A 55,617-nucleotide genomic window follows, 5' to 3' on the forward strand; every position below is an offset into this window, starting at 1 on the left:
TCGGGAAGCTGGGTGCTATCGGGATACCCGGCTTTCTGCTGATCGTCCTCCTCCTCTGGCTCTGGGAACGGTGGTCGCGCGCCGAGGAGAACTAGGCGTACTGACCCGCAGGCCCCGGTGCGCGACCTCCGCAGGCGGAGAGAGCTGCTTCGGAGGGTGCCAGGTGGGCTGAACTGTGTTCGGCTGGACACCGGGTATGCGGGCTGTGCCGAACTGTTCAGCCTGGCTGAACCGAGTCGGGCCGGGCCGAACGAATTCAACCTGACCTGGCACCCACGAACGGGTCCACCTCGCCGCCCGGGCGCTCGCCAACCCGCCTGCCCGCTGGCCAGCGGCAAAGACAGACAGCAAGGGGACAAACATGCGCATCGACCTGACCGGCAAGACCGCGCTCGTGACCGGTTCGACCCAGGGCATCGGCCGGGCGATCGCCGCCACGCTCGCCGACGCGGGCGCCCGGGTAGCCATCAACGGACGGCGCACCGACGGGGTGGCGGAAACCATCGACGAGCTCCGGACCGTGTCGGCGGACCGTGACCTGGTCGCCGCGGCCGGCGACGTCACCGCAGCCCCCGGCGCCGCGGAGGTGCTCGCCGTGACGGGCGACGTGGACATCCTGGTCAACAACCTGGGCATCTTCGGCAGCACGCCGGCCCTCGAGATCGACGACGACGAGTGGCGCCGGTACTTCGAGATCAACGTGCTCGCCGCCGTTCGCCTGATCCGCTCCAGCCTGCCCGGAATGACGGCGCGTGGCTGGGGCCGGGTGCTCAACATCGCCAGCGACTCCGCGATCGTCATCCCGGCCGAGATGATCCACTACGGCGTCTCGAAGACGGCGCTGCTGGGCGTCTCCCGCGGTTTCGCGAAGGAGGCCGCTGGCACCGGCGTGACGGTCAACTCCGTCATCGCCGGCCCCACGCACACCGGCGGCGTCGAGAAGTTCGTCTACGAGCTGGTCGACCCGGCCCTGCCCTGGGACGAGGCGCAGCGCGAGTTCATGCGGCTGCACCGCCCGCAGTCCCTGCTCCAGCGGCTCATCGAGCCGGAGGAGATCGCGAACATGGTCGCCTACCTCAGCTCGCCGCTCGCCTCGGCGACGACGGGCGCAGCCGTCCGGGTCGACGGCGGATACGTGGACTCGATACTCCCCTGACGTACTTCTCCGAGCCCGTCGGCCGAGCCGCTCCACGACCGCGCGCGGTAGCCTGGCCGCATCGCCGCAGATGCCACCACGCGTCCCGGGACCGCAGGCGAGATGCTGACCCTCGCGGTCGGAGACCTCGTGCGCCGGATCCACGACCGCGTCCCGGCGGCACTCGCCGACGAGCCGGACGCCGTGCACCGGCTACGCACCTCGGTCCGTCGGCTGCGCAACGTGCTCGCCGCGTTCCGCCGGTACCTCGACAAGGACGCGACCGCCGAGCTCCGGTCCCTGCTCAAGGAGTGGGGCGACGTGCTGGGGCGGGCACGCGACCTGGAGGTCCGCACCCTGGACGCCGGGGCCACGGCCGATACAGCGGGTCTCGGCGCCGCGGACCGGTCGGCCCTCCTCGATCCGCTGGAGGCGGCGCACGAACAGGCGCACGCCGAGGTCGTCCGCTGGACCCGGTCGAAGCGGGGCCAGGATCTCGCGCGGCTCCTGGATGACTGGGCTGCCGCACCCCGACTGGATGAACGGGCGTCACGGTCGGCGAAGAAGGCCGCCCGCCGCGCCGTGCGGCGGCAGGCCGAGCGCACCCTCCGCTCGGCCACCGAGCTCACGGAGCTCGAGAAAGCGCACGAGCTGCGCAAGGCGGCGCGGCGGCTGCGGCACACCTGCGACGCGATCATGCGGAAGCCCGTCGGGCTGCTCGGCCGGAGGACGAAGGACGTCGGCGCCACCGCGCACCAGATCCAGTCCCTGCTCGGTGAGCACCGTGACGCCCTGCTCCTGGCGGCCCACGTCCGCGACCGGGCGAACGGCTCCGCGGCGTACGACGCCGTCGTCGACCTGTGCCAGGAGCGGGCCCTCACCGCGCTGGCGGACCTGCCTGCCGCGCTCGGCGAGCTGGGAGCCCCGAAAGAAAGGTGAAAGTGATGGTGAACTTCTCGCCGTAAATCGGGGGATCGGGTGAGGGAGGCGGGTCGCGGACCGCAGCACGCAGGTTCAGCACATACGGTCGTCTCGTCCTGCCCGTTCGCCTGTCGCCGTCCGCCCCCGAAGGAGCCCCGTGCAGCTGTTCGACCTGGTGCTTCTCGTGGTGCTGTTCATGGCCCTCATGGCGGGACTGAGCCGGGGCCTGCTGGCCACGCTCGGTGGTCTGATCGGGCTCGTCGTCGGTGGCGTCGCCGCGTTCTGGGCGGTCCCGGCCGTGAACGACCTGCTGCCGACCTCCGAGTGGCGCGGTCCGGTGTCCGTCGTCGTGGCCATCCTGCTGCCGCTCTTCGGTGCCTCCATCGGCGCGGGGATGGGCCGGAGCCTGCGGCAGGGTGTGGACCGCACCTCGCTCCGCCCGCTCGAACGCCTGCTGGGCGGGGTCGCGAACGTGGGCGTCGTCGCCCTCGCGCTCTCGTTCGTCGGCAACGCGGTCAGCGCCACGGGCGCGCCCGGTGTCGCCTCGGCGGTCTCGTCGTCCGCCGTCCTGCGCACGATCGACAACCTGACGCCGCCCGCCGTGGGCCGTCCGCTCGCCGAGATGCGCGCCATGGTCCTCGACGACGGCCTGCCGCGCCTGAACATCCTGATGGTGCCGCGCGACACGCCGACGGTGCCCGCCGTCGACCTCGACGACCCGGCGCTGGAGGCGTCGGCGCAGTCGGTGGCCCGGATCTCCGGCATCGCCTACGCGTGCGGCAAGAGCTCCACCGGGTCGGGCTTCGTCGTGGCAACCGACCGCCTCGTGACCAACGCGCACGTCGTGGCCGGCGTGGACCGGCCCGTCATCGAGCTGCCGGGCGGGGCGGTCCAGGAGGGACGGGTGGTGTACTTCGACGCCGTCGACGACCTCGCCGTCATCGCCGTCGACGGGCTGGCCGCCGACCCGCTCGGCATCGCGCCGACGCTGACGGCGGGCGACCCCGCCGTCGTCCAGGGGTATCCGTACGGCGGTCCGTTCACCTCCGGCAGTGCCGGGGTGGTGAGTGTCAGCACCGTCCGCGTCCCGGACGCGTACGGCGCGGGAGCGGCGCCCCGGGAGGTCTACTCCCTGGCCGCCGAGGTGCGCCCCGGCAACTCGGGCGGTCCGCTCCTGACGACGGGCGGCGAGGTGGCCGGCGTCATCTTCGCGCGCGACGACTCCGAGCAGAACATCGGCTACGCGATGACCAACGCCGAGCTGCTCCCGGTCGCCGAGCAGGCCGAGGGCCTCGACACCGCGGTGTCGACGGGGCAGTGCGCGAACTGACGGCCGTCGCCGGCGGAGCGTCACGTCCGGCCACCCGCTGGAACCGCACGCTCGACGCCCTGGAGTCCGCCCTCGACCGAGGAGAGATATGACCACGACACCGCCCGCAGGCGCCGGAGCCCTCGGCATCGGCGACGACGGAACCTTCCGCATCCGGTTCGACCGCACGCTCCGCCATCCCCTGCCCGCCGTCTGGGCGGCCCTCACCGACCCGTCGAAGCTCTCGGTCTGGCTGCCGGGCTGCCGGATCGAGGCCCGTGTCGGCGGCGACGTCCGCTACGACTTCGGGGACGAGGGCGCGGCGACCGGCGAGGTGGTCGCGCTGCGCGCGGCCGACGACGCCGACCCCACCGCCGAGCTGGAGCACACGTGGCGCTGGGACGGGCTCCCGGTCTCGCTGGTCACCTGGCGGCTCGAGCCGGCCGACGGCGGGACGCGGCTCCTGCTCACCCATCGTGAGGTGGACCGCGAGCCCGCCACGGACTTCGCCGTCGGCTGGCACGTCATCCTCGACAGCCTCGACCGTTACACGGACGGACGGCCGGTGGACAAGGACACGTCCAGCAGCTGACCCAGGTCCCGGGCGTCGACGTTCGCCCCGAACACCGGCGTGCCGGGCTCCATGCGGACGCCCTCGGCGAGCTTCCCGGCGGCGACCGGGTCGAAGCCGAGCGCGTCCACGATCGCCGCCACGGCCGCGACGTCGTCCGGGTCGTCGCCGGCGATCCCTATCGCCGTGCGGCCGGGCGCGCCGGCGGGCCGGGCGCCGTCATCGAGGTCGTGATAGCCCATGTGGTTGAACGCCTTGACGACGCGGGACCCCGGGATCGACGCCTGGACGTGCTCGCTGGTGGACTCCCCCGGCGGCAGGATGCCGTCACGGGGGCCGTCGATCTCCCACCAGTGGTTCATGGCGTCGACGACCAGCTTGCCGTCGAGCATGCCGGACAGCGTGCCGGACGGGATCGTCCGGTACCGGCCGAGCGGCAGGGCGAGGACCACGGCGTCCGCCTCGCGGACCGCCGTCTCCGCGTCCACTGCGGCCGCGCCCGGTGCGAGCACCTCCACGGTGAGCGCGATGCGGGCCGGGTCGCCGGAGCCCGCCACGAGCACGCGGTACCCGGCCGCGACGCCGAGGCGGGCCAGCACGGTGCCAACCTTGCCGGCGCCGAGGATCCCGAGGGTGCGCACGGGTGTGCGCACCCCAGCGCGCCTAGCAACCGCAGCCATCACGCCACCGCCAACTTCGCCGGCTGCTCGGCGAGCAGCTCACGGACCATGGGGATCACCCGCGTGCCGTAGAGCTCGACGGCACGCAGCCGGTCGCTGGCGCGCACGGTGCCGGCCGAGGAGTAGATGAGGTCGAACCGGCCGACGTCCAGGGCGCCGATGGCGCGCGCCATCTTGCGCGCCACGGTCTCGGGCGAGCCGACGTAGAGGGAACCCTGCGCCACCTCGGCCTCGAACTCCTCGCGGCGCAGGGGCGGCCAGCCGCGCAGGGCCCCGATGCGGTCCCGGATCACCTTGTATCCGGGGTAGAACAGCTCCATCGCCTGCTCGTCGGTCTCGGCGACGAAGCCCGGCGAGTGCATGCCGACGGGGTAGGCGGTGGTGCCGAGCTCGTCTGCGGCCCGGCGGTAGAGGTCCACGTACGGCGCGAACCGTTCGGGAGCGCCGCCGATGATCGCGAGCATGAGCCGCAGCCCGTACCGAGCCGTGCGGACGACCGACTGCGGCGACCCGCCGACCCCGACCCAGGTGGTCAGTCGGCCCGAGTCGGTCTTGGGGAAGACGTCGGCCTCCGTGAGTGACGGCCGCAGCGCGCCCTCCCAGGTCACCGGCTTCTCGTCGAGCAGCTTCACGAACAGGTCGATCTTCTCGTCGAAGAGTTGGTCGTAGTCGCGCAGGTCGTACCCGAACAGCGGGAACGACTCGGTGAACGACCCACGCCCGAGGATGATCTCGGCCCGACCGTTGGACAGTGCGTCGACGGTCGCGAACCGCTGGAACACCCGTACCGGGTCGTCGGAGCTGAGGACCGTCACACCAGAGGCGAGCTTGATGTTCGAGGTAGCGGTCGCGATGCCGGCCAGCACGGTCTCCGGCGTGGAGATCGCGTACTCGGGCCGGTGGTGCTCGCCGACGGCGATCACGTCGACCCCCGTGTCGTCGGCGAGCACCGCCTCGTGCACGGTGCGACGAATCGCCTCGCCGTGGGACACGACCTCTCCGCGGTCATTCCGTGGCAGGTCGCCGAATGTGTCGATGCCGAACTCGATGTCGCCCATGAGAACTCCTCCACGCCTGCCCTGCACATCTGATTGACGTGTCAATCATGTACCCGATATGGTTGACACGTCAATCACTGGAGGTCACCGTGACGAACAGCACGCCGCCCCGCTCCCGGCAGTCGCCGACCGCGGACGAGCTGCGCATCTGGCGCGGGTTCATCGAGACCGCGCAGGCGCTGAACGCGCGGCTGAGCAGCCGCCTGCACGAGGAGTCCGCGCTGTCGCCCGGCGACTACGCGGTGCTGCTCGCCCTGAGCGAGGCGGACGGTCGGCGGCTACGCTCCTCCGAGCTCGCGGACGCCGTCGGCTGGGAGCGCAGCCGCCTGTCCCACCACATCCGGCGCATGGAGGGGCGGGACCTCATCCGTCGCGACGACTGCGCTGTCGACTACCGCGGGGCCGAGGTCGTCCTCACGGACCACGGTGCGCAAGCCTTCCGGAGCGCGTCCGTACCGCACCTGCGCGCGGTGCGGGAGCTGTTCGTTGACGCCCTGACCCCCGAACAGCTGGACCAGGTGGAGCAGCTCACGAGAGCCCTCCAGGCCCGCCTGCACTCCCCCACCTGATGGTTGTGGGCGGAACTACCCCGGAGCTACTCGGACGCCGCGAGGTCGGCCGCCAGCTCCTCCAGGAGGTCGTAGGCCTCCTGCATACCGCCCTCCATGCCGGTCGCGATGATCCCGTCCCGCACCTCCTTGCTGGAGACGACGGTACGGACCGTGAGCGTGGTACGTCCGTCCTGCTCGGTGAGCGTGTAGTGGTTCAGGCTGGGCTCGGAGTCGCCGTCCGGCATCCCTTCGAAGACCTCGGTCTGCACCATCCGCTCGGGGGCGTCGATCTCGCGGTACTCACCGTGGAACGCGACCTCGAAGCCGCCGTCCGCGGTCATGACGTACCGCCAGGCGCCGCCCACGCGCAGGTCGACGGCGACGTCCGTCACCGTGCCGCGCTGCCCGGCCCACCAGCGCTTGACGAGGTCGGGCTCGGTGAGCACCTTCCACACGAGGTGGCGCGGCGCGTTGAACTGCCGGGTGACCAGGATCTCGGTGTCGGTCGGCAGCGTCAGGACGGCGCTGCCCTTGGTCGTGGTGGCCATGTCAGTCTCCTCTTCCAGTTTCAGTACTTCCGGGTTCGGTACTTCGGGGTTCGTCAGTTCCGGCGAGCTCGTCGAGCACGCCGTCGATCAGGTCGAACCGCTCGTTCCAGAGCCGCTCGTACTGCCCGACCCAGGCGTGGACCGCCCGGAGGGGCGCGGCGTTCACCCGGTACAGACGCCGACGGCCGTCGTCGCGCACGTCCACCAGGCCCACCTCCCGCAGCACCCGCAGGTGCTTGGACACCTGGGGCTGGGCGAGCCCGAGCAGCTCGGTCAGGTCGCCCACCGCGAGCTCGCCGCCGGCCAGGGCGTCGAGGATCTCGCGACGGCGCGGCTCGGCCACCGCGTTGAACGCGTCGGTCGTGGTCGCTGCTCGTGCCATGGACCAAACATATTCTCATATCGGAATGTGTCAAGAGGTCCGCGAGAAGAGGTCTGTCGAGGGGTCCGGTGAGCGGCCGGTGAGCGGCTCGGTGCGCGGCTCGGGTTGCGAGCAGCACCGAGCAGGAATTCGCTGGACACATGGCGCAGGAAGAGACGATGAACTACCTCATCCCCGTGACGTTCCCCGACCTGGACACGGCCAAGAGCGGCGCGGAACCGCTCGTGGACACCTTGCTCGCCGCCGGCATCCAGGCCGAGATCGTCGCCGAGCCGGGCCTGGACTCCGAGGACGACGGCGGTCGCCCCGATCCGGGCCCGACCACCCGGGAGCTGCACGTCCACGCGAGCAGCGCCGACGAGGCGCGGCGCCGCGTCCAGGAGCTGACCGACGCGCGGTTCCCGGCCGGCATGGTGCTGCTGGGCGAGCCGACGCGGATCTGACCTCCCCCGGTAGCGTGGGGCGCATGACGACGATCTCGGAGAACTCTCAGTACCTGCGGCTGCTGGGCGAGCAGGTGGGCCACGAGCTGGCAGCGCACCTGCAGTACGTGGCGATCGCTGTCTGGTTCGACAGCCACGACCTGCCGCAGCTGGCCGCGCACTTCTACCGGCAGGCGCTCGAGGAGCGCAACCACGGGATGATGATCGTCCAGTACCACCTGGACCGGTCGCTGCCCGTGAAGATCCCCGGTACCCCGGAGGTTCGCAACGACTTCGCCGACGTGATCGAGCCGCTCCAGCTCGCACTCGACCAGGAGCAGCAGGTCACCCGGCAGATCGAGGCGATCTTCCGGGCCGCGCGCGAGGAGGGTGACGCGCTCGGTGAGCAGTTCCTGATGTGGTTCCTCGAGGAGCAGGTCGAGGAGGTCGCCGCCGCGACGACCCTCGTTGCCGTCGCCAAGCGCGCCGGCGACAACCTGTTCGACCTGGAGAACTACGTCGCGCGCGAGACGATCGGCGACTCCGGCGAGTCCGCGGCCGCGCCGAGGGTGGCCGGCGGGGCGCTCTGAGCGAACGGCAGCTCAGTCCGGCCCGTCGGCTCACCGCACGAGAAGCCTCCGCATCGCGGCCACCTCCGCCGGTACGGGCCGACGGCGGCGGAGCGCGGCGGGCGCCTCGCACAGGCCCCGGACCACGCCGGACCTGTGGTTCGGGCTCTGCGCCGCGACCTGCCGGATCCGGCCGACGGCGTCGCGCCACGGCAGCCGCATCAGCGCGGTGAGCGTCGCAGCACGGGCCATCGCGTGCTGCCGCGCGCCCGGCGGCTGCCGGCTCGGTGACGGGTGGTGGTGCACCACCACATCCTGCACGTAGGACATCGCCCAGCCGCCGGCCGCGAGGTCGAGCGCGAGCCGCTCCTCCTCGCCGGGAAACCGGACCACGGGGTCGAAGCCGCCCGAGGCCAGGAAGGCGCTCCGGCGGACCATCGTGGCGCACGCCACGAAGCCCAGGAGCGCACTCCCGGGCACCGAGACCTCCTGTGGCAGCGGCGACGCGGCCATCTCCTCGCTCACCGGGTCGGTGCGCTCCTCGGAACCGACAAGAATCTTGGCGCAGACCAGACCGAGCCGGGGGTGGTCGGCCAGCACGTCCGCGGCGTCGTGCAGCGAACCCGGCGCCCACCACGAGTCGTCGTCGGCGAAGGCGACGAACGGCGTCGTCGCGGCCCGGGCCCCGATGGTCCGGGCCACGGCGCCGACGTTCCGCGGCAGCCGGATCACCCGCACCTCGGGAAAGGTCGCCGCGACGGCGTCGGCGCTGCCGTCGGTGGAGCCGTTGTCGACCAGGATCACCCGTGCCCGGTGGGCGGGCAGCGAGGCGAGCAGCTCGTCCCGGCGGTCTCGACTCGCGACCACGACGGTGACTCGCTCGTCCTCGATGTCCATCGTCGCCTCCCAGCGTCTCGACGTCGGCCGACCTTCTCCAGCGCCGACCTTCTCCAGCGTGGGCGCGGTCCGGTCCAGCCGCATCCCCGAGAGCGGTCGCCGACCGCACGGGGCCGGACGGCGCTCGACGTCTGCCCTGGTGGTGTATCACCGTCGGGTCGCGCGACTCCCGACTCGTGTGGAAATGTTGCCCAGCGAGCCGGGACTCCGTGTTTGACACCGTCTGTGACACCGTCTGGAGAGAGGGACAGGTTGGCGTGACGACCACTGGCGGTCCCCGGATCGGCGGTGCGCTCACCGGCCTCCACGCCGCACGCCGGACCGCTGTCTCCGAGCTCCGCTCCACGCTCGCGGTTCTGAACGTGCCGAGCGGACCCGCCGACTCCGGGAGCAGGCCTGACGCCGCACCCTTCGCCGTTCGTGGCACGCGCACGCGGGTCGTGCGCCGGCCCGAGTGCCGCGCCACCCGGGCCGCGTTGCACGACTATCTCCACAAGCGCCTGGTACCCAGTCGGCGCCACCGCGTCGAGGTGCACCTGGACCGCTGCGGTGAGTGCACCCGCGCGTTCATCGATGTCCGGGAGGTCTCCTGGGCGCTCCGAGGCCTCGGGCGACAGCTGGACCGGCTGGCCACGCACGACCAGGCGTCCGTGCCCTTCGACATCCGCAGCGGCCATGGGGTGTCCGACCTCGAGCCGTGACCCGCGTCCGGCGCTCACCTGACGTTCTTGCCCTCCGCCGGGATCAGCCGCCACGCGACGACGGCGGCGAGCGCGGTCAGCACTGCCGCGACGACGCACGCCACCTGGAGGGACGCGACGAACGCTTCCTTGGCCGCCTCCAGCACGTCCGCCCGCTCACCGGCTACCGCTACCGCCGCGGCCAGCGAGTCGCCGGCCTGTACCCGGGCGTCCGCCGTCAGGTCGGCGGGCAGCGCGACGCGCGCCTGGTAGCCGAGGGTGACGAGCGAGCCGAGCACCGCGACACCGAGCGCGACCCCGAGCTCGTAGGCCGTCTCGGAGATCGCCGACGCCCCGCCCGCCTTGGCGGGCGGCACGGCGGAGACGACGGCGTCGGTGGTCAGCGTCATGGCCAGCCCCACACCCAGGCCCGCGGGCACCAGGGCGAGCGCGAGCCAGACGTACTGGTCGGCGCCTTCGGCCGCCGCGATGGCGACCATGCCGAGCGCCGTGACCGCGAGGCCGAGAGCGATCGCGGGGCCGCGGCCGAACCGGGTGATGGACCAGCCCACCACCACGACCACGACGATGGACGCGATGGTGGCCGGGAGCTCGGCGATGCCGGCGACCAGCGGGGAGTATCCCCGCACGAGCTGCAGGTACTGCGAGAAGAAGAACAGCATGCCGGTGAGCGCGAAGATCGCTATGAGGTTCGCCGCCACCGCACCGCTGAACGCCGGGATCTTGAACAGCCCGATGTCGAGCAGCGGACCTCGCCCGTCGGCGACCAGGCGGGCCTGACGCCGCACGAAGGTGAACCCGGAGAGCACCGCCAGCGCCAGCACGCCGATCGCCAGCGCGTCGACGCCCTCGGAGGCCGCGTGCTTGATGGCCCACACCAGCGGCATCACGGCAGCGAACGACAGCAGCACCGACGGGACGTCGAGGCGTCCGGGCTCCGGGTCCTTCGCCTCGGGCAACAGCACGGCTCCCGCGATGACGAGGACGATGACCACCGGCACGTTGACGAGGAAGACCGAGCCCCACCAGAAGTGCTCGAGCAGCGCGCCGCCGACGAGCGGCCCGACAGCGGCGCCGCCACCGGCCGCCGCCGACCACACGGCGATGGCACGGCTGCGCTCCCGCGCCTCGGGGAACAGCGTCCGGATGAGCGACAGCGTCGAGGGCATGATCGTCGCGCCCGCCACGCCGAGCAGGAGCCGGGCGAGGATGAGGATCTCGGCGCTGGGCGCGAACGCCGCCAGCGCCGAGGCCGCGCCGAACGCCGTCGAGCCGATCAGCAGGAGGCGCTTGCGCCCGACCCGGTCCGCCAGGGTGCCCATCGCGACGAGGAGCCCGGCGATGGCCAGCGAGTAGATGTCACCGATCCAGAGCACCTGGGTGGCGGTGGGCGCGAGGTCGCGGGTCAGTGAGGGAACCGCCAGGTAGAGGACGGTTCCGTCGATGGCGAGCAGGCCGACCGCCAGCACGAGGACGGCGAGAGCTGCCCACCGGCGGCGCGTGGAGAGAGCAGGAGATGAAGCGGTCACCTGACAACTGTACCGTCCAGCCGGTACAGTTTCATCGAAGTGGTCCTTGAACTGGCCCTATAGTGCATGCCGAGGGTGAGTGAGGTGTTGGTCAGTGGGTCGAACGGCGGGCAGGGACCCGGAGCAGACGCGCGCCGCGCTCCTGGACGCGGCGAGCCGCCTGGTCCGCGAGCGCGGGATCTCGGCGACCCTCGACGACGTCGCCCGCCGGGCGGGGGTCTCCAAGGGCGGGCTGCTCTATCACTTCGCGAGCAAGCACGAGCTGCTCCTCGCGCTGGCGACCGACTGGCTCGAGCGGTTCCGGGTAGCAGTGCTGGCCGCGGTCCCGCCGGACGACGACGCCCCCGGTCGCCTCGTGCGTGCCTACGTGCGCGTCTCGATCGACGGCGCGCTGGACGCGGCGGCGACACGCGACGCGCTGGTGGTCATCGCGCACCTGTCGACGGTGGACGCGGTCACCGAGCTCGCTCGCGCCGACGCGCAGCGCTGGCAGGAGGACCTGCGCGCCGACGGCCTTCCCGAGGACGTGCTCTCGCTCGTCCTCGCGGCGGCGGACGGCGTCAGCGCCCAGCCGGTGTGGGGCATGGAGCCCGCGCCGGAGGAGCTGACGCGGCTCCGTGAGCACCTGCTCGCCCTGACGGTCGTCGACCGCTAGCAGCGCAGGACCTCGGGCTCGCCTCGGCCTGGTCAGGCTCCGTCGCCGATCCAGGTGTCCGCGAGCGCCTCCGACCCGCGGGCGAGCAGCGCGACGTCGGCCCCGACGAGCACGAAGGACGCCCCCGCGTCGAGGTACGCCTGGGCGACCGCCGGGTCGAAGGCGTTGACGCCGACGGGTTTGCCGGCCGCGCGCACGGCGTCGAACGTCGTACGGACCGCCGCGGTGACGTCCGGGTGGGACTGCTGCCCGAGCAACCCCAGGGAGGCCGCCAGGTCGGACGGTCCGACGAAGACGCCGTCGACCCCGTCGACCGCTGCGATGGCCGCCGCGCTCTCGACCCCGGTGGCCGACTCGACCTGCACGAACAGCGAGACGTACCGGTCGGCGTCGGCCATGTAGCCCGCCACGCGGTTCCAGCGCGCGCCCCGGGAGAGCGCGCTGCCGACCCCGCGGATGCCGCGCGGTGGGTAGCGCACGGCCCGCACGACGGCGGCGGCCTGCTCGGCGGTGTCGACCATGGGCACCAGGAGGTTCTGGGCGCCCAGGTCGAGCAGCTGCTTGAGCACCACGGCATCGTCGGACGGCGCCCGCACGAGCGGCGTGACCGGGTACGGTGCCACCGCCTGCAGGAGCGCCGCCGTGGTCTCCAGGCCGATCGGTGAGTGCTCGCCGTCGATCAGCAGCCAGTCCAGGCCCGCACCCGCGCAGATCTCGGCCACCGGGGGGCTGCCGGTGCAGACCCACATGCCGATCTGCGGCCGGTCGGAACCGGCGATGCGGTCGCGGAGGGTGGGCGGGAGGGTCAGACGAATCGGCACGAGACGGTCCCCAGCTCTCGGTAGTCGACCAGCACGGTGTCGCCGGGCTCCACCCACACGGGTCGCGTGAAGGAGCCGGCGAGGACGATCTCCCCGGGCTCCAGGGCGGCGTCGTGCTGGGCGAGCTTGTTCGCGAGCCAGGCGACGCCGGTGGCCGGGTGGTTGAGGACCGCGGCGGCGACGCCGGACTCCTCGATGGCCTCGTTGCGGTACAGGAGCGCCGAGACCCAGCGAAGGTCGGTCTCGCCGACCCGCACCGGGTTGCCGCCGTAGACCATGCCGCCCATCGCCGCGTTGTCGCTGATCGTGTCGACGATGGTGCGCCCGGCCATCTCGATGCGCGAGGACAGGATCTCCAGGGCCGGCACCACGTAGTCGGTGGCGCGCAGCACGTCGAACACCGTGACGTCCGGCCCCTTGAGCCCGTCGCGCAGCACGAAGGCCAGCTCGACCTCGATCCGGACGTTCGAGAACCGCGAGTGCTCGATGACCGACCCGTTGTCGAAGACCATGTCGGCGAAGATCGCCCCGTAGTCCGGCTCGGTGATCCCGGTGGCCGCCTGCATGACCTTGGACGTGAGCCCGATCTTGCGGCCCACGGGCCGGCGCCCGGCCTCGATGCCGCGTCGGCGCCACGTGTTCTGCACCGCGTACGAGTCCTCGACGGTCATACCGGGGTACCGCGCGGTCAGGAGCGGCACCGTGGTGCGCTCGGCCTCGGCACGGGCCAGCTCGTCGGCGATGGTGGTGATCGTCGCGTCGTCGAGCATGCGCTCCCCCGTCACAGCTGGTGCCCCAGCTTGTACTCGCCCTGCTTCCACGAGGGGAGCTCGTCGGCGTCGTCCTCGGGGCGGGTGTACGAGAACCCGTCGGCACCGATGGTCACGGCCATCTCGGAGGTGTCGGTGCGGGCGGCGACGGGCTGCGGGTTGCCGTCCAGGTCCAGGACGAGCGACGCCTCGGTGTACCAGGACGGGACCACCGGGTTGCCCCACCAGTCGCGACGCTGGTTGTCGTGCACGTCCCAGGTCACCACCGGGTTGTCGGGGTCGCCCGTGTAGTAGTCCTGCGTGTAGATCTCCACGCGGTGCCCGTCCGGGTCGCGCAGGTAGAGGTAGAAGGCGTTGGACACGCCGTGCCTGCCCGGGCCGCGCTCGATGTGGTCGGACAGCCGCAGCGCGCCGAGCTTGTCGCAGATCGCGATGATGTTGTGCTTCTCGTGCGTGGCGAACGCGACGTGGTGCATGCGCGGGCCGTCGCCGCCGGTCATCGCCGTGTCGTGCACGGTCGGCTTGCGGCGCATCCAGGCCGCGTAGGTGGTGCCCTCGGCGTCCTGGATGTCCTCGGTGACGCGGAACCCGAGATCCTCCATGAACTTCACGGCGCGCGGCACGTCCGGCGTCACCTGGTTGAAGTGGTCCAGGCGCACCAGCGCGCCCGGGGTGTGGAGGTCGTACCGCCACGCGAGGCGCTCGACGTGGTCGACGTCGTAGAAGAACTCGTACGGGAAGCCGAGCGGGTCGGTGACCCGCACCGAGTCGCCGATGCCCCGGGTGAAGCCTTCCGCACGACGCTCGACGCGGCAGCCGAGCTCCGTGTAGAAGGCGACCGCCCGGTCCAGCTCCTCCGGGCTGCGCACCCGGTAGGAGAAGGCGGCGACGGCGGCCACCTCCCCCAGGCGCAGCACCAGGTTGTGGTGGATGAACTCCTCGAGGCTGCGCAGGTAGACGGTGTCCTCGTCCTCCTCCGTGACGACCAGGCCGAGGACGTCGACGTAGAAGTTCCGCGAGGCGGCCAGGTCGGTGACCACCAGCTCCATGTACGCGCAGCGGAGGATGTCCGGCGGGGGCGCCAGGGGCGTGGGGATCGGGTCCGCGGCGATGATCGGCGCGTCGCTGGTCACGACGGGTCCGGCCGTGTCGGTCATCTTCAGGCTCCCTTGCCGAAGGTTTGCTTGCCGAAAGTCGGGTTGTGCACCGTGCCGAGCGTGACGTGCACGGCCTGCTGGTCGGTGTAGAAGTCGATGGAGCGGTAGCCGCCCTCGTGCCCGAGGCCCGAGGCCTTGACCCCGCCGAACGGCGTGCGCAGGTCGCGCACGTTGTTCGAGTTGAGCCAGACCATGCCCGCCTCGATCGCCTGCGAGAAGTTGTGCGCCCGCTTCAGGTCGTTGGTCCACACGTAGGCGGCCAGCCCGTACCTGACCCCGTTGGCCAGGGCGAGCGCCTCCTCCTCGGTGTCGAACGGGGTGATGGCCACGACGGGGCCGAAGATCTCCTCCTGGAAGATCCGGGCCGACGGCGGCACGTCCGCGAAGACGGTCGGCGCCACGTAGTTGCCGGTCTCGAAGCCCTCGGGCCGGCCGCCGCCGGCCACCAGCCGGCCCTCCGTCTTGCCGATCTCGATGTAGGAGACGACCTTGTCGTAGTGCTCGGGGTGCACCAGTGCGCCGACCTCGGTCCGCGGGTCCTGCGGGTCCCCGACCACCACTCGCTTCGCCTGCTCGGCGTAGCGCTCGACGAACTCGTCGTAGACCGCCCGCTCGACGAGGATGCGGCTGCCCGCGGTGCACCGCTCGCCGTTGAGCGAGAAGACTCCGAAGATGGTCGCGTCGATGGCGGCGTCCAGGTCGGCGTCGGCGAAGACGACGGCCGGCGACTTGCCGCCCAGCTCCATCGAGAGGCCCTTGAGGTACGGGGCGGCGTTGGCGAAGATGAGCTGACCGGTGCTGCTCTCCCCCGTGAACGAGATGAGCGGCACGTCCGGGTGCTTGACCAGCGCGTCGCCCGCCTCCTCGCCGAGGCCGTTGACCAGGTTGAACACGCCGACGGGAAGCCCCGCCTCCTCGAAGATGCCCGCCCACAGCGACGCCGACAGGGGCGTGAACTCCGCGGGCTTGAGCACCACGGTGTTCCCCGTCGCGAGCGCCGGGCCGAGCTTCCAGGACTCGAGCATGAACGGTGTGTTCCAGGGCGTGATGAGGCCGGCGACGCCGATCGGCTTGCGGTTGACGTAGTTGATCTGGCGGCCGGGCACCTTGAAGGTGTCGTCCGCTTGCGCCACGACCAGGTCGGCGAAGAACCGGAAGTTCTCCGCGGCCCGGCGCGCCTGGCCCAGCGCCTGCGTGATCGGCAGGCCGGAGTCGAAGCTCTCCAGCTCGGCCAGCCGCGCGTCGCGGGACTCGACGATGTCGGCGATGCGGTGCAGGATCCGGGAGCGCTCGCGCGGGACCATCCTCGGCCAGGGCCCGTTCAGGAACGCGTCGCGCGCCGCGTCGACCGCCCGGTCGACGTCCGCCTGCTTTCCCGCGGCCGCCTGGAGGTACACGTCGTTGGTCACCGGTTCGAGCACGTCGAACGTGTCGCCGTCGGCCGAGTCGACGAACTTTCCCCCGATGTAGTGCTGGATGCGGTCCGGCAGGTCGGCCGGCACGTGGCGGGTCCCCTGCTGGGTCACCTGGTTGCTCACTGTGTCTCCCTGAGTGGTGTCGGGCGGGGACCGGTCCTGTCGGGCTCTGCCCTGCCGGCGCGAGCGTCCAGGAAGGCCTGCATGGTCGCCCAGCGGTGGTTGCGCGCGGCGATCTCGATCTCGAGCGGGTCGGCCCCGCCGGCGATCAGGTCGAGGATGTGGGCGTGCTCGGCCACGGAGTCCCTGGCGCGTCCGGGCACGAACGCGAAGGTGGAGTCCCGCAGCCCGGAGAGCTGGGCCCAGCCACGGTGGACCATGTCCAGCAGCAGCTTGTTGGGGCACGACTCGAACAGCACCGAGTGGAACTGGCGGTTGAGGGCGGTGAACGCGTGCGGGTCGAAGTGGTCGAGCACCGCACGCAGGTGGTCGTTCACCTCCGTCGCCCGCTGGAGGTCGGCGGCGGAGATGGCGGGCGCCGAGAGACCGGTAGCGGCTCCTTCGACGACACCGAGGGCCTGCATGGCGTCGACGTACCCGTGCTCGTCGACCATGGCGACCCGCGCGCCGACGTTGCGCTCGTAGGTCACCAGACCCTCGGCCTCCAGGCGGCGGATCGCCTCGCGCACGGGCACGACGCTCATCGCCAGCTCGTCCGCGATGCTCTGCAGCACGAGGCGGTATCCCGGGCTCAGCTCGTGCAGCGCGATGCGGTCGCGCAGGTAGTCGTACGCGAGCTGCGACTTGCTCAGCGCACCGGCGAACGCGGTCTCGACGGCCGAAGCGGTCGCGTCTCCGCCCGTCATCGCGACTCCCCGGGGGCCTGGGACTCCTGAGGCGCCTGGAACTCCTGGGGCTCGTGCGCCTTCTGGGACTCGTACCGCGCACGCCATGCCGCGTTCGGGGGGAACAGGCCGTCGACCGGGTGGCCGGCGGCCACCTGCTGCGCCACCCAGGCGTCCTGCTCCTCCTGGGCGATCGTCGCGTCCGCGACCTCCTCGGCCAGGTGCGGCGGCACGACGACGACGCCGTCCGCGTCACCCACGACGACATCGCCGGGCAGCACCGTCGCACCGCCGCAGGCGACCGCGACATCCGTGTCCCACGGCACGTGTCGACGACCGAGCACCGCCGGGTGCGGACCGCCCGAGAAGACCGGGAGGCCCGTGGCGGCCACGGCCTCGAAGTCGCGCACGCCGCCGTCCGTGACCACGCCGGCCGCCCCGCGCACCTGCGCGCGCAGGGCGAGGACGTCACCGAGGGTCGCCGAGCCTTTCTCGCCCCGTGCCTCGATCACGATGACCTCACCGGCACCGACGGTGTCGAACATCCGCTTCTGCGCGTTGTAGCCGCCACCGTGCGCGGCGAACAGGTCCTCCCGGTTGGGCACGAAGCGCAGCGTCCGCGCCCGGCCGACGATCGTCGCGCCCGGCACGTTCGGCCGCAGGCCCTCGATTATCACGTTGTCCAGGCCGCGCTTGCGCAGCTGGGCGGAGAGGCCCGCGACCGGTGCGCGCCGCAGCTTGTCCGCGAGCTCGTCGGTGAGCGCGAACGGCTCCGGCTCCCCCTCCGGCTCCCCCTCCGGCTCCGGCTCCGGCGGGAGGCCCGCCGCCGCACGACTCCCCCAGGCCTCGGCGCGCTGCGTGTCGTCGATCTTCGGCCCGGCGCCGACGTCGGAGAACGGCACCTCGCCCTGCACCACCGTCGTCACCAGGCGGCCCGACGACGGCGCGCCGGGTGCCGTCGGAGCATCCACCTCGACCTCGACGACGTCGCCCGGCACCACGACGCTCGACCCGGCGGGCGTGCCCGTGAGGACGAGGTCACCCGTCTCGAGCGTGAGGTGCTGGGACAGGTCGGCCACGATCTGCGCGAACGGGAACAGCAGCGCGTCGTCGCCGGTGGTGTCCTCCTGCACGAGCCCGCCGTTGACCCACGTGCGCACGCGGAGCGCGGCCGGGTCGACCGCACGGGCGTCGATGAGCGCCGGGCCGACCGGCGTGTAGCCGTCGCGCCCTTTGGAGCGCACGTTCGAGCCCTTGTCGGCCCAGCGCAGGTCGTAGACACCGAGGTCGTTGGCGGCGGTCACGGCCGCGACGTGCTCCCACGCCTCCTCGACGGACACGTGCCGGGCCGGCTCGCCGATGACGAGCGCGATCTCCCCCTCGAAGGCGAGCAGCTCCGTGCCGGCCGGCCGCTCGACCACACCTCCGGGGGCGCCGAGCGAGCTCGTCGGCTTGAGGAAGTACGACGGCGCGGCGGGCCGCCGTCCGCGCTGGTCGGCGCGCGAGAGGTAGGCGAGATGGACGGCGACGATCTTGCCCGGCCGCTGTGCGAGCGGCCCGCCGACCGACGGCGTGGACGTCGTCGAGGCCTGCGCTTCGGTACCCATGAGCTCCCTTACCCGTCGTTCCGCCGGTCGTCGTCCCCCGTGCTCCGGATGACCCTGGCGCTTTGTATCTCAAATCGTATATGGTCCAGGAGTACCCGGCAAGGCCGCTCCGGCCGAGCCCACCACGACCGGCCCGCCAACGACGGCGGACCTGGATGACGAGGGAGTCATGCGATGTCACGCCTAGCCCCGGACGGTCCCGCAGCGGCCGGTGCCTCGGATCCCCGCGAGCGCCGCCGCGTCGTCCTCGCGACCATCGTCGGCACGACGGTCGAGTGGTACGACTTCTTCATCTACGCCTCGGCCGCCGGCCTCGTCTTCGGCCAGCTGTTCTTCGAGCCCGCCGGGTCGAGCCTCGGCACGCTCCTGGCGTTCGGCTCGGTGGGTGTCAGCTTCCTGTTCCGTCCGCTCGGCGCGTTCGTCGCCGGGCATCTCGGTGACAAGTACGGGCGGCGCGTGGTGCTCGTCCTGACCCTGGTCCTCATGGGGGTGGCCACCGCGCTCATCGGACTGCTGCCGACCTACGCCCAGATCGGCGTCGCCGCGCCGGTGCTGCTCGTGCTGCTGCGGATCCTCCAGGGCATCTCGGCCGGCGGTGAGTGGGGTGGGGCGGTCCTCATGGCCTGCGAGCACGCACCGGTCGCGCGGCGTGGCCTGTTCGGGGCCTCGCCCCAGGTCGGTGTCCCGCTCGGCCTGCTGCTCGCGTCCGGGGTGCTGGGCATCATGAACGCCGTGGCACCCGGCGACGCCTTCCTCACCTGGGGCTGGCGCGTCCCGTTCCTGCTGAGCGTCGTACTCATCGGCATCGGGTACTGGGTGCGCCGCAGCGTCGAGGAGAGCCCGGTGTACGTCGAGATCGCCCAGCGCGCGGAGACCACCCGTCAGCCGCTGCTCCAGCTCTTCCGCAAGCACACGCCCCTGGTGATCGTCGCCGCCCTGGTCTTCGCCGGCAACAACGCCGTCGGCTACATGACCACCGGCGGCTACATCCAGCGCTACGCGTCCGACCCGGCAGGGCCGGTCGGGCTCGACCGCGGACCGGTGCTCTGGGCGGTGACGGCGTCCGCCGTCGTCTGGCTCGTCTCGACCTGGTTCGCGGGCGCCGTGTCCGACCGCCTCGGCCGCCGCACCACCTACGCGATCGGCTTCGTGGTGCAGCTGGCCGGCGTCCTGGCCCTGTTCCCGCTGGTCAACGGCGGGACGTTCGGCTCGCTGCTGCTCGGCCTGATCTTCCTGTCCGTCGGCCTCGGCCTCACCTACGGGCCGCAGGCGGCGCTCTACGCCGAGCTGTTCCCCGCCTCCATCCGGTTCTCCGGCGTCTCGATCTCCTACGCGATCGGGTCGATCCTCGGCGGCGCGTTCGCGCCGGCGATCGCCACGGCACTGGTCCAGGCGACGGGTACGACGGCGGCGGTCACCATGTATCTGGCGGGCATGACGGTGATCGGTCTCGCGGCGACCCTCGTGCTGCGCGACCGCACGGGCATCCCGCTGGGGCCGGACCACGAGGAGCTGCAGGCCGCCAGCCCGATCTACGGCCTCGCCAGGGCCTGAGCCGCGGGCACCACGAACAGAACGGGAGAACGATGCAGTTCCACCATCACGGCTACGTTTCCGGGGACCCGCGTGTCCAGCCGGCGGCCGGCTACGGTCTCGAGCGGCCCACCGAGCTGCCCGACGAGGTCGACGTGCTCATCGTCGGCAGCGGCCCGGCGGGCATGATCGCCGCAGCACAGCTCGCGCAGTTCCCCGACATCCGGACCCACGTCGTCGAGCGGCGGGCCGGCCGCCTCGAGATGGGCCAGGCGGACGGCATCCAGGCGCGCAGCGTCGAGACGTTCCAGGCGTTCGGGTTCGCCGAGCGCATCACGGCCGAGGCCTACCGGATCACCGAGATGGCGTTCTGGAAGCCCGACCCCGCCAACCCCTCGAACATCGTGCGCGGCGCCGTCCCGCCCGACGACGCCCACGGGATCAGCGAGTTCCCGCACCTCATCGTCAACCAGGCCCGGGTGCTCGACTACTTCGCCGAGGTCGCGGCCACGGCGCCCGCCCGCGTGACCCCGGACTACGGCCTGGAGGTCGTGGGGCTCACCGTGGCCGACCACGGCACGCACCCGGTCACGGTGACACTGCGGCACACGGCCGGGCCGCAGGAGGGCACCCACCGGACGGTGCGCGCCGGCTACGTGGTCGGGGCCGACGGTGCGCACAGCGCCGTCCGGCAGGCGATCGGCCGCAAGCCGGTGGGCGACCGGGCCAACCACGCCTGGGGCGTGATGGACGTGCTCGCCGTGACGGACTTCCCCGACGTGCGTACCAAGTGCGCCATCCAGTCGCACGACGGCGGGTCCATCCTGCTCATCCCCCGCGAGGGCGGGTTCCTGGCACGCTGGTACGTGGACCTCGGCGAGGTGCCGCCGGATGACGGCAGCCGCATCCGCGCCACGTCGCTCGAGGAGGTCATCACGCGGGCGAACCGGATCATCCACCCCTACACGCTGGACGTGAAGGACGTGCCCTGGCACAGCGTGTACGAGGTGGGCCACCGGGTGACCGACGGGTTCGACGACGTCCCCGACGAGCTCACCGGGACCCGCACGCCCCGCGTGTTCCTCACGGGCGACGCCTGCCACACGCACAGCGCCAAGGCCGGGCAGGGCATGAACGTGTCGATGCAGGACGGCTGGAACATCGCCTGGAAGCTGGCGCACGTGCTCACGGGCCGGGCGCCGGAGGGGCTGCTGGCCACCTACTCGGCCGAACGGCAGGTCGTCGCCCAGAACCTCATCGACTTCGACCGGGAGTGGTCACGCCTCATGGCCACACCTCCCGAGGACCTGCCCGACCCGACCTATCTCGAGGACTTCTACGTCAAGACCGCCGAGTTCCCGTGCGGGTTCATGACGCAGTACCAGCCATCGATGATCGTGTCGGAGCCGGTCCATCAGCACCTCGCCACCGGCTTCCCGATCGGCAAGCGGTTCAAGTCGGCCCCGGTGGAACGCGTCGCCGAGGGCAACCCCGCTCACCTCGGCCACCATGCCCGCGCCGACGGCCGGTGGCGCGTCTACGCGTTCGCCGACGCCGCCGCGCCGGGCGAGCCCTCGGCGCTCCGAGAATGGGCGGAGTGGCTGGGCACCGCGCCGGGCTCCCCGCTGCTGCGGCACACCCCCGCGGGGACCGACCCGGACTCGGTGCTCGACGTCAAGGTCGTCTACCAGCAGGACCACTTCGGCGTCGAGTTCCCCGACGTGCCGGAGGTCTTCACGCCGCGAGTCGGCCCGTTCGGGCTGGTGGACTACGAGAAGGTGTACGCGACCGACCCGGCACAGGACATCTTCGAGCTGCGCGGCATCGACCGCGGTGGCGCGGTAGTCGTCGTGCGGCCCGACCAGTACGTTGCCGCTGTACTCCCACTGAGCGCGAGGGACGAGCTCAGCGCGTTCTTCGCCGGGGCACTGCTGCCGCAGGACACCACGCGCACGACCACGCGCACGAAGGAGAACGCATGACCGACACCCGCGAGTCCGACCTGCTCGACGCCGTCCCCGACGGGCTGCTCATCGGCGGCCGGTGGCGGCCAGCCGCGGCGGGCGCCACGCTCACCGTCGAGGACCCGTCGACCGGCACGACCATCAAGACCATCGCCGACGCCGGCCCCGAGGACGGCGCCGCAGCGCTCGACGCGGCCGTCGACGCGACGGCGGACTGGGCGGCGACGCCCGCCCGCGTGCGGGGCGAGATCCTCCGCCGCGCGTTCGACCTGCTGCAGGAGCGCAGCGAGGAGTTCGCGCTCCTCATGACCCTCGAGATGGGCAAGCCGCTCGCGGAGGCCCGCGGCGAGGTGACGTACGGCGGCGAGTTCCTGCGCTGGTTCTCCGAGGAGGCCGTGCGCGTCTCCGGCCGCTACGGGCCCAACCCGGAGGGCACCGGACGCATCATCGTGAGCCAGCACCCCGTAGGCCCCTGCTTCCTCATCACGCCCTGGAACTTCCCGCTGGCCATGGCGACGCGCAAGATCGCGCCCGCGCTGGCGGCCGGCTGCACGGTGGTCATCAAGCCCGCGGCGCTGACTCCGCTGACCACCCTGTACTTCGCGCGGCTGCTGCAGGACGCCGGGCTACCCGACGGCGTTGTGAACGTGATCACCACGTCCAGCTCCGGCGCCGTCTCCGGCCCGATCATCGCCGACCCGCGGCTGCGCAAGCTGTCCTTCACCGGCTCCACGCCCGTGGGACAGAAGCTCCTGGAGCAGGCGGCGCCCGGCGTGCTGCGCACCTCCATGGAGCTGGGCGGCAACGCCCCGTTCGTGATCTTCGAGGACGCCGACCTGGACCAGGCGGTGGGGGGTGCCCTGGCGGCGAAGTTCCGCAACATCGGGCAGGCCTGCACAGCCGCCAACCGCTTCATCGTGCACTCCTTGGTCGCCGACGAGTTCGCCCGCCGGGTCACCGCCGCGGTGAACGACTTCGTGGTCGGCCGCGGCACCGAGTCCGGCGTGAACATCGGCCCGCTGGTGGACGACAAGGCCGTCGCCAAGGCGGAGGCGCTCGTCCAGGACGCGGTGTCCCGGGGCGCCGAGGTCACCACGGGCGGCTCCCGCATCGACGGGCCCGGCACCTTCTACGAGCCGACGGTGCTCACCGGTGTCGCGCCCGGCAGCGACATCCTGCGCGAGGAGATCTTCGGCCCGGTGCTCGCGATCGCCACCTTCGACACGGAGGACGAGGCGGTGGCCCTGGCCAACGACACGGAGTACGGGCTCGTCAGCTACGTCTACACCGAGAGCCTGTCGCGCGGTCAGCGGATGATCGAGCGCCTGGAGACCGGGATGATGGGGCTCAACGTCGGGGTCGTCTCCAACGCCGCCGCGCCGTTCGGCGGCTGGAAGATGTCCGGGCTCGGCCGCGAGGGCGGCGCCGAGGGCATCCACGAGTACCTCCAGACCAAGTACACGCTCACGCCGGCCTGACGGCAGCCAGCAGACCGTCGCCCTCGAACGGCGTCCGGCGGGAGACCAACGTCTACCGCGCGGACGCCGCTCCCGGGCCCGGGCCGAGGTGCAGCAGCCCACCGAGGGCGGCGTCGGAGACCGCCTGGGCATCAAGGTCATAGGTGGAGCTGAATGCCACGAGCTCGTCCGGTCGCGCGCCTCGCCGGTCGCAACGGATCACGTGAGGTGGTCGAAGTCGCCGCGGGCCCATGCCGCGTGGCGCTCCGCGGAGCGCAGCACGATCGACCGGGCGTCGGCCGGGATGACACCCCGGAAGTTGTTGTAGAGCCGGTCGAACTCGAACCGCCTCACGTGGTGCGCGATCCGCAGCACCACCACACCCGACAGCGGGATGCGGTTGGGGTAGCTGCGCATGAAGGACACCGACGCCCGGTCCGGGTTGGCGAAGATCGTGTCGCCACCCAGCAGCACGCCCCTGCCCGCCGCGCCGGACGCCCAGTGCGCCACCACGGAACCCGGGAAGTGCCCGCCCGGCTGGCTCAGCGTGACGCCGGGCAGGATCTCGCGGTCACCCTTCCACAGCTCGACGGCGTCGTCGGACCGGGCGAGCCAGCCGGCGTCGGCCTCGCTGACCAGGATCGGGACCCCGCCGAGCCGGCGGCTCCACTCCACCTGCACCCCGTACATGTGCGGATGGCTCGCCACGATGTACGCCAGCCCGCCCAGATCCTCCACGGCGGTGACGGCGTCGTCGTCCAGGTAGGCCAGGACGTCGAACATCAGGTTGCCCGCACTGGTGCGGACGATCTTCGCAGTAGGACCGATGCCGACGTCGGGCACCGTCGTGAGGCCGACCAGGTCGGGCTCCAGCTCCTCGACGGCGACGCTCTGCCCCTCGGCGACCAGCTCGTCGAGCGTGGTCCAGTGCTGCCCGTCGGCCGGAACCAGCTCACGCTCGTCGGCGCAGATCGCGCACACGGCGGGCCGTGGCTCGTGCTCCACGCCGCACCTGCGGCAGATCCAGAACGTCATGCGGCGGTTCCCCTTCATCGGGCCGTTGTCCCGGCCCGTGCGCCAGCGGCGTGGGCCGTGGCCGGCGATCCCAGTGTCCACCGAAAGGCGTCCGAGTCGCTGGCCGGGGAAGCACACCGGCGCAGACGAGGCGGCATGCCTGCCAGGGACACGCTCGCACCAGGTTCACCCCGGACAGCCGGGAAAGAAGTAGCGGCCGGTCATGGATGCCCGTCGGGAACGGTTCGTGTCCGCCCTCACCGATGCCGGGTGGTCGAGGCGGGCGACGGCCCGGCGCCAGGCGCCCAGCCGGGCAGTAACAGGGCCAGGCACAGCACCTCTCGATCGGCTTGGCTTGTGCCCGACACAGCCACCGCTCATCAGACGCGGGTGATCACCAGGAAGTCTGGTCTTCGTCGGTCCGGTCGCCTCGCACCTGCTCCTGCCCGAGTTCAGCGTGTACTCCGCGAGCGGTCGTTGACGGTACGTGCGACAGTCGACCGGCCGGAGACTCGAGAGGAAGGCGGCAGGAGCATGCCTCCGATCACCGACATCCATGCGCTGTTGATCGCCGACCGCGAGCGCACGGCCGACCTGATCTCCTCTCTTTCCGGCAACATCGCCTCGATGGTGGAGGCGTCGCAGCTCACCGCGTCCGACGACGAGCACGACCCCGAAGGGTCGACGATCGCCTTCGAGCGCTCACAGGCGAGCACGCTGCTCGCCGCGGCCAGAAACCACCTGGACGACGTGGACGCAGCGCTCGCGAGGTTCGCCGCCGGCAACTACGGCTACTGCGAACGCTGCGGAGGCGCGGTCGCACGGGACCGCCTGCTGGCCCGGCCCACGGCCCGCACGTGCATCGGCTGTGCCGCCGCCGGCTAGTTGACACCGCGTTGTCGACAAGCTGGCACCCCCACGGCAATCCAGACACCCGCGCCACCCAACCACCCCGCCAGCGGCGATATACTCCGAAACGTCAAGGCGGACACCACCTACACCACCGCCTGCGCTCGAAAAAGGGGCGCGCGGCGGGCCAGGGGCCTGGCCCGCACGGGACACATACGGACCGCACCACTCATCCGTCACTGTTTCCCTGGAGGCCCTCGTGCCCACCGTTTCCGCACACGTCGCCCGTACCGTCGCCCGCCACGTCGACCATGTCTTCGGCGTCATGGGCAACGGCAACGCCTGGTTCCTCGACGCCCTGGAGCGCTCGACGACCGCGCGCTTCACCGCCGTCCGGCACGAGGCCGGTGGCGTGGTCGCCGCCGACGCCCACTTCCGCGCGTCGGGCCGCATCGCCGCCGCGACCGCCACCTACGGGGCCGGCTTCACCAACGCGCTCACCGCGCTCGCCGAGGCGGCGGCGGCCCGGGTGCCGCTCGTCCTGCTGGCCGGCGACGAGCCGACGTCGGGCCCGCGCCCCTGGGACGTCGACCAGATCGCGCTGGCAGCCGCCGTCGGCGCCCGCACCTATACCGTCGGCCGCGCGGACGCCGCGGCTACCAGCGTCATCGCCATCGAGCACTCCCTGACCTACCGCGTGCCCGTGGTGCTGGCCATCCCTTACGACGTCGCCGCCCTGGAGGCCGGTCCGGTCCCGGACGCGCCGGAACCCACGCTCCCCCGGCCGATGGTCCCGGCGGGGCCGTTCGACGCCGCCGCCATCACCGACCTCGCCAAGCACCTCGCCACCGCGGAGCGGCCCCTGCTGCTCGCGGGCCGCGGCGCGTGGCTGGCGGGCGCGGGCGAGGCGCTCGGCGAGCTCGCGGAGGCCACGGGCGCGCTGACGGCGACGACCGCGCTGGGCCGCGGCGTCTTCCCCGACGGCCGGTACGACCTCGGTGTCGCGGGCGGCTTCGGCGCCGAGCGGGCCATGGAGCTGGTGCGCGAGGCCGACGTCGCCGTCGTGGTCGGCGCATCGCTCAACCAGTTCACCATGCGGTTCGGCGACCTGTTCGCGCCGGGCACGCGCGTGGTCCAGGTCGACACCGCACCCGCCGCGACGCACCGGCACGTCGGGGGCTTCGTGCGGGGCGACGCCACGCTCGTGACCCGCATCCTCCTGGACGAGCTGCAGACCCTGGGCGCCAAGCCCTCCGGCTGGCGCGAGACGGTGGACGTCGCCGCAGCCCGCCGCTACGACACCGGACCCGCCGACGGCATCGCCCCCGACGGGCGCCTCGACCCGCGCGCCGTCGCGCACCGCCTCGCCGACCTGCTGCCCGCCGAGCGCGTGGTCGTGTCCGACGGCGGGCACTTCATCGGCTGGGCCAACATGTACTGGCCGGTCGCCTCCCCCGACCGCATGGTGATGGTCGGCACCGCCTACCAGTCCATCGGGCTCGGCTTCCCCAGCGTCGCCGGCGCCGCCGCGGCCCGCCCCGACGACGCCGTCGTGCTGACCACCGGCGACGGCGGAGCGCTCATGGCGCTGGCCGACCTCGAGACCGCGGTGCGCACCGCCGGCGGCCGGGGCATCACCGTGGTCTGGAACGACGCCGCGTACGGCGCCGAGGTGCACGTGTACGGGCGGCAGGGCATCACGAAGGAGCCGATGCTCATCCCCGAGACCGACTTCGCGGCGCTCGCGGCGGCAGTCGGCGCGGAGGGTGTCGTCGTGCGTTCCCTCGCCGACCTGGACCGTGTTGCCCGGTGGACCGCCGAGCCCGTCGCCGACCGCCGCTTCCTGCTGCTCGACTGCCGGGTCTCCGGGGACGTCGTCGCGCCGTACCAGGAGGAGATCCTGGCGGCGAACCGCACTCGCTAGCACGGGCCTGCTGGGCCACTTGCGAGTGGCAGGAGCGTTGTTAACGTCGAACGGCCGACCCAACGCCGCACCGCGATCCTCCGTGAGGTGATCCCGTGACCGCCGACGAGAGCACGACCGACCGACCTGGGCGCGATGCCAGCAGGGATCCTGGGCCGGTGGTGACCCGGCGGTCGGTGCTCAAGTCCCTGTCGATGATCGGTGGGGCCGGGCTCGTCGGCGGGGCGACCCTGGCCGGCTGCACCCCGGACGCCACTGGTCCGGCCGGAGCAGCCGGGACGGCGACCACCGACGAGCGCGTCCATCAGCCCGAGCGGTCCCCGCTGCCACCCGACGAGGCACCGGACAGCCTGCGCTTCTTCACCGAGCAGGAGGCGCGCCTGCTCGAGGCGATGCTCGCGCGCCTGGTGCCCGGCGACGACCGGGACCCGGGCGCCGTCCAGATGGGAGTGGCGACGTACATCGACGGCAAGCTCGCCGACCACGACCCGTATGCCGAGCCCACGTACACGCACGGTCCCTTCGCGAGCACCTACGAGGAGGCGCCGAGCGAGGTGGAGGAGGGTGCCGTGCCGATCGCCGAGAGACAGCTCTACCGGTACGGGCACCAGGGCCGCCGGCCTCCACAGGAGACCTACCGGCTCGGTCTGGGTGCCCTCGACCGGTACGCGCAGACCCGGTACGGTCGCTTCTTCGCCGATCTCGGTCCGGAACGCCAGGACGAGATCCTCGTGGTGCTCGACGACCACGGGCAGCGCAGCGAGGCCGCCGACCAGGTCACCGGCAGCGCCGCGGAGGGCAGCGACGACGGGGCCGAGACCTCGACCAGCGACGACGGGGCCGAGACCTCGACCAGCGACGACGTGCTGGACCAGGCCGAAGAGGTGTTCGGCGAGGTGGACCCCGGCGGCTTCTTCTCGATGGTGCGCACGGACACGATCGAGGGCATGTTCGCCGACCCCGCGTACGGCGGCAACAAGGACCTGGCGGGCTGGCGCCTGGTCGGATGGCCGGCGGCACAGCGCTCCTACTCACCGGAGGAGATGCTCCGGGGCACGGACAAGCAGCCGCGGTCGATGCACGGGCTGCCCGTCATGAACCCAGACCGCCCGGGCGGCGGCAGAGGTGCGCTCGAGCGGCCCCACGACCACGTCGGGAAGGGCTGAGATGCGGCGACACGATCCGGTGGACATCGTCACGATCGGCGGCGGCATGTCCGCCTCGATCCTCGCCTCCCAGATCCTGCCACCGACGTCGCTGCAGATGGTCTCGCTGGAGCAGGGGCCGGCCCAGTGGACCTACCCCGACTTCGCCCACAACCACGACTCCCTGCGCTTCCAGAATCGCTTCGCCATGATGCAGGACATCTCGCGGACCACCTGGACCTGGCGGCCCGACGAACGCTCGCCGTCGCTCCCCTACCGCCAGTTCGGCAGCTTTCACCCCGGCCAGGGGCTCGGCGGCTCCATGGTGCACTGGACGGCACTGACCTGGCGGTTCCTGCCGGACGACTTCCGCTACCGCAGCCTCAACGAGGAGAAGTACGGCCGCGACCGCATCCCCGCGGAGATGACCACGCAGGACTGGCCGATCGGCTACGACGACCTCGAGCCGTACTACGACCAGCTCGAGTACGACATGGGTGTCTCGGGCCGGGCCGGGAACCTCGGCGGGCAGATCCTGCCGGGCGGAAACCCGTTCGAGGGTGAGCGGCAGCGCCCGTACCCGAACCCGCCGCTCGCCCGGAGCAAGTTCGGCCAGCTGTTCGAGGATGCCTCCGCGGGCCTGGACCTGCACCCCTTCCCCACACCGGCGGGCATCCTGTCGCAGGGCTACACCGACCCGTACGGCAACACCCGCGCCGGCTGCCTGTACTGCGGGTTCTGCACGCGCTACGGCTGCGAGGTCGGCGCCAAGACGAGCCCGCTGACCACCTGGCTTCCACCGGCCCTGGACACGGGCCGCTACGAGGTGCGTACCGGCTGCCGGGTGCTGCGGATCGAGACCGCCGACGACGGCCGGGCCACGGGCGTGCGGTACGTCGACTCGCGGGGCGAGGAGCACGTGCAGCCGGCCGAGGTGGTGGTCTGCTCGGCGTTCACGCTGGAGAACGTCCGGATGCTGCTCCTGTCCCGAGGCGGCGCGCACCCGGACGGGATCGGCAACGACCGTGGACAGGTGGGGCGCAACTACACCTACCAGCTCGAGCAGTCCCCCGCGAAGGGTCTGTGGGAGGACGAGTCGTTCAACTTCTTCATGGGCAACGGCTGCACCAACTCGCAGATCTACGACTACAACGGCGACAACTTCGACCACTCCGACCTCGATTTCCTGGGCGGCGCGGCCATCGCGGCCGCGGCCGGCCAGCGCGAGCCGATCAGCTCGTCGAACACGCTCCTCGACGGCTTCGCGGACCGGCAGTGGGGCGCGGAGTGGAAGTCGATGCTGGGCCGCTACTGGGACCAGGTCGGCACGGTGAACGTCCAGGGGGACAGTCCGGCCTATGCCGGCAACTTCCTGGACCTCGATCCCACCTACCGGGACGAGTGGGGCCTGCCGATGCTGCGCATCACCTTCGACTGGCGCGAGAACGAGCGGAACATGCATCGCTTCCTCGCCGCCCGCTGCGAGGAGATCCTCCGGGCGATGAACCCCGACCGGGTCACCGTGGAGGCCGAGCTGGGTCCCTACCGGATCGACCAGTACCAGAGCACGCACCCGACGGGAGGGGCGATCATGGGCCGGGACCCGGGCGACAGCGTGACCAACAGCTACGGGCAGGTGTGGGACACGCCCAACGTGTTCGTCACCGGGGCCGCCCTGTACCCGCAGAATCCCGGGGCGAACCCGACCGGCACGGTGGGCGCGCTGGCTCTGCGCACGGCCGAGGCCATCCGGGACCGCTACTTCGCCCGGCCCGGAGAGCTGCTGTGACCCGCGCCGGGGCGCCGACCCGGACGACGGCACGCGCGACGACCCGCCCGACCGCCAGGATCGCGGCGGGAGCGGCGTCAGTTCTGGTCGCCGTCGCCGTCATGTCCGGGTGCGCGGGGAACAACGTGCCGCCGCCCACGGAGGTACGCCTGACCGCCGAGGGATTCGAACCGGTGACCGTGGAGACGTCCGCCGGCAGCGAGGTGCGGTTCGTCAACCGCTCGGAACGGCCACAGCACCTGGCATCCATCGCGCTCGACGACGGCGCGGCGGCCGTTCCGCCAGGAGCCGCTCCGATCGACTCGGGCCGGCTGGTGGCGGGCGCCACCTATGCGGCGCGGCTGGACGTACCGGGTGAGTACGTCGTCGAGGCCCGGCTGGCCGGGACCGGCACGCCGGCGCTCGTCACGATCCAGGTGAAGGAGCTGCCATGATCGATCTCCGTGTCCCTGTGATGTTCCCGCCCGCCAGCGAGGACGCCAGCCGGGTCGACAGCCACTGGCAGCTGATGCTGATAGTGGGATCGGTGGTCTGGGTCGTCGTCGTGACCGTCGCGCTCGTCGCGGTGCTGCGCCGGCGGCGCGGCGGCGGGCAGGAGGGCACCGAGCAGACCGACGACGCGCCCCGGCCGACGACCGGCAACGGGCACCTCGTCGTGGGGTTCCTGGGGGCGGTGGTACCCGCACTGATCATCATCGGGGTGATGGCCGACTCGGTGCTGGTCCTCCGCGACACCGGCAGTGCCAGCAGCGCCGCCGACGCGACGGTCGTCGAGGTCGACGGCAAGCAGTACTGGTGGGAGGTGCGGTACCCGGAGCAGGGCGTGGAGACGGCCAACGAGATCCACATCCCCACGGGTCAGGACGTTCGCGTCGAGCTGACCAGCACGGACGTCATCCACAGCTTCTGGGTGCCTCAGCTCAGCGGCAAGGTGGACCTCGTCCCGGGCGAGACCAACGTGCTGACGCTCAGCGCCGACGAGCCCGGCACCTACTGGGGCCAGTGCGCGGAGTACTGCGGTCTCCAGCACGCGTGGATGCGGTTCGTGGTGGTCGCGCACGACGAACCGGAGTACGCCGGCTGGCTCGAGGCGCAGGCCCGGCCCGCTGAGCCCGCCGACCCCGCAGAGGGCGACGGGGACGACGTCGAGAGCGGCCCCGGGCCCGCCTCCGGACCGGTCTCGGACGTCGCCGCCGGCCGGGAGATCTTCATGTCCTCGTCCTGCGTCTACTGCCACACCGTCGCCGGCACGGAGGCACAGGGCACGCTCGGGCCGGACCTGACGCACCTGGCGAGCCGGCAGATGATCGGGGCCGGCGTGCTGCCCAACGACCGCGAGAGCCTTGCCCGCTGGATCGAGCACCCGCAGGACGTCAAGCCGGGCAACGCCATGCCCGGCACCGAGCTGGAGGACGACGAGCTCGACGACCTCATCACCTATCTGGAGAGCCTGGAGTAGCGCGTGACGACGACGGACCAGCAGCCAGCGCCGACTGCCGAGGAGCGGGCACGCTTCGAGGAGGTCTGGGCCCGGCCGCGCGGCTGGCGCCGGGCCCTCACGTCCGTGCAGCACAAGTCCGTCGGTACGCGCTACATGGTCACCGCGTTCGTGTTCTTCTTCGTGGGCGGCCTGCAGGCGCTGCTCATGCGCGTGCAGCTCGCGCAGCCCGAGCAGCAGGTGCTCTCGGCCCAGACGTACAACGAGCTGTTCACCATGCACGGCACGACCATGATGTTCCTCTTCGCCGTGCCGTTCCTCGAAGGGCTGGCGGCGTACCTGCTGCCGCTGATGCTCGGCGCACGCGACATGCCGTTCGCCCGCTACAACACGTTCAACTACTGGTGCTACCTGCTGGCCGGGATCATCCTGTACAGCAGCTTCCTGGTCGGCATGGTGCCCGATGCCGGCTGGTTCGCCTACGTCCCGCTGTCCGGGCCGGAGTTCGCCGACAAGGCCATGGACATCTGGCTGTTCGGGCTGGCGCTGGCCGAGCTGGCGGCGATCGGGGCGGCGATCGAGATGATCGTGGTGGTGCTCGGCATGCGTGCGCCCGGCATGTCGCTGGACCGCATGCCGATCTTCGCGTGGACCATGCTGTGCGTCGCGGGCATGATCATCCTGGCCTTCGTGCCCCTGCTGGTGGGCTCGCTGCTGCTCGAGCTCGACCGCAACGTCGGTACCTCCTTCTTCGAGACGGACCGGGGCGGCGACCCGCTGCTGTGGCAGCACCTGTTCTGGATCTTCGGGCACCCCGAGGTCTACGTCATGTTCCTGCCGGGCGCCGCCATCATCAGCCACGTGATCCCGGTGCACTCCCGCCACCGGCTCGTGGGCTATCCCTTCGTCGTCGCCGCGGTGGTCGTGACGGCGATCATGAGCCTGGGCCTGTGGGTGCACCACATGTACACGACCGGGCTGCCACCGGTGACCCTGTCGTTCTTCACCGCGGCGAGCATGTCGATCAGCGTGGCGTCCGGTGTGCAGGTGGTCGCCTGGCTGGCGACCCTCTGGTCCGGCCGGCCGCGGCTGACCGTGCCGATGCTCTTCTCGCTCGGCTTCCTGTTCACGTTCGTCGCGGGTGGCATCACGGGCGTCATGGTCGCCTCCGCGCCGTTCGACGCCCAGGTGCACGACACCTACTTCGTCGTCGCGCACTTCCACTACGTGCTGATCGGCGGCATGCTGTTCCCCGTCCTCGCGGGCCTGTTCCACTGGTGGCCCAAGTTCACGGGCCGGATGCCGTCGCCCCGGCTCGGCAAGGTGAGCTTCTGGCTGGCGTTCGTCGGCTTCCACCTCACGTTCTTCCCCATGCACCTGACCGGGATGTGGGGCATGCCGCGGCGGGTGTTCACGTACGACGCCGGGCTCGGCGTCGGCCTGCTGAACCTGCTGTCCACCATCGGCGCGTTCGTCTTCGCCACCGGGCTCGTGCTCGCGGCGATCACCCTGGTCGGCGCGCTGCGCCGCGGGGAGCGGTCGGGACCGAACCCCTGGGGTGCCGACACGCTCGAGTGGGCGGCCGACTCACCGCCCTCGGCGCCCAACTTCGCCCGGATCCCGGTCGTGGGCAGCCGGGCCCCGCTGTGGGACCCGCCGCCGGACGATCCCGAGCTCGACCGGATGGCCGCCGCGTTCGACCATGCCCCGCAGAACGTCCGTGCCACACCGTTCACGACCGTGCTGAGCGCGCGGCCGGGCACGGCGGCGGTACAGGCGAGCCCCAGCATCTGGCCGCTGCTGGCCGCCGGCGGGCTCGCCCTGGCGGCGGTCGGCCTGCTCGTGGAGAGCGGCTGGGTCGTGGGCCTGAGCGTGCTCCTGATCGTCGCCGGCCTCGTGGTGTGGGAGCTTCAGAACGAGCGCGAGCTCGGCGCCGGTGAGGCCAAGGAGCCGGTGGGGGGCGAGTACCTGGTCGAGGCCCCCGGCCCGCGGTCGCCCGGCTGGTGGGGAGCGACGATGGCGGCGGTGGTGCTTGTGGTCGCCGTGTCGACCGTCGCGTTCAGCATGCTCTTCCTCCAGGTCAACGCACCGGTGTGGCCCGACGGCGCGACGCTCGGCACGCCGTGGCTGTCGGCGGGGACCGGGCTCGCCCTGCTGGTGGCGATCGCGGCGTCCTGGTGGGGGTCACGCCAGGGCCCGCTCGAGCACGACGCCACGCCGGTGGCTCGCACGGCCCACCTCGCGGCCGGCGCGACGACGGCGACCGCCGGCACGGTGGCGCTGGCCCTGGCCGTCGCCCAGTGGCCGGCCGGGGGCCTGGACCACACGGCCCACGCCTACGACTCCGGGGTCCTCATGCTGGTCGGCACGCTGGCGCTGGCGACGGTGCTCGGCCTGGGGATCACCGTGTCCGCCCTCGTCGCCCGCCTGACGCACACGCGCGACGTCCGCCCTCGCATCATGCTGCAGAACGCCGCGGTCCTGTGGACCGGAGTGCTCGTCGTCTGGGCGGTGGCCTGGGTGGCCACGGACCTGCTGCCCACGGTGGTGGTCTGACATGGCCGCACCTGGACCTGCCCGGCGGCGCTCCCCCGCCCTCGCCCTCGTCGGTGTGCTCCTCCCGCCCGTCGCCTGGCTCTGCGCCCTCGGGCTGTCCTACCTGGTGCAGGACTTCGCCTGCACGGCGTACGCCAGCGCCGGCCACAGCCCGCCCGCCACGGTGATCGGCGCGGTCGTCGTGGGGCTCGACGTGGTGCTGCTGGCGCTGGCCGTCTCCGCCGGGATCATGGCCTGGCGCGTGCACCGGCAGGCCCGGGACACCGAACCCTCCTCGCCGCTGGGCTTCCTCGGTCTGCTGGGGCTGCTCCTGTCCGTCGGCTTCGGGGCGGGGATCGTCCTGGTGGCCGTCAACCCACTCGTCCTGGAGGTCTGCGCATGAGGCAGAACCACGACTCTTCCGGCACTTCCGGTGCGCCGCGGGGCGGCCGGGTGCTGACGCTCGCCGCGGTCACGAGCACGGCGCTCGCGCTCGTGCTGGCCCTGCTCGTCGCACCGCCCGACGCCGTGCAGGGCCAGGCACAGCGCTGGATGTACCTGCACGTCCCGGCGGCGTGGTCGGCGTACGTGTGCTTCGCCGTCGTGCTCGTCGCGAGCCTTCCCATGGCGCTGCGCGGTGCGGTCCGGCCGCTGGCCGTGGCCCGGGCCGCGGCCGAGGCCGGGGTGGTGCTCACGACGCTGACCCTGGCCACCGGCAGCGTCTGGGGCGCCCAGACCTGGGGCACCTGGTGGGTGTGGGACGCCCGGGTGACGACGACGGTGGCCATGGGTCTGGTCTACGTCGCCCTCCTCGCGGCCCTGGCGCTCGCCACCGGGCCGGGCGGACGACGCGCCGCGGGACTCGTGGGCGTGCTCGGCTTCGCCCTGGTCCCGGTGGTGCACCTGTCAGTGGTGTGGTGGCGCACGCTCCACCAGCCGCCGACGTTGCTGGCGCCTGGTGCCGGGGCGCCGATCGCGCCCGCCATGGCGTGGGCGCTCGGGGCATCGGTCGTGGCGTGCATGCTGCTGACGGCGGTCGTGGTGCTGGCTCGCACGCGGCGGTACGCCCTGCTCACTTCCGCGGACCCCACCAAGGACGCCACACCGGACGCCACCACCGACGCCGACAAGGCCGCCGACCGGCTCCGGGTGGCGCCATGAGGCCGGCGGTCCCCCGTGGCCGAGCGCGCGCCTGGCTCGTGCTGGCCATCGCCGGCCTCGGCCTCGCCGGTCTGCTGGCCTCCGCAGCCCAGGACGGGCTCACCTACTGGGGTACGCCCAGCGAGCTGACGGCGCAGGGGCCGCCCGAACGCGATGTGCGCCTCGGCGGCCTGGTGGTGACGGGCAGCGTGGTGGAAGAAGCAGCGGGCACCTCGTTCGTGCTGACCGACGGCGCCACCGACGTGACCGTGCGCTACGCGGGCGTGCTGCCCGCGACGGTCCGCGAGGGCGAGGGCGCGGTCGTCGAGGGTGTGCTCGACGGGCAGGTGCTCCACGCCCGGTCCGTGCTGCTGCGGCACTCGAACGAGTACCGGCCGCCCGAGGGCGCGTCATGACGGCGGGGCTCATGGCGGGCGGCACCGTCCTGCTGGTCCTGGCGCTGACGGCGTCGGTGACCGCCGCGGTCGCGTGCGGCGCTGCTGCACGCACGCCGACCGCACGCACGCCCGGTCGGGAGCGGTTCGGCACGTGGGCGCTGGTCGGGAGCGCCGCGGCGATCGTCGCCGCCGTCGTGCTCCTGGAGGCCGCCCTGCTGCGCCAGGACACCACGTGGTCCTACGTGCAGCGCGTGACGGACACCGGCATGTCGGCGTACTACCGCGTCTCGGCGATGTGGTCCGCGCTGGAGGGATCGCTGCTGCTGTGGCTGGCCGCGCTCGCGACCGTCGCCGTGGTCGCCCTCTTCACGACGCGTCGGCTGGCGCCGCCGGACCGGGCAACGGTCCTGAGCGTGCTCGCCGCGACGATCGCGCTGTTCTGCGTGGTGTCCCTGGTCGCGTCGCCGTTCACGGCGTCGTCCGGGTCGGGCGGGTCGCCGAGCCCGTTGCTGCGCGACCACGTGGCCATGGGGATGCATCCCCCTCTGCTCTACGGCGGCTTCGCGGCCCTGGCCGTGCCCTACGCGCTGTCCGTGGCGGCGCTGGTGCGACGACGGCTGCCGCGGGGCTGGGCAGCGACCACCCGGGCCTGGAACGTCGGGGCGTGGACGCTGCTGACCGCCGGCGTCGGGCTCGGCGCGTGGTGGTCCTATGCCGTCCTCGGCTGGGGCGGGTACTGGGCCTGGGACCCGGTCGAGAACGCCTCGCTGCTGCCGTGGCTCGCGTCGACCGCGCTGCTGCACGCGGTGGGCCCGCGCACGCGGAGCGGACGGTGGCGCACCTGGGCGGTCGTCCTGTCCGGCCTCGGGTTCGTGCTCGTGGTCCTGGCGCAGCTCGTCACGCGGTCCGGGATCGTGGAGTCCGTCCACGCGTTCACGACGTCGGCGCTGGGCCCCGTCCTGGTGGCCGTGCTCGGTGTGGTGGCGGTGCCGTGGGTGATCCTGCTCGGGCGTGCCCGCTCCCCCGCAGCGCCCACGCCCCTGGGCGACGCCCAGGGCGGGAGCGGTGTACGGAGCGGTGTACGAAACTCTGTCCGGGCGACCGCACTGGACGGCCAGCGCGCGCTGCTGATCGTCGTCCTCGTGGTGGTGGCCGTCGGCACGCTGCTGCCCACGGCGCTCCTGCTGCTCACCGGGGAGCGGGTCTCCGTGGGCCCGCCCTGGTATCAGCGCACGCTGGCACCGTTCGCGCTGCTGCTCCTGGTGCTGCTCGCCACGGCGCCCTGGCTCGCCCGGTCCCGCAGGCCGCCGCACCCACTCGTCCCGGGGGCTGTCGGCGCGGTGGTGTGCTGCGTCGTCGGCCTCACGGTCCGCGACCCCGTGCTGGCCGTCGTGGCCGGGCTGGCCGCGTTCACCGTCACCGCTGGGGTTCCCGTGCGCCGCGGACGGGCCGGCCCGGGACCCGACCGGCACGCGACCGGCTCCTGGCTCGCGCACACCGGCGTCGCGCTGGGTGCGGTCGCCGTCATCGCCGGGAGCCACGGGACGGTGCGGGAGGCGGTGCTGCCCGTCGGTGAGACGTTGAGCGCAGGGGACACCACGGCGACGCTCGTCCGCCTCGACCGGCTCGACGAGGCAGGCCGACAGGTGGCCGAGGCCGAGCTCCTCGTCGGCCGGGACGGAGAGCTCGTCGGCACCGCCCGACCGCAGCTGCGCTGGTATGCCGACGACGCGGCGATGCTCGCCGGGCCGGACATCCGCAGCAGCTTCCTCGAGGACGTGTACGTCACCCTCCTGGACGCCGACCCCGCCGCGGGCACCGCGACCGTACGGCTCGCGGTGACACCGCTGGTCGGGTGGATCTGGGCCGGCGTCGCGCTCGCCGTCGCCGGCGGCACGCTGGCGGCCGTGCCCGGCCGGCGGTCCGGCGGCCGAGGCCGGCTCGGCGCCGGTCCCCGGCCGGCCTCCGGCTCGACGGCCCCCGCCCACCATCCCCTGTCCCCGCGGACGACGGCCCGGGTACTGACGGTCGTGGTGCTACCGATGCTCGTGCTCGGCCTGGCGGGTTGCGCCTCGACCGAGGAGGACGAGCCGAGCCCGGCCCCGCCGCTGGCCGGCGAGGGTCTCGACGGGCGCGAGTACGACGTCGCCGAGCTGCGCGGCTCGGTGGTGCTCGTCACGGCCTGGGCATCGTGGTGCGCCCCGTGCCGGGACGAGATGCCCGTGCTCGCCGACGCCCAGGAGGAGCTCGGGGACGCCGGGCTGGAAGTGCTCGGCATCAACGTCCGCGACCTGCCCGAGCCCGCACGGCAGTTCGCCGCCGAGCACGAGGTGTCGTTCCCGAGCATCGTGGACCAGCAGGGCACCATGTCGGTCGCCTGGGGTCTGCGCGGTGTCCCGGTCACCTATCTCGTGGACCGCGAGGGCCACCTCGTCGAACGGCATCCCGGGCCGGTCACGGCGACCTGGATCGACACCGTCGTGGAACCGGAGGTGCGCGGATGACCCGGCGTCGTCCCGGGGCCGTGGCCGTGCTGGCGGCCGTCGTGGCCCTCGTCGCGGTGGCCGGGGCGGTGTTCGCCGTCGCGGGCCAGGAGCCGCCGACGCCGCGCGAGCAGACCCGCGCGGTCGCGAGCACGCTGCGCTGCCCGTCCTGCGTCGGGGAGCACGTCGCCGACTCGACGTCGCCCGTCGCCGAGTCGATGCGCCTGGTGGTGGCTGAGCAGCTCGACGCCGGCCGCTCCCCGGACCAGGTGCGGGCCTGGTTCGCCGACGCCTACGGCGACGACGTGCTGCTCGAGCCGCCACGACGCGGCCCGGGCTGGGCGCTCTGGGTGGTGCCCCTGGTCGTGGTCGGCGCGGCGTCGCTGTGGTTCGCCCGACGGCGAGGACGGCCCGCCCTCGGCACCACGGCGGTCGTCGTCGGTGTGACGCTGCTCGGCGTCTGGTGGCTGGCGCCGGGTGCGCTGACCGGCCCGGACGACGCCGCCCGGGCCGGGACGGACGACACGACGAACAGCACGGCAGACGGCACAGCCAGCCCTCCACGCGTCGCCGTGACCGTGCTCGAGGACGCAGCGGCCGACCAGCCCGGCCGCGTCGAGCTGCGGGCGGCACTCGCCCGCCAGCTCGAGAAGGCGGGGCGCACGGACGACTCGGTCGCCCAGTGGGCCGCCGCGGTACGGCTCCGGCCGATGGACCCGGACCTGCGCTACCGCCATGCGTTCGCGCTGGTGCGCACGGGCGCGTCCGGCGAGGCGGTCTCGGTGCTGGACGGCACGCTGACGGTCGACCCCGACCATGCGCCGACCCTCCTGCTGCTCGGCTCCGTGCTCGAGGAGTCCGACCCCGAGCGCTCGGCAGAGCTCCGGGAGCGGTACCGGGCGGCGCGCGACGGCGCCGAGGAACAGTCGGCCGAGGTGCCGCCATGAGGCGGCGGGCCGCCCGAGCCGTACCGGCGGTGCTCCTGGCCGCCGTCCTGGCCGCGGGCTGCTCGGCGTCGGACGACGGCGCGCCGGGACCCGACATGTCCGGGGTCGTGACTTCGACGCTGCGGGTCGGCCTGACCGAGTGGAGCATCGAGACCGGCGGCGCCGTACCCGCGGCGGGTGAGCTCACCGTGCTGGTGACCAACACGGGCGCCACGGGCCACGACCTCGTCGTGCACGGCGAGCACGGCACCTGGCAGACGCCGGTCCTCGCCGCGGGCGAGCGGCACGAGCTGACCGTCACCGCGGTGCCGGGCGAGACGCTCGAGCTGGTCTGCAGCGTCTCCGGGCACCATGCCGCCGGCATGAGCGCGGAGCTCGACGTCGCGGAGGACCGGTGAACCGCCAGTCGTCCGCAGCCGCCCTGGCGACCGTGTCCGGCGTCGCGCTCGCGGCCGCGGTGGTCGCTGCCGTCTGGGGGCTGGTGGCCGGCGGGATGACCGACCCCGTGCTGCGCGACCCGGGCGCCCTCGTCCGGTGGGGGCTGCCGCTCACCGAGGTGGTCGCCCGGCTGTCGGCAACGGTGACGATCGGCGGGCTGGCGCTGGCGACAGCGGTCCTGGCACCCGCCGCGGCCGCCCCGGCCGTTCGAGCGGCCACGGTCTCCGCCGTGGTCTGGGCAGCGGCCCAGGCGGTCTGTCTGCCCCTCACGGCCCTCACCGTCGTCGGCTCCCCGACCGCCGACGACGGCACCCCCGCCCTCGGCGTGCTGCTCGGCACGCCTCTGGGACCATCCCTCCTCTGGGCCGCGGCGCTGGCCCTGGTGGTGGCGGTCGTGCTGCTGGTGGTGTCTCGCCCCGGCCGCGTACCCGCCGCCCTCATGGTCGCGCTCCTCGCGCTGGTCCCGGTCGCCGCCGCCGGGCACGCCGGGCACGGACCGGGCCACGGCGCGGCCTCCGCGCTGTGGCTCCACCTCGGCGCGGCCACGATCTGGGCGGGCGGGCTGCTGGTGCTGGTGGCGCTCACGTACGCGCCGGGGGCCGGTCCGGCCCGTGGTGCCGCCTCCCTCACCACGGTCCGGCGGTTCTCGCGGGTGGCGGGCTGGTGCTACGTCGTCGTCGCCGCGTCGGGCCTGTTCGCCGTGCTCGAGCTGTCCGTCTCGCCCAGCGCGCTCCTGACCACCGGGTGGGGCGCCCTGCTCCTGGCCAAGGCGGCCCTGTTCGCCGGCCTCGGCGTCGCCGGGTGGGCCCATCGCCGGCGGGTGCTCGCGCGCGCCGCGCTGACCGGTGGGCAGCCCCTCGCCCGGCTCGCCCTCGGTGAGGTGGTGGTGCTGGCAGCGGCCGTCGGGCTCGGCGTCGCCCTCGGGGCCTCCGCGCCACCGTCCGCCCCCGCCGACGCCGGAGCGCTGCCACCGCTCTCGGTGTCGACCGCCCTGAGCCGATGGAGCCCGGAGCCGGTGCTGGCGCTGGCGGCGCTCGCCGGGCTGGTGACCTACGTGCGGTGGGTCGTCCGGCTGGCCCGGCGCGGGGACCGCTGGCCCGCGGGCCGGGTGGTCGCCTGGGTCGCCGCCATGGTCCTGCTGCTCTGGGTCACCAGCGGTGGTCCGGCAGCGTACGGCCATGTGCTGATCAGTGCCCACATGGTGCAGCACATGGTGCTGGTCACCGCGCTCCCGGTGCTCGCGGCCCTGGCGTCGCCGGTGACCCTCGCGCTGCGCGCTCTGCCGGCCACGACGGACGGCCCGCCCGGGCCGCGGGACCGCCTGCTCGCCGTGCTCGGCAGCAGAGCCGCGCGGGTGCTCCTGCACCCGGTGGTGGCGACCGCCAACGTCGTGGTCAGCATGGCCGTCTTCTACGCGACGCCGCTGTTCGATCGGAGCCTGACCAACGGCGTCGTGCACCTGCTGGCGGTGCTGCACTTCAGCCTGGCGGGGTACGCGTTCATGACGATCCTCATCGGCACGGACCCCGTGCCGCACCGGCCGCCGTACCCGCTGCGGCTGCTCATGCTGGCGCCCGCCATGGTGCTGCACACCGGGCTGGGGCTCGTGCTGGTCACCAGCTCGCAGGTGGTGCTCGCCGCCACGGTGCTGGCCGAGTCGCGGCCGGCCTGGCTCACCGACCCGGTGACCGACCAGCAGGCCGCCGGGGCGCTCGTCTGGGCGCTCGGCGAGGTGCCCGCGCTGGGCATCGCACTGCTGATCGCCGCCCGCTGGGCGGCGGCGGACGAACGGGACCAGCGCAGGGCGGCCCGCCGGGCCGTGGCCGAGCCCCGCGCCGTCAGCCCTTCGAGCCCGTCGTCGCGATCCCCTGCACGAAGTACCGCTGGCCCGCGAAGAACAGGAGGATCATCGGCACGGTCGTGATGACCGACGCCGTGACCACCACCTCCCACTGCGACTCGCCGCCGGGGCCGAACTGGTCGATCACCGCCTTGAGACCGCGCGGCACGGTAAAGGTCGACGTGTCCTGCAGGTACACCAGCGGGCGCATCAGGTCGGTCCAGGAGGCCTGCGCCTCGAAGAGGAACGTCAGCACCAGCGCCGGGCGGCACAGCGGCACCGCCACCAGCCAGAACAACTTCCACTCGCTCGCGCCGTCGAGCCGGGCCGCCTCGAACGGCTCGCGCGGCAGGCTCAGGAAGAACTGCCGCAGCAGGAACACGTAGAACGCGCTCGCGAACAGGTTCTGCGCCCACAGCGGCACGTGGGTGCCCACGAACCCGAGCTGGTGCCAGATCAGGTAGGTCGGGATCAGGGTCACGGCGCCCGGCAGCATCATCGTCGCGAGCACCAGCCCGAACAACGGTCCGCGCCCGCGGAACCGGTAGTGCGCGAAGCCCCACGCGACCAGGGCGCTGGAGACCGTCACGGCGGTGGCCGCGAGCGCCGTGACGACCAGCGTGTTGCCCAGCCAGAGCGCGAGGGGCGCGGACTCCCACACGGTGAGGTAGTTCTCGAGCGTGGGGTGCCGGGGTATCAGCCGGTTGTCGAAGATCTCGGCGCGCGGCTTGAGCGACGCCGACAGCAGCCAGACCAGCGGGTAGACGAAGACGACGGTGAGCGCGACCAGGGCGACGAGGACCGGGACGCGCGTCCAGCGCCGGCGCTGGGTCGCGGCGCTCATCGCTGCTCCCCCTCGTAGTAGACGAGTTTGCGGGACACGAGGAGCTGCACGGCGGTGACCAGCATGATCACCACGAACAGGAGCCACGCCAGCGCGGACGCGTACCCCATGTGCAGCTCGGCGAAGCCCTCGCGGAACAGGTAGATCACGTAGAAGAGGGCGGCGTCGTTCGCATAAGTGGAGTTGCCGGCGCCGAAGTAGGCCGAGTACGCCTCGGTGAACATCTGGAACGCGGCGATGGTGTTGACCACGGTGACGAAGAACAGGGCGCCGCTGATCATGGGGAGCGTGACGGTGCGGGTCCGGCGCCACCAGCCGGCGCCGTCGACGCGGGCGGCGTCGTACAGCTCGACGGGCACGTCCTGCAGCGCGGCCAGCAGGATGACGACGGCGGCGCCGACGGACCAGAGGCTGACCAGCGCGAGGCCCGGCTTGATCCAGTCGGGGTCGGTGGTCCAGCTCGGCCCGTCGATGCCGAGGGCACCGAGCGCCTCGTTGACGAGGCCGTACTCGCCGTTGAACAGCAGGAGGAGGAGCACGCCGACGGCGACGGGGGGCGTCATCTTCGGCACGAAGAACGCCGTGCGGAAGAACCCGGAGGCCCGGCCGGCCTGGTGCAGCAGGAGGGCGAGCGCGAGGGCGACGACCACGTACAGCGGCACCTGGAGCAGGGTGTACTGCAGCGTGTTCCACAGCGCGAGGCGCACCTGCGGGTCCTGGACCATGCGCTCGTAGTTCTCCAGGCCGACGAACGACGGGTCGGTCAGCACGTCGTAGTCGGTCAGGGAGAGGTAGGCGCTGTAGATGATCGGCCAGGCGGTGAACACCAGGAAGCCGAAGATCCAGGGGCTGATGAAGGCCAGGCCGGCGTTGCGCTCGCGACGGGCGCGAGCGCTGGGGCGCGGGGACGTCACTGCTTCTCGTCCCACGTGGCCCACGCCTCGTCGAGCGCGGACTGTGCCTCCTCCTGCGCCTGGGCCAGGGCCTCCGCGGGTGCCTGCTGGCCGTTGAGCACGCGGTTGACGCCGTCCTGCCAGGCGGTCTCGAACTCGGCGCCGGCGGGGTTGGCCGGGAGGGTGAACGTGTGGTCGTTGGCCTCGTACATCGCGTCGACGGCGTCGTCCCACGGTGCGGGCGGGTCGGCGGGCACCAGCGTGTCGCGGATCTGCTGGTCCGCCTCCTCGTTGCCGGTCAGGACGCCGGTGAAGACGAGCCCGTCGGCCGCCCGCGCGTCTGCCCGGGCCTGTGCGGCCTCGGTCCAGGCCTCGGTCTCGGTCATGCGGGCCGCGTACGCGCAGGCGGCGGCCGGGTCCTCGGCCCCGACGGGGATCGCCCAGGCGGAGCCCGTCGCGAAGGCGTGCACCTCGCCGTCGGGCCCCTTGACGGGGCCGAACGCCAGCGGGGCGTCCGGAGAGCTCTCGTTCAGGACGTTGACGTACCACTGCTCCATCGCCATGGCGCCGAGCTGGCCGGTGGCGAACTGGTTGCCCGCGCCGAAGAAGTCCGCCGAGTCGCGGAAGGTCTTGACCTGGGGGAACCCGCCCTGGGCGGCGTAGACGGCCACCGCGTCCTCGAGCGCCTCCACCACCGCGGGGTCGTCCAGCTGGGCGGTCCGGCCGTCCTCGGACAGGAGGTCCGCACCCCGGCCCTTGGCCCACAGCGGCAGGAACTCGGGCAGCTTGGAGTCGACGCCGATGACGGACAGCTTGCCGCCCTCGCGCCGCGTCATGGCCTCGGTGGCGTCCAGGACGGCGTCCGGGTCCGACCCGTCGACGTCCGCGAGGGTCAGGTCCGCGTCCGCGAGAAGGTCGGCGTTGGCCATGGTGATCTGCACCATGTTGAACTCGGGGATGCCGTAGAGCTCGTCGCCGAAGGTCACCTCCGCCAGCGCCGGGTCGACGAAGGCGTCGGTGTCGATCCCCTGCTCCTCGGCGCAGGCTGACAGCGGCAGGATCGCGCCGCGCGAGGCGAACGTCCCGATCTGGTCGCGCTCGGCATAGATCAGGTCGGGCGGGTTGCCCGCCGCCGCGGCGGACAGGAACGCCTGCGGGTCGAGCGCGCCCTCGGACAGCGTGACGTCGGTCCCGAGCGCCTCGGTCGCGCGCTCGTGCCGCACCTCGCCGATCTCGTCGCCGGTCCCGAAGCCCATCACCTGGAGCGTGCCGCCGGGCGACGGCGACGCCCCGAAGTCGACGTCGGAGCCGGCACCGTCCTCCGCGCCGATGCCGGTGGCGCAGCCCGTCGACCCGAGGAGCACGAACAGGACCCCGGTCGCGACAGGGCCTACGGCGCGGCCCGGTCCGTGGCCCGCCGCACGGCCGGCGGAGCGGGGCGAGTGCGCGGGGCGCTGACGTGACGCGGACATGGTGATCCTCCTCCGTGCGGGCTGCCGGCATCGCTCGACGGCCGGCTCGGGATCATCGTGTGCCCGGGCCGATGCACTCGCACGAGAAGCGGTTCTCGCCCCGGGGGCCGCGGGCGCCTCACCCCCGGGGGGGACGGCCTCGCACCGGGCGCGGAGCGCCGCGACAGCCCGGTCCTGCCATGATGTTGGTGTGAGCACCTACGACCTGCACGTCACCGAAGCCGACCCGGCCCGTGTCGTCACGGTCCTGCCCGGGAGCGGCTACACCGCCATGGCGCCCCTGCTCTGGTACGCGCGCAGCGCGCTGCGCGACCTGGGCTGGACGGTCCGCACCCTGGAGTGGACGTCCGCGCCGTCCTTCGGCTCGGCCCGCGAGGTGTACGCGGAGGTGCTCGACGGCGGTGACGCTCCCGGCGGCGACGCGCTGCACCTGGTGGTGGCCAAGTCGCTCGGCACGCTCGCGATGCCGATGGCGGTCCGCCTCGGCCTGCCCGGCGTCTGGCTCACCCCGGTGCTCACCGGCGAGCAGGCGTCCGACGTGCGGGAGACGGCCGCCGACCTGGACGAGGACCACCTGCTGATCGGCGGCACCGCCGACCCCCTGTGGGACGGTGACCTCGCGGACGGCTCGGAGGCCGACGTCCTCGAGGTGGAGAACGCCGACCACAGCCTGGAGGTGCCGGGCGACCGGGCGGAGAACCTGGCCATCCTCGACGAGGTGGTCAGCGCGATCGAGGAGTTCGCGGGCTCGTTCGGCGAGGAGTGACGCCGGCCCGGCCGGGCGCGCCCCTCAACGTGCCGGCGTCACTGCTGCGGGCGGGATGTTCTGGTTCAGGTGGAAGACGTTGTCCGGGTCGTAGACGGCCTTGACCGCGGCGAGCCTGGCCAGCTTCTCCGGCGGATAGGCCCGTCCGACGCCGGCGGCGCCGTCGTCACCCAGCGCGTTGACGTAGGCGCCACTGGCGAAGGGGGCGACGCGTGCCGCGCTCGCCCGCGTCGCGGCGATCCGCGCCGCGTCCTCGGCCGGGTCGGTCCAGCCGGTGGCCGCCACGTACTCGAAGCGGGTGTCCCGCTGGCTGAACGCGGCGTCGCCGTCCGGCACGTCCGCGACGGCCCCGCCGTAGGCCTGGAGGCCCGCGCGCACGCCGGGCTCGGTGGCGAGCAGCGCCTCGATCGCGCCGAGGGACAGCTCGCGGACGTAGTGGCCCTTCCAGTAGCGCCGCACGGCGTGCCCCGCTGTGCTGTCCTCCCGGGTCTGGAGGTCCAGGTAGGACAGCTCCTCGACCCGGCGGGTCACCGGGGCGCCCGGCGCCCCGGGTCCTGCTTCCAGCCCTGCGCCGAACTCTGCCGCGTGCGCCCGGCCGGCCCGCGGGTCGCCGACCCACACGAAGCCGAGCGTCACCAGGCCGTCGTGCACGCCCGCGGTGTAGGTGGCCGCGCGCGGAGCCCGGACCGCGAGGTCGCGCCACCGGGCGAGGACCGGCGCCGCTCCCCCGACGGGAAGATCGAGCTCGACGCCGAGCGCACGGGTGCCGACGTCGTGCAGCCGGAACTCGAACTCGGTCACCACGCCGAAGTTCCCGCCACCGCCCCGCAGCGCCCAGAACAGCTCGGGCCGCTCGTCGGCCGAGGCGCGGACCACCTCGCCGGCCGCCGTGACCACCTGGTACGAGACGACGTTGTCGCAGGCCAGACCGCACTGCCGGGCCAGCCAGCCCATCCCGCCGCCCAGAGTGAGCCCGCCGACGCCGGTGTGCGACACGTTGCCCGCCGTCGTGGCGAGACCGTAGGGCTGCGTGGCGGCGTCGAGCGCTCCCAGCAGGGCGCCGCCCTGCACCCACGCCCGCCTGCGCTCCGGGTCGACGCGGACCTCGCCCATCGGCGTGAGGTCGATCATCAGCCCGCCGTCAGGCACCCCGTGCCCGACGACGCTGTGGCCGCCGCAGCGGACACCGACCTCCAGGCCCTCGCGCCGCGCCAGGGCCAGCGCCGCCACGACGTCGTCGGCCCGACGGCAGCGGACCACCAGCGCGGGCCGGTGGTCCACCATCGCGTTCCACACCGTGCGTGCCTCGTCGAACCCGGCGTCGCCCGGGTGCCGGACGTCGAGCCCTGGGACCGCGGTTCCGTCGATCATGTCCATGCGCTCGCTCCTCCTGGGAACCAGGTCCCGCACGGGACCGGTGCAGGAGAGACCGCTGGACGCCGCCGGACTCATCGGGATCCGGGCGGCACGGCTCAGACGCCGATCTTCTCCCGCACCATCGCGGTCACCTTGCCCATGTTCACGGTCCAGCCCACCCCGAAGACCCGCGGTCCCACGACGTTCTCGGCGTCCGGGTCCCACAGCCGCTCACGGGCGCGCGCCAGGGTCGGGACGCGCAGCTCGTACGGGACCACCGAGGCGATCTTGCCGTGCCACGTGCGCTCCGCCGCCGGCGTGCGCAGCTCCTTGACGACCGCCGCGGCGGTCAGCGCGAGCGCCACGAGCGTCAGGAACTTCTTCAGGCCACCGCCGCCGTGCGCCGCCTTCTCCGCGTGGTCGGTGTGCTTCTTGCGCGACATCTTGTGCCTCCCGTGCTCTCGGTTTCTGGCCTTCGCGTCGAACCGGCCTTCGCGACCATCCTGGGGCATGCCCGGCCCACTGGCCCGCGCAACGCGCGGGCCCTGCCCGGTCGGGCAGCGCCGCGCTCAGCGGACCCAAACCGCGCTCGCCTGGACGGTGATCGAGACCCGGGTCGCCTCGCCGAGGTCCTCGCCGTCGATCTCGAACACCCGGGGCTCCTCCAGCTCCAGCCGCAGGCTCCGCACGCGGAGGTGCGTGGCGCTCTCGCTGCTCTCGGCCACCTTGCCGCGCGTCGCAAGGCGCTTGATCCCGTTGTCCCAGACCATGTTCCGCATGGTGTCGAGCCACCCGGCCGCACCGTCGGCGCTCAGCAGGAGCAGGTCGAGCTCTCCGTCCCCGGGATCGGCGTCGGGCAGGAGGTTGAAGCCGCCCTGCAGCGTGCCGCAGTTGCCGACCAGCAGCGTGTGCACGCGGTGCCCGTCGTGCGGCTGGCCGTCCGCGGTGATCCGGACCTCGAGGGGGTCGCTCGCGGCGAGCGCCCGTCCCATCGACTCCACGTAGGCCAGCCAGCCGACCTTGTCCTTGAGGTCGTCGTCGGTCTCGGTGATCATGTGCGCGTCGAGGCCGAACCCGGCCAGGACCGCGAACGCGTGGCGCTCGGGCCCGCCGGCGAGCTCGATCTCGAGCCATCCGACGTCGAGGGCCCGCGCCTGACCCGTGAGCGCCCGCGTGAACGCGGCGGGGACGTCGCCGAGGGGCACCTCGAGGTTCCGGGCGAGGAGGTTCCCGGTGCCGAGCGGGACGATCGCCAGCTCGGTCTCGGTCTCGGCCTCCGCGAGGCGTTCGGCGACGGCCCGCACGGTCCCGTCGCCGCCCGCGGCCACCACCACGTCGGCGCGCGCCGCGATCGCCTGCGCCGCGACGCCCTGGCCCGCGTCGTCCTCGCTCGTCGCGAACCAGAGGACCTCGGTGTCCGGCCCGGCCGCGGAGATCGCCCGGGTCAACCCGGACTCGAGCTCCTGCCGGGTCGTCTTGGACGGGTTCCAGATGATGCCGACGCGTTGTGCGGTCATGTCGGCATGCTTCCACAGCAGGTCAGGAGCCTCGACCGGAACCCGCCGGACGCCGGGCGGTCAGGTGTCCCGGACCGCCGCGGCGAACCGCTCCGCGAGCGCCCTGACGGCCTCCTGGAGCTCTGGTCCGCCCTCGACCCGGAACGGGTGGGGCACGCTCGCCAGCCACTCCTGCGCGTACATGGCCGGGTTCCGCGTGCTGCCGACGAGCACGCACCCGTCGCCGACCGCTTCGAGCCGGCCCATCTGCGCCCCGACCCAGGGCGCGACGTCGGCGAGCGGGGCGTCGAACACGACGCGGGTGGTGAACCGCCACCCCGTGCCCAGGTGCTCCTCGAGTGCGGCCACGGGATCGAGGTCGACGGGCGGCACGAACGCCTGGCTGGTGCGCTCGACCGCGAGGACCCGGTCGACGCGGTAGGTGCGGGTGGCGCCGGCGCGGTGGGAGTGGCACAGGAGGTACCACCGGCCGTAGCGCACGACGACGGCCCACGGGTCCACCTCGGCGACCCACTCGCTGCCGGACTCGCCCCGGTAGGTGACCAGCACCCGCCGTCGGACGGCGATGGCTGCGACGAGGTCGCTGGTGACGGCGGTGTCCGGCCGGGCCGCGTGCCGGTCGGGTGCGGCGGACGCGTGCTCGCGCAGCAGGGCGGCCTGCCGGCCCACGTCCTCGGGCAGCGCCCGGATCACCTTGCCGAGCGCGGCGCCGACGAGGTCGTCGCCGTCCGCGTCGGGGTGGCCGTCGAGCACGGCCATCACCAGGCCCAGCGCCTCGGTCTGCGTGAACGTGACCGGAGGGAGCCGGGTCCCTCGCCCGAGGCGGTAGCCGCCGTGCGGGCCTCGGGCCGACGAGACGGGGATGCCTGCCTCGCGCAAGATCTCGACGTACCGGCGAGCGGCCCGCTCCGTGACGCCCAGCCGGTCGGCGAGCTCGTTCGCCGTCGTGCCGGGGCGGGTCTGCAGGACCTCCAGCGCACGGAGCGCGCGTGCGGTGGGACTGATCTCGGAGGGCACACGTGCAGGCTACGGCCGATTCCCGGCGCGAGTGCGAGTGAGTCTCGACCAGGTCACGGTGAAGGGACCCGACGAAAGGAGAACCTCGTGGCCAGCATCACGAAGTCGATCGACGTGGACGTCCCCGTCCGTACCGTCTACAACCAGTGGACGCAGTTCGAGGAGTTCCCGCGGTTCATGGAGGGCGTCGAGGAGATCCGCCAGCTCGACCCGACCCACACGCACTGGAAGACGAAGGTGGGCGGGGTCGAGCGGGAGTTCGACGCCGAGATCACCGAGCAGCATCCGGACGAGCGTGTGGCGTGGGCGAGCAGGACCGGCCCGGACCAGGCCGGTGTCGTCACGTTCCACAAGCTCCAGGCCGACCAGACCCGGGTGACCGTGCAGCTCGACTGGGAGCCCGACAGCGCCACCGAGAAGGTGGGCAGCGCGCTGAACTTCGACGACCGGCGCGTCCAGGGTGACCTCGAACGGTTCAAGGAGTACATCGAGTCGCGCGGCACCGAGACGGGCGCCTGGCGCGGCGACGTGACCTGACGGGTACCGGCCGGCCCGGGCCAGGCGCCCGGGCCGGCCAGGCCCGCAGGCACCGGAACGGTCAGCGCACGACCTCGAAGATCTGCTTCTGGACACCGTTCTTGTACGCCTCGTGCTCGACGAGCCGGAGCTCCTGGGCCGCCTTGTCGGCGTCGCTGAACAGCGGCTTGCCCTGGCCCAGGAGCACCGGGAACACGAGCAGGTGGTACGCGTCGACGAGCCCGGCGTCCCCGAGCGCCCGGGTCAGCGAGACGCTGCCGTGCACCTGGATCTCGCCGACGTCGGAGTCCTTGAGCCTCGCGACGTCGTCCAGCGAGCGCAGGATGGTCGTCTCACCCCAGTTGTCGACCAGGTCGTCGTCCGTCAGTGTCGTGGAGACGACGTACTTGGGCAGCGCGTTGTAGCGCACGAACTCCGCCATGTCAGGCCAGACCGGAGCGAACATCTGGTAGCTCGTGCGGCCCAGCAGCAGAGCACCCGCTTCTTCCTGCTCGCGAGTCTTGAGCTCGTACATCTCCTGCGCGGGGGTGACCGTCAGATAAGTCCACTCCGTGTCGTGCAGCTCGGGGTCTCCCCCGGTCGGGTCGACCTTGCCGTCGAGCGAGACGAAGTGCGTGGCGACGATGGTGCTCATGGAGGGTTCTCTCCCTGGGTCGTGGTGGCCACGCGGATGCGCGGCTCTCTGCCTGGTCTGACGACCGGGCGCGAAAAACTCATCGGCTCTCGACCACGCATCAATCCGGAAGCAGAACGTCCGGAACTGGCTCTAACGTGGTGCTCACCGGCATCCTGCCGCACTCACCACGGGAGAGAAACATGGACATCCTGCTCATCGGAGGCCTCTGGCTCGACACGTCCGCCTGGGACGACGTGGTGCCGGAGCTCGAAGTGCTCGGCCATCGCGCCGTGCCGGTCGCGCTCCCCGGTCAGGGCGACGGTTCGACGTCGGCGACGCTGGACGACCAGGTCGCCGCGGTGCTCGCGGCGGTCGACGCGGCGGACGGGGCACCTCTGGTCGTCGGCCACTCGGCCGCCTGCACCCTGGCCTGGCTCGCCGCCGATGCCCGCCCGGAGAAGGTGGCCGGCGTGGTGCTGGTCGGCGGTTTCCCGTGGGACGACGGCAAGCTCTACGCCGACCTGTTCGAGATCACCGACGGCGTCATGCCGTTCCCGGGCTGGGGCCCGTTCGAAGGGCCGGACTCCGCGGACCTCGACGAGGCCGCTCGCAGCACCTTCGCGACCCAGGCTGTCCCGGTCCCCGAAGGGGTCGCCCGGGGCCTGGTGCACCTGGCCGACGAGCGCCGGTTCGACGTACCCGTGACCGTCGTGTGCCCGGAGTTCGCCGCAGAACAGGCGAGGCAGTGGATCGACGCCGGCGACGTGCCGGAGCTCGCGCGGACCAAGCACGTGGACCTGGTCGACCTGGACTCGGGCCACTGGCCGATGTTCACGCGTCCGGCGGAGCTGGCCGGGCTGCTGGCGGGGGCGGCGCAGCAGCAGGCCTGACCCTGGACCCGCGGGCCCGGAGCCGCGGGCGCGGGTCCGCGTGCAGGGGCGAAGGTCCGGCGCTCAGCGTTTCAGGCCGAGTGATCGCAGCTCCAGGTCCGCCAGCCGACGCACCGCTGCGGGGTCGCCGTCGCGCCACGCGCGCACCGGGTCGTCGGAGACGCGGGTCAGGGCGCGCAGCGGCTGGTTCGCCAGGGCGCGCAGCGCCAGCAGCTGCGGATCGCCGCCGGTGAACCGTCGGGCGGCACTCGCCCGGCGGATGAACCGGACCCGGAACGGCACGTACAGCACGGCGACCAGCAGCACCGGGATCAGGAACACCGCGATCCCGACCAGCAGCGCGATGTCGGCCACCGTCTCGGCCTGCGCGCGCCCGGCGGCGGCCAGGCTCTCCGCGGCGTCCGCGGCGCCGCGGAAGGGAGCGGCCAGGTCGTCCCCCACGCCGGGGATACCGCCGATCCGGCCCTCGACGTCCTGGAAGCGGCCGGCCATCTCGTCAGCCGCCGACGCCGTCGTCCGGCCCGGCCGCCCGAGCGTCAGGGTCGCGTCGTGCGTCTCGCGCCCGGCCCAGGCCCAGCCCGTGATCCAGGCGAGCAGCATCAGGTCACCGAGCACCTGACGGGCACACCGGGCTGGTGCTACGGCGTACAACCTCATGGTCTGGCCCTCCGGACGTCAGCAAGTCGCACGCCGCACCGTAGCGGACACGAGCCACTTCTCGGGCGCCACCGCGCGACCGATCTGTGGTTGCATACATCCCGACTTTCGTTTCCGACATTGTGGAGGTATTGCCCATGACCACCAACGACGAGCTCAGCCGCACGTTCGTGGAGTTCGACGGCGACGGCGACGGCCGCATCACCGCCGACGAGTTCCGCCAGGCCATGGCCGCCCGGGGCGAGGAGACCTCCGACAAGGACCTCGAGCAGATCTTCGGCCAGGCCGACCACGACGAGGACGGCAAGATCGACCTGGCGGAGTTCACCGAGGCCTGGCACGCCTGAGCACGTCTGAGCACACCGGACCGCAGGAACCGGAGGTCCAGACACGCGGCGGCCAGGCGCGGAGCAGCACCATCCGCGCGGGGCTCTACGCTTGTCTGTCACGCGTTTCCGCGGAAAGGAGCCCTACGTGGCGTGGACCTCGCTCGTCCTGGATCTCCTGGGCGTCTTCTTCTTCGCCGTGTCGGGCTCGCTGCTCGCCGTCCGGCGCGAGTTCGACATCATCGGCTCGCTCCTGCTGGGCACGTGCGTCGGCCTCGGCGGAGGGATCCTGCGGGACGTGATCCTCGACGTCGGCGTGCCGCGCGCGTTCGACTCGCCGATCTACCTCGTGCCGCCCGTCGTCGCGGCGACCGTCGTGTACTTCTTCGCCCACGCCGTGCAGCGCTTCCACGACCTCCTGCTCACGTTCGACGCCGCGGGCATGGCGCTCTTCTCCGTCACCGGCACGCTCGTGGCACTGGCTGCGGGAATGAACCCGACGGCGTCCGCGATGCTCGGTGTGGTCACCGCCGTGGGCGGAGGCGTCATCCGCGACGTCGTCGCCAACGACGTGCCGCAGATCTTCCGCGCTCGCGGCCTCTACGCCATCCCCGCGCTGATCGGAGCCGCGCTGACCAGCTTCACGTCCTGGGCCGACTGGTTCGGCGTCGGCACCGGGACCGCGATCGCCGCGCTGGTGTTCGCCCTGCGGATGGTCTCCCTGCGGTACCGCTGGGGAGCCCCTCCGGCCGGTGGCCATCACGGTCCGACGCCGGCGCCGTCGTCGGTCTGACGCCGTCCGGGCCTGGCCCGCGCACCGGCTCGCGACGCCCAGCCGGGGATGCCGAATATGCCCGAGATGCGAGTAACCGGGAACAGGAGCAGGGTCGAAGACAGCACGGCACGACAATGTGCCGTGAGGAGGAAGGAGATCGACATGCCATCGTGGCTCATTCTCATCCTGGTCGGCGTGGCTCTCGTCATTCTCGGAGTCGCCACGGAGATCGGCCAGTTCCTCGTCTGGATCGGCGTGATCGTGCTCGTGGCCAGCCTGATCCTCGGTCTGGTCGGCCGGCGCCGCACTTGACGCCGTGACGCACTGATTCCCTCCGGACCGCGATCTGCTGCCGACCGGCCGTGCCGAGCAGCAGATCGCGGTCCGAGGGCAGCACTTCCTTGATCCCTCGACGCCCTGCCGTCCCACCCGCCGCGCACCGCAGCGCGAGCCCACGCCCAGCCCTCCAGCCGGTCAGCTGCTGAAGATCCCCATCATCACCTTGACCGCGATACGCCGGTGGCCACAGATTCGATCCCGATTGGCCCGGCGCGGCACTCTTACGCCGTCGCGCACCGGAGCCCGGTGGCGGCCGTCCGGGCCGGACTGGAGTCACTGTGGAATCTGTGGAATCAGACCGAGGGCCCGTGCTCGACCGGCGCAGCCTGCTCCTGGGCGCGACCGTGCTCGGCTCGGCCGCCGCCCTGGGCGTGGCCGCACCGGCCCGCGCCGCCGTGCCGGGCTTTCCCACGTTCACCCGCCTGGGCGCGGCGCTGGACAAGTCCGCCCTCGCCTACAACCCCACGAACGAGCTCATCTTCCCGGCGATCCTGCACGTCGCCGGGCGGGTGCAGAACCCCTTGGGCGCCTGGTACATGTACTACGCCCCGCACGACGCGCCCGGCGGGATCTGCCTGGCGTACGCCGACTCCCTCGCCGGCCCGTGGCGTGAGCACCCGGGCAACCCGATCGTGTCCCGCACCTGGTCGCCGCACTACTCGGTCAGCCATGTCTCGAGCCCGCACGCGGTCTGGAACGCCGCGGACCGCACGGTCTACCTCTACTTCCACGGGGAGAACACCACCACCAGGGTCGCGACCTCGACCGACGGGCGCAGCTTCTCGTACGGCGGCACCGTGCTCACCACCGGGATGCTGCCCAGCGACGTCACCGAGACCTCCTACGCGCGCGTCTTCCCGCACCCGGCACGGCCCGGCATGCACATCATGCTGTTCATGGGCGCCCAGGCCGGGACGCGCAAGATCTTCATCGGCTGGTCGCACCAGCTGGCCTCGGGCTGGCAGTTCAAGCCCGAACCGCTGATCTCGCCGGCAGCAGGCGAGGGCGGCCAGCTCTCCGGCGCGCACTACTGGTCCCGCGACGGCGGCGGCCACGTGGTCTACCACTCGGGCAGCGGCGCGATCCACGTCGCCCACGTGGGCACGAGCTTCGACCGGGAGAACCACCTCGGTGTCCTGTACACCGAGCCGGTCGCGAACCGGGCCGCGGCTCCGAGCTTCGCCGAGGAGGGCGGCCGCCTCTACATGTTCTACGAGGCCGGACAGCGCGGGAACACCAACATCGCCATCGCGCGCGCCTGACCGGACGTCCGGCCCGGCTCCAGCGAGCCGGGCCGGAGCGGCCGGAGAACTTGTCGATCGGCGATACGGGGAGACTGACAATCCTTCCCGACCTCACCGCGTCGACCCCCAAGCAGCGGGCATGAACCTCGGCACCGCCGTCGGCACCGCCGCGCTAGGTCTGCAGCGATGTACTACCGACCGAGGTCTCGCCTCTCTACAGTCGCGCGGGAGCGCGCCTCCGTGAGAGCCGGAACAGTCCTTGGGGGGACCTGTGCTTCGCATCCACTTCTCCGCCGCCGACCTGGTGCGCACCCGGGTCGGGACCCGGCTCGACCCGATGTGGGAGCTGGTCCTCAGCGTCCACCAGGTGGCCCGGCCCGACTCGTACTTCGCCTCCTGGAGCAGGCTCGCCCGGCGCAGGCTCGCCCAGGCCAGGACGGTGCGTGACGCAGAGCTGCTCGCGACGTTGACGCCGGCACGCGGCTACTTCCCCGACTTCCTGACGCCCGCCGCCCTGCCGACGGAGCTCGAGGCCGGTGTGGAGACCGTGCTGTCCACGGACAAGCGACGTCTCCGGGCGGAGGTCGCCCGGCTCGACGGCGGCAGAGGAGCCGGACAGTGGCTCGACGACGTGGCGGCGGGCCGGCCCGCCGCGCTGCACCGCCTCGGCGTCGCGATGCGGCGCTACCACCGGACGGTGCTGACCCCGCACGTCGACCAGGCGGCGGAGATCACCGGTCGCTGGGTGGCCGGTCTGGCGCACCGGACCCTTGCGCACGGTGTCGACGCGGTGCTGAGCCGGCTCGGCCCGAGGACCCGCTGGCGGGCGCCCGTCCTGGAGATCGACTACCCCGTGACGCGGGACCTCCACCTGGAGGGCCGTGGGCTGTCTCTCGTCCCCACCTTCTTCGGCATCAACCACCCGATCACG

At 72.6% G+C, this 55,617-nt stretch carries 56 protein-coding genes (1 of these 56 running past the window's edge); 34 read left to right on the top strand and 22 right to left on the bottom strand.

Going from position 1 to position 55,617, the window contains the following annotated elements; all coding sequences use genetic code 11:
• The first annotated feature begins 361 nt into the window (after positions 1-361).
• From LUM46_RS23970 to LUM46_RS23985, 4 genes are all read left to right on the top strand, one after another.
• Complete coding sequence (locus tag LUM46_RS23970) at positions 362-1,156, top strand: SDR family NAD(P)-dependent oxidoreductase (RefSeq protein WP_274997591.1); 795 nt, start codon at positions 362-364, stop codon at positions 1,154-1,156.
• A gap of 102 nt (positions 1,157-1,258) precedes the next feature.
• Positions 1,259-2,074 carry a CHAD domain-containing protein gene (locus LUM46_RS23975; protein ID WP_274997592.1) on the top strand — a complete coding sequence of 272 codons (816 nt, stop codon included), beginning with the start codon at positions 1,259-1,261 and terminating at the stop codon, positions 2,072-2,074.
• A 139-nt stretch (positions 2,075-2,213) separates the two neighbouring features.
• Complete coding sequence (locus tag LUM46_RS23980) at positions 2,214-3,386, top strand: MarP family serine protease (RefSeq protein WP_274997593.1); 1,173 nt, start codon at positions 2,214-2,216, stop codon at positions 3,384-3,386.
• An 88-nt stretch (positions 3,387-3,474) separates the two neighbouring features.
• Entirely contained in the window at positions 3,475-3,957 is a 483-nt protein-coding gene (locus tag LUM46_RS23985) for an SRPBCC domain-containing protein (RefSeq protein WP_274997594.1), read from the top strand.
• On the opposite strand, the gene LUM46_RS23990 is transcribed toward LUM46_RS23985, so the two are convergent.
• Entirely contained in the window at positions 3,912-4,589 is a 678-nt protein-coding gene (locus tag LUM46_RS23990) for an NADPH-dependent F420 reductase (RefSeq protein ID WP_274997595.1), read from the bottom strand. The two genes, LUM46_RS23985 and LUM46_RS23990, sit on opposite strands and share 46 nt — an antisense overlap.
• Positions 4,590-4,615: 26 nt before the next feature.
• Positions 4,616-5,674, bottom strand: a complete 1,059-nt coding sequence (locus LUM46_RS23995) for an LLM class flavin-dependent oxidoreductase (protein WP_274997596.1) — start codon at positions 5,672-5,674, stop codon at positions 4,616-4,618.
• Positions 5,675-5,763: 89 nt separating this feature from the next.
• On the opposite strand from LUM46_RS23995, the gene LUM46_RS24000 reads away from it, so the two are divergent.
• Positions 5,764-6,243, top strand: coding sequence for a MarR family winged helix-turn-helix transcriptional regulator (locus tag LUM46_RS24000; protein ID WP_274997597.1), 480 nt, complete (start codon positions 5,764-5,766; stop codon positions 6,241-6,243).
• Positions 6,244-6,269: 26 nt separating this feature from the next.
• Here LUM46_RS24000 and LUM46_RS24005 read toward each other — a convergent pair whose 3' ends face one another.
• Complete coding sequence (locus LUM46_RS24005; RefSeq protein WP_274997598.1) at positions 6,270-6,773, bottom strand: SRPBCC family protein; 504 nt, start codon at positions 6,771-6,773, stop codon at positions 6,270-6,272.
• A 1-nt stretch (position 6,774) separates the two neighbouring features.
• A complete protein-coding gene (locus tag LUM46_RS24010) occupies positions 6,775-7,155 on the bottom strand; it encodes an ArsR/SmtB family transcription factor (RefSeq protein WP_274997599.1) in 381 nt (126 codons plus the stop codon).
• A 140-nt stretch (positions 7,156-7,295) separates the two neighbouring features.
• On the opposite strand from LUM46_RS24010, the gene LUM46_RS24015 reads away from it, so the two are divergent.
• Entirely contained in the window at positions 7,296-7,598 is a 303-nt protein-coding gene (locus tag LUM46_RS24015) for a hypothetical protein (protein ID WP_274997600.1), read from the top strand.
• Positions 7,599-7,621: 23 nt separating this feature from the next.
• Positions 7,622-8,167 (top strand): ferritin, encoded by a 546-nt coding sequence (locus tag LUM46_RS24020; RefSeq protein ID WP_274997601.1) that lies wholly within the window; start codon positions 7,622-7,624, stop codon positions 8,165-8,167.
• Positions 8,168-8,197: 30 nt separating this feature from the next.
• On the opposite strand, the gene LUM46_RS24025 is transcribed toward LUM46_RS24020, so the two are convergent.
• Positions 8,198-9,043 carry a glycosyltransferase family 2 protein gene (locus LUM46_RS24025; RefSeq protein WP_274997602.1) on the bottom strand — a complete coding sequence of 282 codons (846 nt, stop codon included), beginning with the start codon at positions 9,041-9,043 and terminating at the stop codon, positions 8,198-8,200.
• Between the two features lie 257 nt (positions 9,044-9,300).
• Here LUM46_RS24025 and LUM46_RS24030 point away from each other — a divergent pair, with 257 nt between their 5' ends.
• Complete coding sequence (locus LUM46_RS24030; protein WP_274997603.1) at positions 9,301-9,744, top strand: zf-HC2 domain-containing protein; 444 nt, start codon at positions 9,301-9,303, stop codon at positions 9,742-9,744.
• A 14-nt stretch (positions 9,745-9,758) separates the two neighbouring features.
• Here LUM46_RS24030 and LUM46_RS24035 read toward each other — a convergent pair whose 3' ends face one another.
• The gene (locus tag LUM46_RS24035; RefSeq protein ID WP_274997604.1) at positions 9,759-11,273 is read right to left on the bottom strand and encodes an MFS transporter; all 1,515 of its coding nucleotides are present in this window, start codon (positions 11,271-11,273) and stop codon (positions 9,759-9,761) included.
• Between the two features lie 94 nt (positions 11,274-11,367).
• Here LUM46_RS24035 and LUM46_RS24040 point away from each other — a divergent pair, with 94 nt between their 5' ends.
• Positions 11,368-11,928, top strand: coding sequence for a TetR/AcrR family transcriptional regulator (locus LUM46_RS24040; protein WP_274997605.1), 561 nt, complete (start codon positions 11,368-11,370; stop codon positions 11,926-11,928).
• 32 nt (positions 11,929-11,960) lie between these two features.
• On the opposite strand, the gene LUM46_RS24045 is transcribed toward LUM46_RS24040, so the two are convergent.
• From LUM46_RS24045 to LUM46_RS24070, 6 genes are read right to left on the bottom strand one after another with little or no spacing between them, the layout of a single operon-like run.
• Positions 11,961-12,749, bottom strand: a complete 789-nt coding sequence (locus LUM46_RS24045; protein WP_274997606.1) for an HpcH/HpaI aldolase family protein — start codon at positions 12,747-12,749, stop codon at positions 11,961-11,963.
• Positions 12,734-13,519 (bottom strand): 2-oxo-hept-4-ene-1,7-dioate hydratase, encoded by a 786-nt coding sequence (gene hpaH / locus LUM46_RS24050; RefSeq protein WP_274997607.1) that lies wholly within the window; start codon positions 13,517-13,519, stop codon positions 12,734-12,736. Before hpaH ends, LUM46_RS24045 begins: the two co-directional genes overlap by 16 nt.
• 11 nt (positions 13,520-13,530) lie before the next feature.
• Positions 13,531-14,676: a 3,4-dihydroxyphenylacetate 2,3-dioxygenase gene (gene hpaD / locus LUM46_RS24055; RefSeq protein WP_274997608.1), complete on the bottom strand. Its 1,146-nt coding sequence runs from the start codon at positions 14,674-14,676 to the stop codon at positions 13,531-13,533.
• Between the two features lie 2 nt (positions 14,677-14,678).
• Positions 14,679-16,214 (bottom strand): 5-carboxymethyl-2-hydroxymuconate semialdehyde dehydrogenase, encoded by a 1,536-nt coding sequence (hpaE, locus tag LUM46_RS24060; RefSeq protein WP_274997609.1) that lies wholly within the window; start codon positions 16,212-16,214, stop codon positions 14,679-14,681.
• Entirely contained in the window at positions 16,211-16,957 is a 747-nt protein-coding gene (locus LUM46_RS24065; RefSeq protein WP_274997610.1) for a GntR family transcriptional regulator, read from the bottom strand. The genes hpaE and LUM46_RS24065 overlap by 4 nt, the downstream gene beginning before the upstream one ends.
• On the bottom strand, positions 16,954-18,543 hold the full coding sequence (locus tag LUM46_RS24070; RefSeq protein WP_274997611.1) for a fumarylacetoacetate hydrolase family protein: 1,590 nt from the start codon (positions 18,541-18,543) through the stop codon (positions 16,954-16,956). Before LUM46_RS24070 ends, LUM46_RS24065 begins: the two co-directional genes overlap by 4 nt.
• 174 nt (positions 18,544-18,717) lie before the next feature.
• On the opposite strand from LUM46_RS24070, the gene LUM46_RS24075 reads away from it, so the two are divergent.
• The 3 genes from LUM46_RS24075 to LUM46_RS24085 are packed head-to-tail and all read left to right on the top strand — an operon-like array spanning position 18,718 to position 23,518.
• Entirely contained in the window at positions 18,718-20,097 is a 1,380-nt protein-coding gene (locus LUM46_RS24075) for an MFS transporter (RefSeq protein ID WP_274997612.1), read from the top strand.
• A gap of 32 nt (positions 20,098-20,129) precedes the next feature.
• On the top strand, positions 20,130-22,058 hold the full coding sequence (locus LUM46_RS24080; protein WP_274997613.1) for an FAD-binding monooxygenase: 1,929 nt from the start codon (positions 20,130-20,132) through the stop codon (positions 22,056-22,058).
• Positions 22,055-23,518 carry an NAD-dependent succinate-semialdehyde dehydrogenase gene (locus LUM46_RS24085; RefSeq protein ID WP_274997614.1) on the top strand — a complete coding sequence of 488 codons (1,464 nt, stop codon included), beginning with the start codon at positions 22,055-22,057 and terminating at the stop codon, positions 23,516-23,518. The genes LUM46_RS24080 and LUM46_RS24085 overlap by 4 nt, the downstream gene beginning before the upstream one ends.
• Before the next feature lie 198 nt (positions 23,519-23,716).
• On the opposite strand, the gene LUM46_RS24090 is transcribed toward LUM46_RS24085, so the two are convergent.
• Positions 23,717-24,532, bottom strand: coding sequence for an MBL fold metallo-hydrolase (locus LUM46_RS24090; protein ID WP_274997615.1), 816 nt, complete (start codon positions 24,530-24,532; stop codon positions 23,717-23,719).
• Between the two features lie 513 nt (positions 24,533-25,045).
• On the opposite strand from LUM46_RS24090, the gene LUM46_RS24095 reads away from it, so the two are divergent.
• The 14 genes from LUM46_RS24095 (at position 25,046) to LUM46_RS24160 (ending at position 41,521) form a co-directional block, all read left to right on the top strand.
• A complete protein-coding gene (locus LUM46_RS24095) occupies positions 25,046-25,396 on the top strand; it encodes a TraR/DksA family transcriptional regulator (protein WP_274997616.1) in 351 nt (116 codons plus the stop codon).
• Between the two features lie 223 nt (positions 25,397-25,619).
• Complete coding sequence (locus tag LUM46_RS24100) at positions 25,620-27,284, top strand: thiamine pyrophosphate-binding protein (protein WP_274997617.1); 1,665 nt, start codon at positions 25,620-25,622, stop codon at positions 27,282-27,284.
• Between the two features lie 95 nt (positions 27,285-27,379).
• Positions 27,380-28,450, top strand: coding sequence for a gluconate 2-dehydrogenase subunit 3 family protein (locus LUM46_RS24105; protein WP_274997618.1), 1,071 nt, complete (start codon positions 27,380-27,382; stop codon positions 28,448-28,450).
• 1 nt (position 28,451) lies between these two features.
• A complete protein-coding gene (locus LUM46_RS24110) occupies positions 28,452-30,218 on the top strand; it encodes a GMC family oxidoreductase (protein WP_274997619.1) in 1,767 nt (588 codons plus the stop codon).
• On the top strand, positions 30,215-30,652 hold the full coding sequence (locus LUM46_RS24115) for a cupredoxin domain-containing protein (RefSeq protein ID WP_274997620.1): 438 nt from the start codon (positions 30,215-30,217) through the stop codon (positions 30,650-30,652). Before LUM46_RS24110 ends, LUM46_RS24115 begins: the two co-directional genes overlap by 4 nt.
• Positions 30,649-31,677, top strand: coding sequence for a cytochrome c oxidase subunit II (gene coxB, locus LUM46_RS24120; protein WP_274997621.1), 1,029 nt, complete (start codon positions 30,649-30,651; stop codon positions 31,675-31,677). Before LUM46_RS24115 ends, coxB begins: the two co-directional genes overlap by 4 nt.
• A gap of 3 nt (positions 31,678-31,680) precedes the next feature.
• Complete coding sequence (ctaD, locus tag LUM46_RS24125) at positions 31,681-34,212, top strand: cytochrome c oxidase subunit I (RefSeq protein ID WP_274997622.1); 2,532 nt, start codon at positions 31,681-31,683, stop codon at positions 34,210-34,212.
• A gap of 1 nt (position 34,213) precedes the next feature.
• On the top strand, positions 34,214-34,594 hold the full coding sequence (locus LUM46_RS24130; RefSeq protein WP_274997623.1) for a hypothetical protein: 381 nt from the start codon (positions 34,214-34,216) through the stop codon (positions 34,592-34,594).
• A complete protein-coding gene (gene ccsA / locus LUM46_RS24135; RefSeq protein ID WP_274997624.1) occupies positions 34,591-35,352 on the top strand; it encodes a cytochrome c biogenesis protein CcsA in 762 nt (253 codons plus the stop codon). The genes LUM46_RS24130 and ccsA overlap by 4 nt, the downstream gene beginning before the upstream one ends.
• On the top strand, positions 35,349-35,747 hold the full coding sequence (locus tag LUM46_RS24140) for a cytochrome c maturation protein CcmE (protein WP_274997625.1): 399 nt from the start codon (positions 35,349-35,351) through the stop codon (positions 35,745-35,747). Before ccsA ends, LUM46_RS24140 begins: the two co-directional genes overlap by 4 nt.
• A complete protein-coding gene (locus LUM46_RS24145; RefSeq protein ID WP_274997626.1) occupies positions 35,744-38,233 on the top strand; it encodes a cytochrome c-type biogenesis CcmF C-terminal domain-containing protein in 2,490 nt (829 codons plus the stop codon). The genes LUM46_RS24140 and LUM46_RS24145 overlap by 4 nt, the downstream gene beginning before the upstream one ends.
• Positions 38,230-39,159 (top strand): cytochrome c-type biogenesis protein CcmH, encoded by a 930-nt coding sequence (locus LUM46_RS24150; RefSeq protein WP_274997627.1) that lies wholly within the window; start codon positions 38,230-38,232, stop codon positions 39,157-39,159. The genes LUM46_RS24145 and LUM46_RS24150 overlap by 4 nt, the downstream gene beginning before the upstream one ends.
• Positions 39,156-39,557, top strand: a complete 402-nt coding sequence (locus LUM46_RS24155; protein ID WP_274997628.1) for a hypothetical protein — start codon at positions 39,156-39,158, stop codon at positions 39,555-39,557. Before LUM46_RS24150 ends, LUM46_RS24155 begins: the two co-directional genes overlap by 4 nt.
• Positions 39,554-41,521: a bifunctional copper resistance protein CopD/cytochrome c oxidase assembly protein gene (locus tag LUM46_RS24160; protein ID WP_274997629.1), complete on the top strand. Its 1,968-nt coding sequence runs from the start codon at positions 39,554-39,556 to the stop codon at positions 41,519-41,521. The genes LUM46_RS24155 and LUM46_RS24160 overlap by 4 nt, the downstream gene beginning before the upstream one ends.
• Here the strand turns inward: LUM46_RS24160 and LUM46_RS24165 are convergent.
• From LUM46_RS24165 to LUM46_RS24175, 3 genes are read right to left on the bottom strand one after another with little or no spacing between them, the layout of a single operon-like run.
• Positions 41,436-42,281, bottom strand: a complete 846-nt coding sequence (locus LUM46_RS24165; protein WP_274997630.1) for a carbohydrate ABC transporter permease — start codon at positions 42,279-42,281, stop codon at positions 41,436-41,438. The genes LUM46_RS24160 and LUM46_RS24165 overlap by 86 nt on opposite strands.
• Positions 42,278-43,195: a carbohydrate ABC transporter permease gene (locus LUM46_RS24170; protein WP_274997631.1), complete on the bottom strand. Its 918-nt coding sequence runs from the start codon at positions 43,193-43,195 to the stop codon at positions 42,278-42,280. The genes LUM46_RS24165 and LUM46_RS24170 overlap by 4 nt, the downstream gene beginning before the upstream one ends.
• A complete protein-coding gene (locus tag LUM46_RS24175) occupies positions 43,192-44,646 on the bottom strand; it encodes a type 2 periplasmic-binding domain-containing protein (protein WP_274997632.1) in 1,455 nt (484 codons plus the stop codon). The genes LUM46_RS24170 and LUM46_RS24175 overlap by 4 nt, the downstream gene beginning before the upstream one ends.
• 190 nt (positions 44,647-44,836) lie before the next feature.
• Between LUM46_RS24175 and LUM46_RS24180 the strand changes: the two genes are divergently transcribed.
• Positions 44,837-45,412, top strand: coding sequence for a hypothetical protein (locus LUM46_RS24180; protein WP_274997633.1), 576 nt, complete (start codon positions 44,837-44,839; stop codon positions 45,410-45,412).
• A gap of 24 nt (positions 45,413-45,436) precedes the next feature.
• Here the strand turns inward: LUM46_RS24180 and LUM46_RS24185 are convergent, their stop codons facing one another.
• From LUM46_RS24185 to LUM46_RS24200, 4 genes are all read right to left on the bottom strand, one after another.
• Positions 45,437-46,789 carry an FAD-binding oxidoreductase gene (locus tag LUM46_RS24185; RefSeq protein WP_274997634.1) on the bottom strand — a complete coding sequence of 451 codons (1,353 nt, stop codon included), beginning with the start codon at positions 46,787-46,789 and terminating at the stop codon, positions 45,437-45,439.
• A gap of 95 nt (positions 46,790-46,884) precedes the next feature.
• On the bottom strand, positions 46,885-47,211 hold the full coding sequence (locus LUM46_RS24190) for a DUF5808 domain-containing protein (protein ID WP_274997635.1): 327 nt from the start codon (positions 47,209-47,211) through the stop codon (positions 46,885-46,887).
• Between the two features lie 126 nt (positions 47,212-47,337).
• Entirely contained in the window at positions 47,338-48,285 is a 948-nt protein-coding gene (locus LUM46_RS24195; RefSeq protein WP_274997636.1) for a diacylglycerol/lipid kinase family protein, read from the bottom strand.
• 60 nt (positions 48,286-48,345) lie between these two features.
• The gene (locus LUM46_RS24200) at positions 48,346-49,302 is read right to left on the bottom strand and encodes a helix-turn-helix transcriptional regulator (RefSeq protein ID WP_274997637.1); all 957 of its coding nucleotides are present in this window, start codon (positions 49,300-49,302) and stop codon (positions 48,346-48,348) included.
• 87 nt (positions 49,303-49,389) lie between these two features.
• Between LUM46_RS24200 and LUM46_RS24205 the strand changes: the two genes are divergently transcribed.
• Positions 49,390-49,839: an SRPBCC family protein gene (locus LUM46_RS24205; protein ID WP_274997638.1), complete on the top strand. Its 450-nt coding sequence runs from the start codon at positions 49,390-49,392 to the stop codon at positions 49,837-49,839.
• 61 nt (positions 49,840-49,900) lie between these two features.
• Here the strand turns inward: LUM46_RS24205 and LUM46_RS24210 are convergent, their stop codons facing one another.
• Positions 49,901-50,473: a dihydrofolate reductase family protein gene (locus LUM46_RS24210; protein WP_274997639.1), complete on the bottom strand. Its 573-nt coding sequence runs from the start codon at positions 50,471-50,473 to the stop codon at positions 49,901-49,903.
• A 182-nt stretch (positions 50,474-50,655) separates the two neighbouring features.
• On the opposite strand from LUM46_RS24210, the gene LUM46_RS24215 reads away from it, so the two are divergent.
• Complete coding sequence (locus LUM46_RS24215) at positions 50,656-51,345, top strand: alpha/beta fold hydrolase (RefSeq protein WP_274997640.1); 690 nt, start codon at positions 50,656-50,658, stop codon at positions 51,343-51,345.
• 63 nt (positions 51,346-51,408) lie between these two features.
• On the opposite strand, the gene LUM46_RS24220 is transcribed toward LUM46_RS24215, so the two are convergent.
• Positions 51,409-52,002, bottom strand: a complete 594-nt coding sequence (locus LUM46_RS24220; protein ID WP_274997641.1) for a hypothetical protein — start codon at positions 52,000-52,002, stop codon at positions 51,409-51,411.
• Positions 52,003-52,139: 137 nt separating this feature from the next.
• Here LUM46_RS24220 and LUM46_RS24225 point away from each other — a divergent pair, with 137 nt between their 5' ends.
• The 5 genes from LUM46_RS24225 to LUM46_RS24245 form a co-directional block, all read left to right on the top strand.
• The gene (locus tag LUM46_RS24225) at positions 52,140-52,349 is read left to right on the top strand and encodes an EF-hand domain-containing protein (RefSeq protein ID WP_274997642.1); all 210 of its coding nucleotides are present in this window, start codon (positions 52,140-52,142) and stop codon (positions 52,347-52,349) included.
• A gap of 127 nt (positions 52,350-52,476) precedes the next feature.
• Positions 52,477-53,121, top strand: a complete 645-nt coding sequence (locus tag LUM46_RS24230) for a trimeric intracellular cation channel family protein (RefSeq protein WP_274997643.1) — start codon at positions 52,477-52,479, stop codon at positions 53,119-53,121.
• A gap of 144 nt (positions 53,122-53,265) precedes the next feature.
• Complete coding sequence (locus LUM46_RS24235; RefSeq protein ID WP_274997644.1) at positions 53,266-53,415, top strand: hypothetical protein; 150 nt, start codon at positions 53,266-53,268, stop codon at positions 53,413-53,415.
• Positions 53,416-53,729: 314 nt separating this feature from the next.
• Positions 53,730-54,704: a glycoside hydrolase family protein gene (locus LUM46_RS24240; RefSeq protein ID WP_274997645.1), complete on the top strand. Its 975-nt coding sequence runs from the start codon at positions 53,730-53,732 to the stop codon at positions 54,702-54,704.
• A gap of 253 nt (positions 54,705-54,957) precedes the next feature.
• Positions 54,958-55,617 carry the 5' portion of an ArsR/SmtB family transcription factor gene (locus LUM46_RS24245; RefSeq protein ID WP_274997646.1) on the top strand. It continues 324 nt past the right edge of the window, so 660 of the gene's 984 nt are visible here — the first part of the coding sequence; its start codon is at positions 54,958-54,960; its stop codon lies beyond the right edge, outside the window.

It is taken from the genome of Promicromonospora iranensis, from assembly GCF_028994805.1.
Lineage (GTDB): Bacteria > Actinomycetota > Actinomycetes > Actinomycetales > Cellulomonadaceae > Promicromonospora > Promicromonospora iranensis.

What these genes read in the sequence shown, in the direction of transcription:
- hpaH (WP_274997607.1), bottom strand. Translation starts at nt 13,519, where the DNA reads ATGCTCGACGACGCGACGATCACCACCATCGCCGACGAGCTGGCCCGT.
- hpaD (WP_274997608.1), bottom strand. Translation starts at nt 14,676, where the DNA reads ATGACCGACACGGCCGGACCCGTCGTGACCAGCGACGCGCCGATCATC.
- LUM46_RS24025 (WP_274997602.1), bottom strand. Translation starts at nt 9,043, where the DNA reads ATGGACATCGAGGACGAGCGAGTCACCGTCGTGGTCGCGAGTCGAGAC.
- LUM46_RS24110 (WP_274997619.1), top strand. Translation starts at nt 28,452, where the DNA reads ATGCGGCGACACGATCCGGTGGACATCGTCACGATCGGCGGCGGCATG.
- LUM46_RS24075 (WP_274997612.1), top strand. Translation starts at nt 18,718, where the DNA reads ATGTCACGCCTAGCCCCGGACGGTCCCGCAGCGGCCGGTGCCTCGGAT.
- LUM46_RS23975 (WP_274997592.1), top strand. Translation starts at nt 1,259, where the DNA reads ATGCTGACCCTCGCGGTCGGAGACCTCGTGCGCCGGATCCACGACCGC.
- LUM46_RS24145 (WP_274997626.1), top strand. Translation starts at nt 35,744, where the DNA reads ATGACGGCGGGGCTCATGGCGGGCGGCACCGTCCTGCTGGTCCTGGCG.
- LUM46_RS24130 (WP_274997623.1), top strand. Translation starts at nt 34,214, where the DNA reads ATGGCCGCACCTGGACCTGCCCGGCGGCGCTCCCCCGCCCTCGCCCTC.
- LUM46_RS24085 (WP_274997614.1), top strand. Translation starts at nt 22,055, where the DNA reads ATGACCGACACCCGCGAGTCCGACCTGCTCGACGCCGTCCCCGACGGG.
- LUM46_RS24150 (WP_274997627.1), top strand. Translation starts at nt 38,230, where the DNA reads ATGACCCGGCGTCGTCCCGGGGCCGTGGCCGTGCTGGCGGCCGTCGTG.
- coxB (WP_274997621.1), top strand. Translation starts at nt 30,649, where the DNA reads ATGATCGATCTCCGTGTCCCTGTGATGTTCCCGCCCGCCAGCGAGGAC.
- LUM46_RS24195 (WP_274997636.1), bottom strand. Translation starts at nt 48,285, where the DNA reads ATGACCGCACAACGCGTCGGCATCATCTGGAACCCGTCCAAGACGACC.
- LUM46_RS24235 (WP_274997644.1), top strand. Translation starts at nt 53,266, where the DNA reads ATGCCATCGTGGCTCATTCTCATCCTGGTCGGCGTGGCTCTCGTCATT.
- LUM46_RS24190 (WP_274997635.1), bottom strand. Translation starts at nt 47,211, where the DNA reads ATGTCGCGCAAGAAGCACACCGACCACGCGGAGAAGGCGGCGCACGGC.
- LUM46_RS24015 (WP_274997600.1), top strand. Translation starts at nt 7,296, where the DNA reads ATGGCGCAGGAAGAGACGATGAACTACCTCATCCCCGTGACGTTCCCC.
- LUM46_RS23985 (WP_274997594.1), top strand. Translation starts at nt 3,475, where the DNA reads ATGACCACGACACCGCCCGCAGGCGCCGGAGCCCTCGGCATCGGCGAC.
- LUM46_RS24220 (WP_274997641.1), bottom strand. Translation starts at nt 52,002, where the DNA reads ATGAGGTTGTACGCCGTAGCACCAGCCCGGTGTGCCCGTCAGGTGCTC.
- LUM46_RS24175 (WP_274997632.1), bottom strand. Translation starts at nt 44,646, where the DNA reads ATGTCCGCGTCACGTCAGCGCCCCGCGCACTCGCCCCGCTCCGCCGGC.
- LUM46_RS24005 (WP_274997598.1), bottom strand. Translation starts at nt 6,773, where the DNA reads ATGGCCACCACGACCAAGGGCAGCGCCGTCCTGACGCTGCCGACCGAC.
- LUM46_RS24095 (WP_274997616.1), top strand. Translation starts at nt 25,046, where the DNA reads ATGCCTCCGATCACCGACATCCATGCGCTGTTGATCGCCGACCGCGAG.
- LUM46_RS24010 (WP_274997599.1), bottom strand. Translation starts at nt 7,155, where the DNA reads ATGGCACGAGCAGCGACCACGACCGACGCGTTCAACGCGGTGGCCGAG.
- LUM46_RS24090 (WP_274997615.1), bottom strand. Translation starts at nt 24,532, where the DNA reads ATGACGTTCTGGATCTGCCGCAGGTGCGGCGTGGAGCACGAGCCACGG.
- ccsA (WP_274997624.1), top strand. Translation starts at nt 34,591, where the DNA reads ATGAGGCAGAACCACGACTCTTCCGGCACTTCCGGTGCGCCGCGGGGC.
- LUM46_RS24140 (WP_274997625.1), top strand. Translation starts at nt 35,349, where the DNA reads ATGAGGCCGGCGGTCCCCCGTGGCCGAGCGCGCGCCTGGCTCGTGCTG.
- LUM46_RS24020 (WP_274997601.1), top strand. Translation starts at nt 7,622, where the DNA reads ATGACGACGATCTCGGAGAACTCTCAGTACCTGCGGCTGCTGGGCGAG.
- LUM46_RS23995 (WP_274997596.1), bottom strand. Translation starts at nt 5,674, where the DNA reads ATGGGCGACATCGAGTTCGGCATCGACACATTCGGCGACCTGCCACGG.
- LUM46_RS24065 (WP_274997610.1), bottom strand. Translation starts at nt 16,957, where the DNA reads ATGACGGGCGGAGACGCGACCGCTTCGGCCGTCGAGACCGCGTTCGCC.
- LUM46_RS24210 (WP_274997639.1), bottom strand. Translation starts at nt 50,473, where the DNA reads ATGAGCACCATCGTCGCCACGCACTTCGTCTCGCTCGACGGCAAGGTC.
- LUM46_RS24080 (WP_274997613.1), top strand. Translation starts at nt 20,130, where the DNA reads ATGCAGTTCCACCATCACGGCTACGTTTCCGGGGACCCGCGTGTCCAG.
- LUM46_RS24070 (WP_274997611.1), bottom strand. Translation starts at nt 18,543, where the DNA reads ATGGGTACCGAAGCGCAGGCCTCGACGACGTCCACGCCGTCGGTCGGC.
- LUM46_RS24215 (WP_274997640.1), top strand. Translation starts at nt 50,656, where the DNA reads ATGGACATCCTGCTCATCGGAGGCCTCTGGCTCGACACGTCCGCCTGG.
- LUM46_RS23970 (WP_274997591.1), top strand. Translation starts at nt 362, where the DNA reads ATGCGCATCGACCTGACCGGCAAGACCGCGCTCGTGACCGGTTCGACC.
- LUM46_RS24185 (WP_274997634.1), bottom strand. Translation starts at nt 46,789, where the DNA reads ATGGACATGATCGACGGAACCGCGGTCCCAGGGCTCGACGTCCGGCAC.
- LUM46_RS24155 (WP_274997628.1), top strand. Translation starts at nt 39,156, where the DNA reads ATGAGGCGGCGGGCCGCCCGAGCCGTACCGGCGGTGCTCCTGGCCGCC.
- LUM46_RS24165 (WP_274997630.1), bottom strand. Translation starts at nt 42,281, where the DNA reads ATGAGCGCCGCGACCCAGCGCCGGCGCTGGACGCGCGTCCCGGTCCTC.
- LUM46_RS24225 (WP_274997642.1), top strand. Translation starts at nt 52,140, where the DNA reads ATGACCACCAACGACGAGCTCAGCCGCACGTTCGTGGAGTTCGACGGC.